The sequence below is a fragment of the Mesorhizobium sp. M0296 genome (assembly GCF_040321675.1).
In the GTDB taxonomy this organism is placed as follows: Bacteria; Pseudomonadota; Alphaproteobacteria; order Rhizobiales; family Rhizobiaceae; genus Mesorhizobium.
In genome coordinates this window covers 524,745-581,906 of record NZ_JAMYRZ010000001.1, presented here as the reverse complement: position 1 = coordinate 581,906, position 57,162 = coordinate 524,745, and the positions used below count along the sequence as shown (strand labels likewise).

Genomic DNA, 57,162 nt, shown 5'->3' with positions numbered 1-57,162 from the left:
TCGGGATCGTGCTGGTTCATTCCAACGATGGTTCGGCTGCCCATCTCGGCGGGCCGCCCCGGTACGAGCATCATTGACGGTCCCGGTGCCGGTCGGATCCTGAAAGGTCTGTAGCCCGCGGCGGCTCCAATCGAGTGGCCGGCCGAGATAAGGCCCATCGCCGGCGCCATCACGCGCAATCCGAGATGGCTGGCGACAAGACTGGCCGTGACGGGAATGGCCGCATGGCTTTGGTTTCGAGGCGCAGGGCGTATCGCCCGGTTTTCTACAGCCTCAAGACAGATGCGTCACGCATCACTAATTGAATGCGTCGCATTTTAATATATGCTGCAAGACGTAGAGATAATATCTCAAAGCTGATCAAAAAGGGGGATGCGACCGTGATAACTGCTCCACAGTTGCGTGCCGCGAGGGCGCTCCTTGGCATCGACCAGCGCAGGCTTGCCGAATTGTCCGGTCTTTCCGTGCCGACAATTCAACGCATGGAAGCCAGCGAGTCGATTATTCGGGGTAACGTCGATTCTCTCATGAAGCTGATCGGGGCACTTGACCTCGCCGGCGTGGAATTGATCGCTGAAGGCGCCTCCAGCCAAATCGGCGGGCGCGGCGTGCGACTGAAAGCGGATTTCGACCCCGCCAAAATTCTTGGCGGGGTCGATACGAATGCCAAACTCCCCGTGAGGAGCGTGGCGTGATTTCGGGGGCCGCGGTCCTCCTGTGGGGCGTTGCTGCGCTCCTGGGGACTGCGGTGCTTGCGATTGCGGAAAGCCGCAGATCGGACTCGGGAACACGCCTGATCTACGGCTTGACGCTAGGTATATCGGCGGCCGTGCTCATGGTTGTCGCGAGCCGCATCGCCGACAATCCCGTCACCCCGTCGACTGTGGTGTTGCCTCTTGGATTGCCATGGATTGGCGCTCATTTCCGTTTGGATGCGCTCTCGACTTTCTTCCTCATCGTCGTCAACTTCGGCGGCTCCATGGCCAGCCTTTATGGCCTCGGCTACGGCAGGCATGAGTCTGCGCCGCATCGGGTGCTGCCGTTCTTCCCGGCTTTCCTAGCCGGAATGAACCTTGTCGTGGTGGCCGACGACGCCTTCACTTTCCTGCTTTCCTGGGAATTCATGTCGCTCGCCTCCTGGGCGCTCGTCATGGCGCACCATCGCGAGCAGGACAATGCGCGGGCGGGCTACATCTATCTCGTGATGGCGAGCTTCGGCACACTCGCGCTGCTGCTTGCGTTCGGCCTGCTCGCCGGATCCGATGGAACCTACACATTCGACGCGATGCGAGCCGCCGACCCCACCCCGTTCGCCGCTGCTTTCGTCCTGGTTCTCATGCTGCTGGGCGCCGGCTCCAAGGCTGGACTTGTCCCGCTGCACGTTTGGCTGCCACTCGCTCATCCGGCCGCGCCAAGCCAAGTCTCGGCTCTCATGAGCGGCGTGATGACCAAGGTCGCAGTCTATGGCTTTATACGCGTTATTTTCGATCTGCTCGATGAGCCGGCATGGTGGTCGGGCGTTGCCGTGCTTTTCCTTGGCGGCCTGACGGCGGTTCTCGGCATCCTCTACGCGCTGATGGAAAAGGACCTGAAGCGACTGCTTGCCTATAGCACCATTGAAAACATCGGCGTCATCTTCGTAAGCCTTGGTCTCGCGCTCGCTTTCAAGGCGAACGCCATGCCATCGGCTGCAGCGCTGGCGCTCACCGCCGCGCTGTTCCACGTCCTCAACCATTCCTTTTTCAAGAGCCTGCTGTTTTTCGGCGCGGGCGCCGTGCTGACGGCAAACGGAGAGCGGGATATGGAGAAGCTGGGCGGTCTCATCCACCGCATGCCCTTTACAAGTTTTGCCTTTCTCGTCGGTTGCGTCGCGATCTCGGCACTTCCACCCTTCAACGGCTTCGTCTCCGAATGGCTGGCCTTTCAGGCCATATTGCAGAGCCCCGATCTGCCACAATGGGGACTGAAGGTCATGGTGCCCGCCGTTGGCGGTCTGCTGGCGCTGTCAGCGGCACTGGCCGCGGCCTGCTTTGTAAAGGCGTTCGGGATTACATTCCTCGGCCGGCCACGCTCGGCCGCGGTGGAACTGGCGCATGAGGTCGACCGCTACTCGCTGGCGGCAATGTTCATTCTCGCTGCCCTTTGTCTCCTGGCCGGCATTCTGCCCGGTCTTGTGATAGACGGCCTCTCATCGGTGACACTGCCACTGATCGGCAGTCGGATGCCTGTGCAGATGGCCCAGCCCTGGCTGTCTATCGTGCCGATTGCAGCGAGCCGCAGTTCCTACAACGGCCTGTTGGTGTTCCTGTTCATCGCCTTTTCCGCATCCGCTGCGGCATATGCGATCCATCGCTTTGCATCACATGCACTCCGTCGGGGTCCCGCCTGGGGTTGTGGCTTCCCGGATGTGGTCCCGAGCTCGCAGTACACGGCCGTCAGCTTCGCGCAGCCTATCCGCCGCGTCTTCGGCACGTTCGTATTCCGTGCAAGGGAAACCGTCGAAATGCCGGCACCTGGCGAGACCGGTCCGGCTCGTCTGAATGTCGAAATGCATGATGTGATCTGGGAGACGCTGTACCTGCCTATCGGCCGGGCCCTCGACTTTGCGACCGACCACCTCAACCATCTGCAGTTCCTGACGATCAGGCGCTACCTGACCCTCGTCTTTCTCTTTCTCATTGTCCTGCTCCTGGTGCTCGCACTATGGCCGTGATTCTCGAGTTGGCCGTTCAAGGCGCGCAGATGGCGCTGGTGCTTTTGCTGGCGCCGCTCCTGACCGGATTCGTGCGCAAGGTGAAGGCACGGCTCTTGCGCCGCCAGGGTCCTTCCCTGATCCAACCTTACCGCGATCTCTTGCGGCTGATGCGCAAGGAAGTCGTTCTGGCGGACAACGCATCCTGGCTGTTTCGCGTGACGCCCTATCTGATCTTTGCCACCACCTGGGTCGGCGCGGCGCTCATCCCGACATTCGCCGCCGGCCTCACATTCAGTTGGACCGCCGATCTCATAGCCATTGTCGCACTGCTGGGAAGCGCCCGGTTCTTCCTGGCGCTGGCAGGCATGGACGTCGGCACGAGCTTCGGCGGCATCGGCTCGAGCCGCGAGGTGATGATCGCTTCGCTGGCCGAACCCGCCATGCTGCTCATCGTGTTCAGCCTGGCGCTCGTCGCGGGTGCTACGCAACTCTCAACGGTCGCCGCCTTCATGGGGTCACCGGAGGTTGGCTTGCGGGTGTCGCTCGGGATGTCGCTCATCGCCCTCGTGATGGTGGCGATCGCCGAAAACGCCCGCATACCCGTGGACAACCCATCGACCCATCTGGAACTCACCATGGTTCATGAGGCGATGGTGCTGGAATATTCCGGTCGCCATCTGGCGATGATCGAGTTTGCCGCCTTCCTCAAGCTTCTGCTCTATGTGTCGCTGATTTCCTGCGTCTTCCTACCTTGGGGACTGGCGAGCGCCGGGGCAGGACTGGAATCCCTTGCTCCGGGTGTCGTCGCCTATGTCGGCAAGCTTGCCGTCTGTGGCGTTCTCCTCGCCGTGTTTGAGACTGCCATCGCCAAGATGCGCGTCTTCCGCGTCCCGGATTTCCTCGGGGCAGCGCTGATGCTGGCCCTGCTCGGCACGCTCCTGCTGTTCGTCTCACGGAGCCTCTGATGAACGGCCTCACCTTCGACATCGCTCACCTGCTCGCCGGCGGCCTGGTGCTGGTCAGTTTCATGATGCTGTATCAGGATCGCCTCTTTGCTCTGATCAACGTTTTTGCGCTTCATGCAATCGTGCTGGCCCTGTCCGTAGCTTGGCAGGCATACATTCAGGACGCGCATCATCTCTACGTCACGGCGGCGATCGCCCTCGTCTTCAAGGCGATCGTCATTCCTGTCGGGCTTCATCGCATCATTCAGCGGCTCGGCATCCATCGTGACGTCGAGACCGCCGTCGGCATCGGTACGACGATGCTTGCGGGGATAGGCCTGGTGACCTTGTCCATGGTCCTGATGCTGCGCGTCACTCCCGAGGCTGATCCCCTCGCCCGCGAGGACCTGGCTTTCGCGCTGTCCATCATTTTGCTGGGGCTGCTGGTGATGGTCACCCGCCGCAACGCCGTCAGCCAAGTTGTCGGTTTCATGTCGCTCGAGAACGGTCTGGTCCTCGCCGCCACGGGGGCCAAGGGCATGCCTCTGGTCGTCGAGATCAGTGTCGCCTTCTCGATCCTTATCGCCTTCATCGTCATCGGAGTCTTCCTGTTCCGCATTCGCGAGAGGTTCGACTCGGTGGATGTCGGCGCGCTCGACGACTACAGGGGAGAACACCGTTGACCGCGTTTTCCCTCGATGCGGTGGCCGCCATTTTGCTGATACCGGTCTTCGCGGCCGCACTTCTGGCGGCGCTGCCGAAATACCGGATATCGGCGGGCGTCAATGTCGCTGCGAGCTTGCTGACCTTGCTCGCCGCACTGTCCCTTCTTGTCACCGACCGCCCGCAGCCTGGGCAGTATCTGCTCGTCGACGATCTCAATATCGTCTTCATCGTGCTCAACACATTCGTCGGCTTCACCACCAGCGTCTTCAGCGCTTCCTACATTGCCCACGAACTGGAGAGCGGGCGGCTAACAGTCCCGAACTTGCGGTTTTATCACGCAATGTACCAGGTCATGATGTTCGGCATGAACCTGGCGTTCGTGTCGAACAATATTGGCTTGATGTGGGTGGCGGTGGAGCTTGCCACGCTGACCACCGTGCTCATGGTCGGCATCTACCGCACGCACGAAGCGCTGGAGGCCGCCTGGAAATATTTCATTCTGGGCAGCGTCGGCATCGCGCTCGCACTGTTCGGCACCATCCTCGTCTACATGGCTGCACAGCCGGTTGTTGGCGAGGGGACGAATGCGATGGTCTGGACGGTGCTCATCGCTAACGCCGCGCGCTTCGATCCGGCTCTGCTCAATGTCGCCTTCATCTTTCTGCTGCTCGGCTACGGGACGAAGGTCGGCCTTGCGCCCTTGCATGCCTGGCTGCCAGACGCGCATGCTGAGGGTCCAACGCCGATTTCCGCAGTGCTGTCGGGCTTGCTGTTAAACGTCGCACTCTATGCCGTGCTGCGCTTCAAGCTATTGCTCGCGGCAAGTCCGGAAGCGATCGCACCTGGGCCATTGATGATCACGATGGGACTGACGTCGCTTGTCTTCGCGGCCTTCATGCTCTACCGCCGCCGCGACATCAAACGCCTGTTCGCGTACTCCTCGATCGAGCACATGGGCATCATCGTGTTCGCCTTCGGCATAGGAGGCCCGCTCGCCAATTTTGCCGGGCTGCTGCACATGGTCATGCACAGCCTGACCAAGTCGGCGATCTTTTTCACGGTCGGCCACATTGCCCAGGTCAAGGGGACACAGAACATCGCCGAAATCCGGGGACTGACGGAAACACATCCTGCCCTTGGCTGGGCGCTCGTCATCGGCGTCGTTGCCATTGCCGGCCTCCCTCCGCTCGGTATCTTCATGAGCGAATTCCTGGTCGTGAGTTCGACATTTGCAAGACACCCTCTTTTGGCGATGCCCTTGGTTTTCGGGATTCTGCTCGCTTTCGGCGCCCTGCTGCTTCGACTGACCGGCGTCGCTTTCGGCGAACCGCGCGGCAGCACTGCACCCGCCGAGGCGTCCTACATTCCGATGTATTCCCACTTGGCGTTGGTGTTTGCCGCCGGCATCTATCTGCCGCCACCGCTGGTCACATGGTTCCAGCACGTCGCAAGTATCCTGGGGTGAGCAGAAGAGAGAAAGAGCATGCCCGCGCTGATCGACCTCATCCTTGCTGGCCAACGTGTCGAAAATCATTTCCCGTGGTCGCGCGCCGTGGTGACGCCGAAAAAATGGGGCTTTGCCGTCGAGCAACTGGCCGAGGGCCACTGGAGCTTGCTCGGCCTATGGGGTGAGCCAGGCGCCGTCCACATGGCACTTCTCGATGAAAGCGCCGGGGACATCGGCGTCGTCAGCCTGGAATGCCCCAGTGGCCGCTACCCATCGGTCGGCCGGCTGCATCCGCCCGCATTGCGGCTCGAACGTGCGGCTGCTGACCTGTTCGGGCTCCTGCCACAAGGCGCGCCTGATACGAGACGGTGGCTTGATCATGGCCATTGGGGTGTCAGCTATCCGTTGAGTACCCGCGTCCGGACGTCTGCTGCGACAGCCTTCCCGTACAGTTTCCTGCCTGCCGAGGGGGAGAGCCTGCATCAGATCCCGGTCGGGCCCGTGCATGCCGGCATCATCGAGCCGGGCCATTTCCGGTTCACGGCGAGCGGTGAAACGGTCGTCCGGCTGGAGCAGCGCCTCGGATACGCGCACAAAGGTATAGAAGGCCTGATGGCGGGGTCCGACATCGACCATGCGGCCAAATTGGCGGGCAGAACCTCTGGCGACAGTACCGTGGCATACTCCCTCGCTTTTGCCCGCGCCGTCGAGGCGGCGCTGGGTGTCCAGGTTCCCCCACGCGCGGTCTGGCTGCGAGCGCTCATGGCCGAGTTGGAGCGCCTGGCCAATCATCTGGGTGACATCGGCGCTATCTGCAATGATGCCGCCTTCGCGCTCATGCATGCCCACTGTGGGGTGCTGCGTGAGCGCGTATTGCGGGCAAGCGATGCTGCCTTCGGTCATCGTTTGATGCGCGACTGCATCGTGCCCGGAGGCGTGGCAAGCTTCCTGAGCGATGAGGGCACGACAGCGCTCAGGTCCCTGATCGCAGAGATCAGGCAGCGGTTTCCCGCGCTGGTCGAGCTCTACGACAACACGGCGTCGCTGCAGGATCGGACTGTCGCAACTGGCCGGCTGAAGGTGGAACTCGCTCGTCAATATCGCGCCGGAGGCTACGTTGGCCGGGCCTCCGGTCGGGACTTCGATGCCCGACGCAATCTCGCTTATCCACCCTATGGCGAACTCGCCTTCGATGTACCTCTCCTCCAGGAAGGCGATGTGAACGCCCGTGTATGGATTCGTATCCACGAGGTCGAACAGAGCCTGTCCCTGATCGAACAAGTCCTGCGACAGCTGCCAGACGGGCCGATCCGCGTCGATTTCGCGCAGACAAACCGATCGCATGAAGGCATGGCGCTCGTCGAAGGTTTCCGCGGCGATATTCTGGCCTGGCTGCGCATTGGCAAGGGCGGCTTGGTCGAGCGCTGTCACCTCCGTGATCCGTCATGGTTTCAATGGCCGCTCCTTGAAGCGGCGATCGAAGGAAACATCGTTGCCGACTTTCCGCTGTGCAACAAATCGTTCAACTGCTCTTATTCGGGCCATGATCTCTGAAGGCACGCTGTCATGCGCAAGCTTCTTTTTGAAAGCCTGATACGCCCCCCTCTCACCGAGCGTCCGCCGTTGGCAAGCAGCACGGCAGTCGACGAACTCGCACGCGCGCTCGATGGGGCTGCTCACAAACGATTGGGGCGAAGCCTGTCGATCCGGGCGGTCGATGCTGGTTCCTGCAACGGCTGCGAACTTGAGATGCACGCGCTGAACAACGCCTTCTATGACATCGAGCGTTTTGGGATCCGGTTCGTCGCATCACCGCGCCATGCCGATGTACTGCTCGTCACCGGGCCGGTCACAAAAAACATGCGCGAGGCATTGAAGCGGACCTACGACGCAACACCCAACCCAAAATGGGTGGTCGCACTGGGAGATTGCGCAGGCAATGGCGGCTGTTTCGCCGGCAGCTATGCGGTGGTGCGCGGAGTGTCCGAGGCCTTGCCTGTCGATCTGCACATTCCAGGTTGTCCGCCGCCGCCAATCGAAATTCTGAAAGGCCTGCTCGCCTTGCTTGAGGGCGTGAATTCCAAGACTGGTGCTGCCCGAAGGTGACTATGTAGAGGCTTTGCCAAGGTTGGCCTTGTCGCTGCATAGATCCAACCAATGCGTAGCCGTGAGTTTAAGGGCATCAGCCAACCTCTGTCCCAAAATTGGAAGGCGCTCGGCGGCGAGAACGGCTAAAACGCCTGCTTTTTCGCCGGCAGCCCAGCGCTTTCGATCGAAGGGGAACCCGTTCCCTAGTCCGAAATGGTTACTTGCGCTGCAGCTAATGTAGTTACAATCTTGTGCAGTCGGAAGCTGCATGGGCCGGCCAGGCGCGAATACCGCCTTCGCCGGCGTCTCAAGGCAGTCGACCACATTTTTGCGGTGCTCTAAGGGGGAAACAATGAGATTGACGATTGTTTGCGCGGCAATTGTGATGGCCGTATCCACCGCCGCCGTTGCGCACGAGAAAAAGAGAGTGGTCAGTACAGAAGTAACGTCGGCCGGCGCCGACCTGTCGGGCAGCACGATCAAGAAAAACAGGGAAACAAAATTGGATTGCAGTTCAACCGGAACTGTCTCCAGCGCGATTTCGAAAGACAAATCGGAGCCGCGCCTGGGCTATGAAACAGTTAATCCTGCAATCATATGGATCTATTAGCTGAGGAAATAGCAGGCAGGTCTATCGGCGCTCAGGCTTCGGGAGCAGGGCACGAACCGACTCGCGACCATTGCCTGCGGACCATATTCAAGCATCGATCAAGTCGGACGCCGCCGCGAAATCAGCCGTTAATCGCTTGGTGGCGGCGCTCGGCCTCATTGCGCATGCCTGCGCTCAATGTTTGATGCGGTCACGCATTGCGTACCAAAGCATGCCGAGCACATAGAGCGGGCCGCGCAGCGCCGTGCCGCCGGGGAACGGCAGCGGGCTTAGGGTCGAAAACAGATCGAGCCGCGAAGCATCACCGGTGAGCGCCTCAGCGAGCAGCTTGCCCGACAGCGTCGACAGGATCACCCCCTTGCCCGAATAGCCATGCGCAAAATAGACGTCGCCATAGCGACCGACATGCGGCAGGCGCGATGTCGTCACCGAGACCAGCCCGCCCCAGGCGTGATCGATGCGGCGGCCGCGCAATTGCGGAAAGGTGTTTTCCATGTGCGGCCGCACGAAGCCGGCAATGTCGGCGGGCGGCGACGGCGTATAGCGCTCGCCGCCGCCGAACAGCAGGCGTCCATCCGCCGATAGCCGGTAGTAATTGACGACGAAGCGCGTGTCGGAGACGGCCACATTGCTTGGGATGACGTCGCTCGTGTCGCCCAGCGGCTCGGTGGCGATGATGTAGTTGCCGACCGGCATGATGCGGCTGTTGACGCGCGGCTCAAGCCCGTGGAGCAGCGCATCGCCGGCCAGTACGACATGCCTGGCCCGGACCGAGCCTTTGGCCGTCGAAACCCGGGGGGAAGGTTCCCGCTCCAGCCGCAGCGCCACCGAATTCTCGTGGATGGTGACGTCCGCCGCAGCCGCGGCGCGAGCAAGACCGAGCGTGTAGTTCAGCGAATGCATATGGCCACCGAGCTTCTCGTACATCGCGCCGTGATAAGGTGTGTTCACCATTCCGCGCGCCTGCGCTGCCGACAGCATCTCGACATCATGAAAGTTCATCACCGTCGAAAGGCACTCGGCCTCTTCTTCGAGGTCGCGCAGGTCGGAACCGTTGACCGCACCGGCCAGATGGCCGGTGAGCCTGAGGTCGCAATCGATGGCATGGCGCTCGATCAGACCGAGCACGAGGGCCCGCGCCTCGAAGGCGAGATCGAACAGCGCCCTCCCCCGTTCCGGCCCATATAGCTTGACCAGCCCCTTGGCGCCCTTGCGCAGGCCGGGGATCATCTGGCCGCCATTGCGCCCCGACGCCCCCCAGCCGATCTTGCCGCCTTCGAGCAGCACCACCTTCAGGCCGCGTTCGGCTGCATGAAAGGCTGCGGAGAGGCCGGTACAACCGCCGCCGACCACCACCAGATCGGCGTCGACGTCGCCCTGCAGCGCCGGATGGTCCGGAGCCGGATTGGCCGTCGCGACATAGTAGGATTTGCCGATATCCAGGCCGGAGTTGAAGCCCCCAGAATTGAAGCCCATCATCACACCTTGAGCAGCAGATGGTCGCGTTCCCAAGAGGTGACGATGCTCTGGAACAGGTCGAGCTCAACACTCTTGACGCGCAAATAGATCTGGAAGAAATCCTCGCCGAGCACCGCCCGAACCGGATCGCACGCAGCGAAGCGATCGAGCGCCTCTTCCATGGTTTTGGGCAGCGTGCTCCTGCTGCGATAGGCATTGCCCGACGCTTCCGTCGAACGAGCGATCTTCTCCTCGACGCCGAGATAACCGCAAAGCAGCGAGCCGGCTATCGCCAGATAGGGATTGGCATCGGCGCCGGGCAGCCGATTTTCCACGCGCCGCGCAGTGGGCCCGCCGGCCGGCACACGCAGGCCGCAGGAGCGGTTGTCGTGCGACCACTCGATGTTGGCGGGTGCACTGTGGTTCGGCCGGATGCGTCGGAACGAATTCACGTTCGGCGCAAACAGCGGCATCACCTCGGGAATGTATTTCTGCAGGCCGCCGATGAAATGCCCGAACATCTCGGTGTCGGCGCCGTCACGCCCGGCAAACAGCGCGTTGCCCGCCTCGTCGACGACAGACATGTGGAGATGCATTGAGCTGCCGGCTTGTGCGGCTATCGGTTTGGCCATGAAGGTCGCCTGCATGCCACCTTCCTGCGCGGCCTGGCGCGTCATTCGCTTGAACAGCAACACCTTGTCTGCCAGCGGCAGCGCGTCGCCATGCAGGAAATTGATCTCGAGTTGGGCCGTGCCCGATTCATGGATGAGCGTGTCGAGCGGCAGTCCGGCTGCCGCAGCATAGTCATAGAGGCGCCGGATCACCGGCTCGAATTGCTCCAGTGCCGCCATGTCATAGGGATGCTGCACGCTTTCGGAGCGGCCATTGCGCCCGACCGGCGCCGTCACCGGCCTGTCGGGATCGGGATTGGGCGCGGTGAGATAAAATTCAAGCTCCGGCGCCACCACCGCCCGCCAGCCGCGCTGGCGATATAGATCGAGCACGGCCCGCAACACGTGCCGCGGCGAAGCCATCCACGGCCGGTCGTCCATGTGGAACGCATCGGCGAAGACATAGGCCTTGCCTGGCCCGCCACCGTGCGCCAGACAGAGTGTTGCGACATCCGGCACCATCCGCATGTCGGGGTCCTGGTAGGCGAACCCCTCGTCGACGGAACCGGAATAGCGGCCGTCGATGCTGACCAGGAACGCGCTGCTCGGCAGATAGAGTGCTCGGTCCTCGATCGCCTTGAGGAACTTGGCCGCTGGCAGGGCCTTGCCGCGCAGCACGCCGTTCATGTCGGGCACCAGGCACTCGACCTCGCTGACACCGTGAGCGGCCAACCAGTCTCTCGAGTCGTTGGTGCCGTTCATGGTCGAGGCATCCGTTGTTGTGGTGTCAAGCATCAGGTCGGGTCCTTGCGAGAGCGAGAATGGCTTCGGCAGCCACGTCCGTTCCGGGTGTCAGCGCCATATGCACTGCATTCTCCCGGAGGCGTGCGCGCATTGCAGCATCGGCCATCAGGCCAAGAATGCTTCGCTCCAATTCGTCTTCCGTCCAGCCATCGCGGCTGATGTGGCGCCCGACGCCGGTTTCCTCGGCACGTTGCGCATTGTCATGCCCGTCCCAGCAATAGGGCATGACCAGCGACGGCACACCGAAACGCAGTGCTTCGCAAAAGCTGTTGTTGCCGCCGTGATGAATGAAGAGGTCGCATTTCGCCACGACGGAAGGCTGTGGAAACCAGGCGTCGAGATAGACATTGTCCGGAACGGCGCGATAGCTGTCGCGCAGACCTCCGGCATTGACAATGAAGCGGGCCGGCAGCCTGTCGAAAACGGCGAGCATGCGCTGGATCAGGCCGACATCCATGGCGCCAAGACTACCGAAACTGACATAAACCAGCGGTCCGCCATTGCGCGGAAAGACCGGTACGTCGAACGGCCCTTCCGAGCGGACGCAGCCTTCGAGATAGACGAAGCTGGCAGGGTCGAGCGGCTCGGCGCGCTGCCTTCGCACAATCGTTGGGGTCAGCAGCAGATTGAGGGCGGGCGAAGGTTCCAGAAAAAGACCCGTTGGCAAGGGCGCAAGACCGGCGTCGGTCCGAAGCCGATTGAAGCGGTCATGGGCCGGAGCGACCGCTGCCAGGTAGCGCGCCTCGAACACCGCGCGGCTCGGGTCGTCGGCGGCGAGACCGGACAGATAGGGTGGCACATTGGCATCGGGAAGCTCGGTTTCGGCGCAGGAGACGACGCGCACCCACGGGCAGCCGGCGGTCGCCAATGCCGGGAACATGACGACGTTGTCGAGCACCACGGCGTCCGGCTTCAGCCGCGCCAGCAATTGGCGCAGCGGCGCCTCGGCGTTGACCGCAGTGTCTACGATTGCTTGCCAGGTCGGGGCAACGTAGGTTTCGAGCTGATCGATGGGGCTCAGCCTGAAATGCGGCAGATGACGGCGCACGAAGGCCTGCCAGTAGCTCTGGCGTTCGCTGTCGGTCAACGGATCGTCAGTCGGCAACTGGTATTCCTGAAACCCATAGTCGGCGAACACGCCAGAAAAGCCGGCATGGCAGATGAACACCGGACGGGCGCCACGAGCGCGCAGGGCCTGCGCTATGCCAACGCAATTCAGCGCAGCACCGAAGCTCGCTTCCGGAAACAGTGCGATGGTCGGGCTGCCTTTGCGCATGATCCTCGTTATTCCGGCCGGCTGATCATGCCGAACAGCGCGGGCGCCCCGCGACTAGCCGCCTGCGGTCGCTGGCTGCGTGAAAGCCGCAGATGGACCCGAAGCAGATCGGCTGCAACCTCGTACTGCTGGCTCTCCAGATGGTCGAGTATCGTCAGATGCTCGCGCAATGATTGCTTCAGCCGGAAGACATTGACGCCGGCATACGTTCCCGGCAGCCGGCGCAGCCTGAGATGATCGGCCAACGCCTCGGCGACGAAGCGGTTGGCGGAGCCACCGGCGATCATCCCGTGAAAATCGATGTCCAGCCGTTGGAACTCTCTGGAATCGAATGCCGCGTCGGGCAGAGCCAGCAGCATTTCCATGCCCTGTCGCAAGGCTGCCGCGCGCGTCCCATCCAGCCGGAACCCAGGCGCCAGAAGGGCGGCGGGTTCCAGCAACAGCCGGAATTCATAGCTCTCCCCTTGTGCGCCAGGATCGTCCGGCACTCTCCTGAAAAGCCAGGACTGCCCCGGCGCGCGGTCCAGAAGATTTTCCTCGGCCAGTTTCTTCAGCGATTTTAGTACCGTCCTGCGCTCGGCATTATACCGTCGCATCAGCGCGCCGACGGTGACCGTCTGGTCCAGCCGGCGCGCCGAGCGGTCTCGCAGGATCATGTCGGCAAGTTCATCCTCCTCGGCGCTCGGCAGGTCGGCGGCGACGGTCGTCTGGCTTGTGAGGTCTACGGCCAAGCGATAGCCGGACTCAGCCTCCCATTGAACTACGCCTTTTTCAGTGAGCAGACGCAGCGCGGCCCGCACCGGAGTTCGGGATACATTGCAGAGCGAAGCGATCTGCTGCTCCGGGAGATGAGCGCCGGGTTCAAAGCCGCGTTTCCGGGCCACATCGAGAATGCGCTGTGCAAGGTCGAGATGGTTGGTGCGGGGACGTCGGGCTGCAACTTGCATGGCAATTCTCATGAACGACGGGCGGCGCAGGTTTGGCCGATTGCCCTTGCGGATGCGATCGGCCGGGATTCACCTAGTTTGACAAATCATGGATTGACGTACTTTTTTCTGCAATAGTACTGTGAGGTCAATCGGCAATAAAAAGACCGGGGAACAGGATCAAAGCGGCTACGGCTGCAAGCGCTGGTCCGACGACTAAGTTCGATGATCAACCAGAATGGGAGTCTGTCATGACCACCACCACCCTGCGGCACCGTCCGTTAAGGAAATCCTTGATCGCACTTGGCCTTGGCCTGGCGCTGTCAGCGCCGGCGGCTGCCTCCGACCTCGTTATCTCCAACTGGGACGGCTACATGGCGCCGGATGCCATGAAAGCTTTCAAGGCGGCGACCGGTGTCTCCGGTGAAGTCGTGGTTCACGCCACTAACGAGGAGATCATGGGCAAGCTCGTCGCGTCCGGCGGCAAGGGCTATGACGTGGTCTTCGTCTCCTCGCCCTTCGCCGAAGTGCTGAACAAGCTCGGCCTGATCGAGGCGATCGACCATGCCAAGATCCCTAACCTCGCCAATCTCTACTCCGAGGCGGCGAAGCTGCCGCACGACGCCGGCAACAATTTTTCCGTGCCCTACACTTGGGGCACCACCGGCCTTTGCTACCGTTCGGATCTGGTGAAGGCGGAGCCGGTGAGCTGGAACGACCTTCTCGCCCCGTCCGATGCGCTCAAGGGCAAGACGACGATGCTGGCCACCGACCGCTGGCTGCTTGCCGCCGGCCAACTCGCCAAGGGCTATTCGGTGAACGAGACCGATCCGGCAAAGCTCGGCGAAGTCAAGGACCTGCTGATCTCGGCCAAGAAGACCTTGCTGGCCTATGACGACACGACCTTTTATTCAAAGCTGGTCTCGGGCGAGGCGCTGATGGTTCAGGCCTGGGATGGCTGGTGCAATTACGGGATCGCCGAGAATCCACAAATTAAATACACCATACCGAAAGAAGGCTCGGATCTCTGGGTCGATACGATGGTCGTGATGAAGGCATCGGCCAACAAGGACGCCGCCTTCCAGTTCATCAACTTCATGCTGGACGCCAAGAACCACGCCTGGGCGGCCCAGAACATCGACTACAAGGTACCGAACAAGCCGGCTATGGAAAGCCTGCCGGCGGATTTTCTCGCCAAATTTCCCAATATGAGCATGCCGATGGCAGAGTTGGTCAAGTTCGAGCAGTTGCGCGATGTCGGCGATGCCCAACGCGACTACTCGAAGATCGTCAGCGAAATCAAGGCCGCGCAATAACCGACATCAAAATCAGAGATCCCGGTCGACGGCGGGGTTTTCGCCGCCGACCGTTGAATGCGGTACCGCAATCTTGTCCCAAACAAGACTTCGCTCATTCTTGCTGATGACGCCGGCGCTGGCCTGGCTCACCGCCTTGATGGTCGTGCCATGCGCGCTGGTGCTGGCGCTCGCCTTCTTCCGGCGCGGCATCTATGGCGGCATCGATTACACTTTCACGCTGGAGAATTTCGGGCTGGTGTTCGACCCGCTCTATGCCGGCATCTTCCTCAATTCGGCGCGCATTGCCGGCACGGCAACCCTGGTCGCGGTGGTGATCGGTTATGCCGCCGCCTATGCGATCGCGGCAGCACCCCGGCAACTGCAGCCGGCGTTTCTGTTCTTTGCCGTCTTGCCCTTCTGGTCCAACTACCTGATCCGTACCTATGCCTGGATCGTGCTGCTCAACCGCGAAGGGCTGATCACAAAACTGCTGCGCTGGTTCGGCTACACCGGCGAGCCGCCGTCGATGCTTTATACCGAAGGCGCCGTCATCGCCGGTCTGGTCTACAACTATCTGCCCTTCGTCATCCTGGCCTGCTACGCGCCGCTGTCGCGGCTCAATCCGGAGCTCGCAGAGGCCTCGCGCGATCTCGGCGCGTCGGCCGCGACCACATTTCGCCGGGTCATCCTGCCACTGACCGTGCCGGGTATCGCCGCCGGTGCTGTTTTCGTCTTCGTGCTGTCGATCGGCAATTTCGTGACCCCTGCTCTGCTCGGCGGTGGGCGCTTCCAGATGATCGGCAATGTCGTCTACGAGCAGTTCCTGACCGCCAATGACTGGCCCTTCGGTGCGGCACTGGCAATGGTGCTGATCGCCATCATGCTGCTGGTGCTGACGGCGCAGGCCCTGGCTGCTGATCGCGCCTCGGGCCGTACCGCCGAAGCGAGAGGAGGCGCCGATGGCTGAGCGCTCCCTCGCCACGAGGCGCGCGCTCTGGCTCGTGCTTTCACTGGTCCTGGCCTTCCTCTACATCCCGATCGCCGCGCTGGTGGCGCTGTCGTTCAACCAAGGCGGGCTGCCGACCGTCTGGTCGGGCTTTTCGCTGAAATGGTATGTCTCGCTAATCGGAAACGCCGCAATCCTTTCTGCCGCGCTCAACACACTGATCGTGGCGCTTGTCTCGACCGCCATCGCCACGTTGCTCGGCACGCTGCTGGCGATCGGCGTCGAAATACGCCGGCAATACGGCAAAGGTCTCGAGGCGCTGATCTTTGCGCCTATGATCATTCCCGACATCGTGCTGGCGATCGCGCTGCTCAGCTTCTTCTCGATGCTTGATCTCACCTTGGGCCTGCACACCATCATCCTCGCCCATGTCGTCTTCAATCTCGCCTTCGTCTGCTCCGTGGTGCGCGCGCGGCTGAAAAGCTTCGACTGGTCGATCGTCGAGGCCTCTGCCGATCTCGGTGCTTCCGCGCTCACGACATTTCGGCGGGTGACGTTGCCGGTGATCCTGCCTGCCGTCGTCGCCGGCGCGCTGCTCGCCTTCACCCTTTCGGTCGACGAATTCATCATCGCCTTCTTCACCGCCGGCGCCGGCCGCGCCTCGACCACGCTGCCGATGCAGATCTATTCGATGATTCGCTTCGGCATCACGCCGGAGATCAATGCATTGGCGACTATCGTCATGGCGGTCTCAATCACCGCGCTGACCCTGTCGCAGCGGCTCAACCGTGGAGTGATCGGCCAATGAACGAGCCCCGCACGCTGCTGGCGATCGACAACGTGTCGAAGAAGTTCGGCCGGGTGACGGCGGTCGACGGCATTTCGCTGGATATCCGTGAGAACGAGTTCTTCGCCTTGCTTGGACCTTCGGGCTGCGGCAAGACAACGCTGCTGCGCATGTTGGCCGGCTTTGAGACGCCCAATGACGGGCGCATCCTGCTCGACGGCCGCGACATCGCTAGGACCCCGCCCAATAAGCGGCCGGTCAATCTGATGTTCCAGTCCTATGCGCTGTTTCCGCATATGAGCGTCAGGGCGAATGTTTCCTACGGCCTCGAAATGGAACGCTTGCCTGCAAAGGAAATCCGCTCCCGTGTCGACGCCATTTTGGCGACGACCGAACTCGTTGCCTTCGCCGACCGCAAGCCGGAGCAATTGTCCGGCGGGCAGAAGCAGCGCGTCGCGCTTGCCCGAGCGCTGGTCAAGCGACCACGGCTGCTTCTGCTCGACGAACCTCTTGGTGCACTCGACAAGAAATTGCGCGGGGCCATGCAACTGGAGCTGAAGCGGCTGCAGCACGAGGTCGGCATCACCTTCGTCATCGTCACCCACGATCAGGAGGAATCGCTCGTCATGGCCGACCGTATGGCAGTGCTCAGGGACGGCAAGCTGCTGCAATGCGATACACCCCATGCGGTCTACGAGCATCCGGGGGACCGTTTCGTCGCCGACTTCATCGGCGTCATGAATTTCGTACCGGGCAAAGCCGCCGGCGACGGCGTGCTGGCAAGCAACGGCGTGCGGATCGCCGGCGATGTTCCCGCAACAATTTCGCCCGGCGCTGCGGCGGTAGCTTCAGTGCGGCCCGAACGCATCCGGCTGTTCCCGTCGGCAGAAACGGCCAACCGTATCTTCGGCGCGGTCGAGGCGCTGGCCTATCAGGGACTCGATCTGCAGCTGCACGTCCGCACCGCCCTGTCGCCAAAGCCGTTCCTGGTGCGCGTCACCGCCGACGCCGCCGACCGCCGCCCGGTCTCGTCGGGCGATACAGTCGAGCTCGGCTGGGATGCGGCTGACGTCAGAATTTTCGCAGATTGATCGAAGGAGAACCTCTCATGACGCAGAAGACGATCGCGTTCTTTCCGGAGGCCGCCTATGGCCCCGCGCTCAATTCCGTCGGCATAGCCCAGGCGATCGAGGCGCGCGGCCACAGAGCGGTGTTCCTGTCGGACCCCGGTTTCGTCGACGTCTACAAGGGCTACGGCTTCGAGGCTCATCCGGTGAACCTGTCCGAGCCGATGCCGCCGGAACAGATGGCCAAGTTCTGGGAAGACTTCATCAACGGCCACATCCCGAACTTCCGCAAATCGCCCTACGACCAGGTCGACAATTACGTGAAGGATTGCTGGACGGCGATCGTCGACAGCGCCAAATGGGCTGAGAAGGATCTGCCTGGCGTGCTTGCGACGATCAAGCCTGATGTCATCTGCGTCGACAACGTCATCCTGTTCCCGGCAATCAAGCAGTATGGCAAGCCCTGGGTGCGCGTCATCTCCTGCTCGGAAAACGAGATCGAGGACGAGGACATCCCGCCACATCTGTCCGGCTGCGGCGAGAACGACCACGCCTGCCATCGGCGTTACCGCGACCATTTCAACGCCGTCATCAAGCCGATCCATGACAACTTCAATGCGTTTTTGAAAGCGAACAACGAAGCGCCGTGTCCGATCGGCCAGTTTTTCGAGGCCTCGCCGTACCTCAATCTGCTGCTTTATCCCGAGGCGGCGAAGTTCATGCGCCGCTATCCGCTCGACCCGGCAAAATTCCAATATCTGGAAGGCTGCGTGCGGCAGGAGAAGCCCTACACCGTGCCGGTTTTTGCGAAGAATAATGACGGGCCGCTGCTCTATGTTTCCTTCGGCAGCCTTGGCGCCGGCGATGTCGATCTGCTGAAGCGCATCGTCGCAACGTTGGGCAAGACGCGCTACCGGGCGCTGGTCAATGTCGGCGGCTACAAGGAGCAGTACGCGCAAGTGCCCGAAAACGTCATCGTCGAGAGCTGGTTCCCGCAGCCCTCGGTCATCCCGCAGGTCGATGCGGTGATCCATCATGGCGGCAACAACTCGTTCACGGAGTGCCTGTATTTCGGCAAGCCGGCGATCATCATGCCCTACGTCTGGGACGGCCACGACAATGCGACGCGGGTCGAGGAGACCGGCCACGGCTTCGGCATGCCGCGCTACGACTGGAGCGACGCCGAGCTCATCGCCAGGATCGAAACCTGCCTGACCGACCCGGCAATCAAGGCCAAGCTGGCCAAGACGTCGGCCCAGATGCAGTCGCAGAACGGCCCGGAGAAAGCGGCTGCTTTGCTGGAGAAATTGCTGTGATCTCAGCCCCACACCTCCAGCAAGCCTCGACCCGCACCGACCTCGTCGACTGGGGCACCCAGCCCGACGCGCTGGAAGGCGCTTCGCACTCCACCGGCAGGCTGGTGCACAAGGGGCCGAACAACCAGCCGGAATCCGGCATCTGGGTCTGCACACCCGGTCGCTGGCGGCTGGCGATTCCGCGCGACGAATTGTGCCATTTCGTTGCCGGCCGACCTACAGATCGGACGACGGCGAGGTGATCGAGGTATCCGCCGCCACGGTTGTCATGTTCCCGGCCGGTTGGACCGGCGAATGCACCGTCCACGAGACCATCCGCAACGTTTACATGCTGGCCTAAAGCCGGCCACTGGAGCTCCCGACATGCCGACACCGATCATGAAATCGCCGCTCGCCCTCACCGACCTGGTCGACTGGGGCGTCATCCCCACCCTGATCGAGGGCGAATCCCGCACTTCCGGCAAGCTGCTGCACAAGGGGCCGGAGGGCCGCTCCGAATGCGGACTGTGGGTCTGCACGCCGGGCAAATGGCGCTGCCACGTCACCCGCGACGAGTTCTGCCATTTCCTCGAGGGACGCTGCACCTATGTCCACGAATCCGGCGAGGTGATCGAGATCGAACCGGACACCGCAGCGTTCTTTCCGCAGGACTGGAAGGGCGTCTGCACCGTCCACGAGACCATCAAGAAAGTTTACATGATCCGCTGAACCTTCTCGATAATTCTACCCTACCGGACACCTGACGCCGTTTTCTCCGCTTCCGATGCTCACGGACTTTAATGTCCGCTCCGCTTCGGTTCTCGAAAACCACGCCGCCTGTCTCGGCAGGGTGAATTCTCAAAAAGGTTCCGTGCACACGGGAGGACAGAATGGACTTTTCACCTGACCGGCCGACCTTCTTCGTCAATCCGGATTATCGGCCAATGACCGGTGCGGCAAAACCGGTGATCGATCCGGCGACGCTCGAAACCGTCGGCGCGATTACCGCAGCCAGCGACGGCGAGATCGACGCCGTGCTCACCGCAGCGACCAAGGCGCAAACGGCCTGGAAAAAGCTCGACGCCAAGAGCCGTGCCCGGCATCTGCACGCCGTCGCGAACGCCATCGAAGCGGCCGACTTCACGCGCTGCGCCGAGCTGATGGTGCACGAGATGGGCAAACCCTATCCGGAGGCGATCGGCGAGATCGCCAATTGCGCGCCGATCTTCCGCTATTACGCCGAAATGGCGCGTGACGACGCCGGCAAGATCGCCGGCACGACGCAGGCCGGTTCGTTCCAGTATGCCCGCTACGAGCCTTACGGCACGTCGGTGCACATCATGCCTTACAATTTTCCGATCCTGTTGATGTGCTGGACCGTCGCCGCCTCGCTTGCCGCCGGCAATGCCTGCGTGATCAAGCCCGCCGAAGCGACAACATTGTCGACGCTGGATTATATAACCGTGTTTCGCTCCCTGCCGGAGGGCTTGGTTTCCTGCATGCCAGGCGGAGCAGCAACGGCGCAGGCGCTGATCGCCTCGGACCGCACGCATGCGGTTGCTTTCACCGGTTCGGTCGCCGCCGGCAAGGCTGTCGCCGTCGCATGTGCAGAGCGCATGAAGCCTTGCGTCATCGAGGCCGGCGGCAGCGATCCCCTGATCATCAGCCAACACGCCCCACTGGACGTGGCGGCTGCCGGCAGCGTCACGGCTGCCTTCCATCTCACTGGCCAGGTCTGCACTTCGGCCGAACGGTTCTTCGTGGTTGATGCCGTTCACGACCGCTTCGTCGATCTGTTTGCCGAGAAAACGCGCGCGCTGCGTATCGGCAACGGCCTCGACAAAACCGAGATCGGACCGCTGGTCAGCGAGGCCGCGCGTGCGAAGGTCATCCGGCTGGTCGACGATGCGATCCGCAGCGGTGCCAAAGCGATCACCGGCGGACGCATTCCGCCGGCACATAATGTAGGCTGGTTCTACGAGCCGACCATCCTGACCGGCATCACCGCCGATATGGCAATCGTGCGCGAAGAGTGTTTCGGGCCGGTCGCCGCAATCTGCCGGGTCAAGGATTTCAACGAGGCGATAGAGCTTGCCAACGACAGCCCCTTCGGTCTCGGCGCCTCGGTCTTCACCACCGATCTTGCCGAAGCGCATGAGGCCGCGGAGCGGCTCGAGGCCGGCATGGTCTGGGTCAACAATCCGCTGATAGACAATGACGCGTTGCCGTTCGGGGGCTGGAAGGCTTCGGGCCTCGGCCGCGAGCTCGGCCGCCAGGGTCTGGATGCATTCCGCCGCTCGAAGATGGTCATCATCGACCACAGACCGGAGATTCAGGGCTGGTGGTATCCCTATCCTGACAGCTGGTTCCGCGAGGCAGGCGGGCGCAAGCATGTTTGACACGACTATCTTCGGGCGTGCTGCTAGCTAATTGTTTAGGATATCCGTCTCCGCCGAATGCAGCCATATCGGGCGTGGCGCTGTAGCCGAAGGCTGGTGAGATCGGAATCAGAAAGGCCACCTGCGCTCAACGGCCGTTCGCCCGGCGGACCCGCCAGATGACATTACCGACGTCGTCGGCGACGAGCAGTGCGCCAGTCTGATCGATAGCGACGCCGACCGGACGGCCCATCGCCTCGCCATTCCGCCCGATGAAGCCGGTGAGCACATCCTTCGGGAGACCGCTCGGTTTGCCCCCACGGAACGGCACGAAGATGACCTTGTAACCGCTGCGCACACTCCTGTTCCACGAGCCGTGCTGGCCGACGAAGGCGCCGTTGCCGTAGGCCGGACCGAGTTGCGCGCCTTTGGAGAAGGTCAGTCCCAGCGAGGCGGTATGAGAGCCCAGGGCGTAATCGGGCTTGATCGCTGCCGCCACGAGATCGGGGCGCTGCGGCTTGACGCGTTTGTCGACGTTCTGTCCGTAGTAGCTGTAGGGCCAGCCGTAGAAAGCGCCGTCACGAACCGAGGTCATGTAATCCGGCACAAGGTCGTCGCCGATCTCGTCACGCTCGTTCACGGCGACCCAAAGCTGGCCAGTCTCAGGATTCCAGGAGAGCCCGTTCGGGTTGCGCAGGCCCGAGGCGAAGACCCGAGTGCGGCGGGTAGACCGATCCACTTCAAGGACAGCGGCGCGGTTCTTCTCCGCGGCTATGCCGTTTTCTCCAACGTTGCTGTTGGAACCAACGGTGACATAGAGCTTGCGTCCATCCGGAGTTGCGATCACGTCCTTGGTCCAATGATGGTTGAGGTCCCCGGCCGGCAAGTCGATGATCTTTTCCGGCGACGTGCTGACTCGGGTCTGGCCATTGGAGTAGGGGAAAGCGACGAGCGCATCGGTATTCGCGACATAGAGCTTGCCTTTGGACAGCGTCATGCCGAAGGGCGAATTGAGGCCTTCCGCGAACGTCGTGCGCACATCCGCAATGCCGTCGCCATCGGTGTCGCGCAGGAGCGTGATGCGGTTGGCGCTTTTGGTCGCGGCGCCAGCCCGCTTCATAGCCAGGTCCATGAAGACCTTTCTAAGACTGAAGCCTTCGTCATGCTTGGCAGGGGCATTGGTTTCAGCAACCAGCACGTCGCCGTTCGGAAGCACATGTAGCCAGCGCGGATGGTCGAGGCCGGTGGCGAAGGCGTTCACTGTCAGCCCCTTCGCCGGGGTCGGCATACCTTCTTTCTGCCAGCCTTTCGCCTCGGCGATGTTAACAGTCGGGATCAGCGTCGGTCTTGGTTTCGGTAATGTGGGGTTGGGGCCATAGCCGGATATTGCCCCGGTTTTTTGCGCCGGAATGCCAGCGCAGCTTGCCATGACGGTGCCCAACACCGCTACGAGTACGCTTCCTGGGAAGCCGGCATGCATCGGACGTCCTCCGCATCGATTTGTGTCGCGCTCTTTGTGCAAACGGAAGTCAGTGGCTTATTCTTCCAATTGCTTCGAAACAGCGGCGCTCGTAATCCGAGGGCCAGGAATTCGCGACAGATCTGCGCTCGGTAGAAATATGGCGCGAGAAGATTGTGGCAACCGCGCGAATATCTGTCGCGCAATATGCATCTCACATTTGTATCGCGCGAAATCGGTACGGCTTGCGCTTTTCGGTATCGAGTTGCTCATGGGCCAACATGCGTTCGAATGGAAGGAGACCGTGAACGGCGGGACCACAACGACCCACCGATTGCACCAGCTGGTGAAACAGCTGTTGTTGCTGCTTAGCAAGACGCCGCAAATCTGCTAAAGTCTGCGGTGGGAGGAGACGGATATCCAATCGCTGCCGATAGCACATCCAAGTGTAGCGAAGGCGACACCCGGCGCATCACTTCCGCTCGCCTATTCCCTCGCGACGCTCTGCTGGCTCCTGTCGGCCGGCGTCTATATCGCCGCCAAGTGGGTTGCCCCCGAGATGCCGCCTTGGGCGCTCTGCTTCTGGCGGCTGACGCTCGCGTGCGCGATCCTGCTGCCTATCGTCCATCGTCATCACGGGGCGATGCTCGTGCTGATCCAATCCCGGGTGATCGAGGTGCTGGTCATCGGCACTATCGGGCTAACCTTGTGTCAGGGCATGATCTACACGGGCCTCAACTACACCAACGCGACAACCGCCGGCATCATCATGGCGCTGTCGCCGATCATGACTATGGTGCTTGCCCGCTTCGTGCTCGGCGAGCCCCTCGGTATCTGGAAAGCGCTTGGAGCGCTGGTCGCTCTGGCCGGGATGGTGGTGATCGTGGCGCGCGGCGACCTTGCCGCGCTGATGCAGCTGCAGTTCAATCCCGGCGAGTTGTGGATCGTCGGCAGCGCGTTTTGTTGGGGCCTCTACACCGTGCTGCTGCGTCGCGCCAAATTCGCTATCGAGCTTCTGCCGATGGTGGTCCTGCTGCTGGGAGCCGGCGCGCTGGCCGCACTGCCCTTCTATCTCTGGGAACTGTTTTCCGGGGATCGTTCGGCGCTGCATGCGAACGGCCTTCTGGCTCTCGCCTATGTTGCCGGCCCCGGCGGCGCTCTGATGTACTATCTCTACAACCGTAGCGTCGAGACACTTGGTGCGGGGCGCGCCAGCATGCTGCTCTATCTCCAGACCGCCTTCGTCGCCGTTCTCGCTTATCTGGTCCTTGGCGAAAGCTTGCACGACTACGATCTCGCCGGCGCCGCCTTCATCATCGCCTGCCTGCTGCTCGCCACCGCGATCAAGCCGAGGCAGCGCACGGTGCGTGTCGCGTAGGCAAACATCAGTTCCGCTGCTTCGGCGAGCAGCTCGCAAAATCAGAGCGCCACCCGAAGCAAGCCGGGTCACTGAAGCCGGCTGTTGTGGCGCAGCACGAGGCCGACCGCGCCGAGCAATGCGTCGTTCTCCGTGTGCTTGCCAACGATTATCCGCGTGCGCAGCGCAGGCGCCACATCGCGGGACTTGATGAGCGTGTGGCGTTCATATGATGCGATCAGTGGCGCCAGGAGAATGTCGCCCGCCAGGGCCATGCGGCCGCTGATGATGATGAGCGGCGGATTGAGAACCGAACCGATCAGGCCAAGGCCACGGCCGGCGAACTCGGCGGTGTCCTCGATCATCCGCAGCGCCCTCACGTCGCCCTCCTCGGCCATCATGATCACGTCGTCCATCGTGACCGGCCGCCGCACGATGCGCGAAATCTGCTCGAGCGGTCCGGCAAAGCTGGCATAGAGCTCCAGGCATCCTCGATTGCCGCACCGGCAAAGGTCGCCGCCGGGATCGATGCTGATGTGCCCGAATTCGCCGGCGCCGCCGGCGATGCCGCTCACCAGCCGACCGTGCTGGACAATGGCCCCGCCGACGCCCAGATCGACCTTGAACAGCACGAAATCGTCCTGGCCGACGGCCGCACCCCACATCAGCTCGGCAATGGCCGAGCAGTTGCTCTCATTGTCGGCGAAGATCGGCTGTTCAAGGACCGGCCCGAACACATCGCGGATGTTGACCCCGGCCCAGGTCGGAACGATACTCGCGCGCAGCACCACTCCTTCGCGGCTGACTGGGCCCGAGACGGAGACCCCAACCCCCAGGAGCCCCGCCATCGGCAGACCGTTCTCTTCGTAGCATCGGGCAATTACTGACTTGGCGAGCTGGGCCGCCTGTTGCGGCTGGTAGTCCAGACCCATGGGGATAGTTTGTTCGGCAACGAAAGAATGCGAGACGTCAGCGACGACACACCGCATCTCGTCGAGGCCCAGATGGATGCCGACGCAGGTGCCCGCAGCGGGATTGAGCGTCAATGTCGTGGCAGGCCTGCCGATACCCCTGGCCGCGTCATGATGGGCCGAGGATTCGATCACCATCCCTGACTTTCTCAAGCCGTTGAGCGCGGTTGAAACCGTCGACCGCGCCAAACCGGTAATGCGGGTAATTTGCGACGCAGAAAGCACGCCGCGCTCGCGCAGGCATCGGACGATCAGGCTCTCCGGCGACGCCGACGGCCTGTCGATCAGCCAATTTCTAAGCGAAGGTTTGTTCATGATGAGCACAAAGCACGTTGACTGATAGCCCAAATATGTCATCTTGGAAAGAACGGAGATTACTGCATCTCGCCGGCCACGACCTCAAATCGCGGGCCACAAGCGGTCGATACGAACCGTGCATCACATATGGGAGTGAAACGATGAAATACCTGAGGACGGCCTTTGCGGCCGCTACCGCCTTCACCTTGATTACCGGAACAGCCCTCGCGGAGCCGAAGACCAACCTCTTGCATCAATGGGCCACCGGATCGGACGCCCAGGCTATCGCCAAGCTCGGCGAGATGTTTACCGCCAAGGGTGGCACCTGGCAGCAGACCTCCATCGCAGGCCATACGGCCAATACATTGGCCAAACTGCGTGCTGATGTGATCGCTGGCAATGCACCTCCCGCTGTGCAGCTAAAGGGCCCCGAGATCGCCGAATGGAACGAGACGGGCATGACAGCCAATCTCGACGACCTGGCGAAGGCGGAAAATTGGGAGAAAGTCGTCGCTCCCGAATTGCTGCCGGTGATGAAGCCGACCGGGAATTGGGTGGCCGCGCCGATGAACATCCACCGCATCAACTGGCTGTGGGCATCGCCGAAGGTCATGAAGGACGCGGGCGTCACCGAGATGCCGAAGACATGGGCGGAATTCAACGCCGCCTGCGACAAGATCGTGGCCAGCGGCAAGATCTGCATTTCGCACTCGACCGCCGACTGGACCGACTCGACCGTCTTCGAAGTGGTCGTGTACGGTCAGGACCTCGATCTCTACAAGAAAGCTTTCGTCGAGGGCGACGTCGACGCCATGCGCAGCGACGGCATGGTCAAGGCCTTCGAGCAGTTTCGCACCATGACCTCGAAGTACATGGACCCCGGCATGAACGGGCGTGACTGGGATACCATGTCGCATCTCGTTGGCCGCGGCGAGGCCGCCTTCCACATCATGGGCGACTGGACGATCGGCCTGCTGACGGCCGGCGGCTTCAAGGAGGGCACCGACTATGTCTGCGCTCAGGCGCCGACCGATTGGGGCAAGCCCGGTTTCATCCTGAATTCAGACTCGGTCGTGTTCTTCAAGCAGAAGGACCCGGACTATATCGAGGGACAGAAGCTGCTTGCCAGCATCATCCTGTCGCCCGAATTCCAGACCATTTTCAATCAGACCAAAGGGTCCATTCCGGCCCGCCTCGACGTCGATCTTTCGAACGGCTTCAATCCCTGCCAGCAACTCTCGCAAAAGGATCTGCAAGCCTCGATCGCCGCCGGAACGCTCGTCCGTTCGATGGCGCACAACATGACGGTGCCGCAAAAAGTCCGCGGCGCAATGATGGATACCATCACCGAGTTTGTAGCGACGCCGGATATGAGTGCGCAGGACGCGGCCAATGCGATGGCGGATGCGGCCGAAGCGCAGAAGTGACGCTGCCGATGATGGCCGGGGGCGAAGCGCCCGGCCAGACTTCGCCGGAGCAGCCCGATGTCCACCCATGATCTGATGGTACCAGCTGCAGCTGCCGCGGCCCGTCCGTGGCGCGAGCGCCTGGGCACGATGGTGCCCATTCTGGTGCTGGCGCCGTCGATAGCGGCGAGTTTCATCTATGTTTTCGTCTTCACGCTCTGGACGCTCTACATCTCGCTGTCCAATTCGTCGCTGTTGCCGACCTATGGGTTCGTCGGCCTGGACAATTACGCTTCGCTCTGGGCAAACCGGCGCTGGAACATCGCCTATACGAATCTCTTCCTGTTCAGCGGCTTCTATATCGTTGGCTCGATGGCCGTTGGCCTGCTGCTCGCGATCGCGATCGACCAGCGCGTCCGCGGCGAGGCGGCTTGGCGCACCATCTTCCTCTACCCGTTGGCGGTGTCCTTCATCGTCACCGGTACGGTGTGGAGTTGGCTCTATAATCCTGTCGACGGTATCCAGGCCTTCGTTCGCGGGCTTGGCTGGACCGACTTCAGCTTCGCCCTGACGGCAAACCGCAATACGGCGATCTATGCTGTGATCATAACCGGTATCTGGCAGTCGTCCGGCTTCGCAATGGCACTTTTCCTGGCCGGTCTGCGGTCGGTCGATCCGGATCTCGTCAAGGCCGCGCAAATCGACGGCGCGTCGGTTTTCCGGACCTATCGCAGGGTCATCCTGCCAACCATCGCCCCGATATTCCTGGCGGTGGCGGTCATTCAGATACAATTCGCCATCAAGACCTTCGACCTGGTGGCGGCGTTGACGCGAGGCGGCCCAGGTGTGTCCACCACCTTCCCCGCCATCTATGTCTACGACCTGATGTTCCAGCGCGGCCAAATCGGCGAAGGTGCCGCCGCGGCGATGATGATGCTCGCTGCGGTCGCGGTGGTGCTGGTGCCGTATTCCTTGTGGATCGTCTGGCGCCGGCGAGCGGAGGGCCGCAATGGCTGAAATTGCCCCTAATGCCCGTTTTGATCCGGAAGAAGCCGCTGCCACGCGCCGGCATTTCTGGAGCCGCTTCCTTGTCTATGCCGTGCTGACGCTTTTCGCGGTCGTTTATCTCGTGCCGTTGCTGGTAGTGATCTTCAACTCATTGCGCGAGCAGTCGGAGATTGCCCGCAACGGCCTCATCTCCGTACCGCGCAGCTTCCGGTTCGATGCGTGGGCGCAGGCCTGGGGATCCTACTGCGTCAGCGGTACCTGCGAGGGAATGAAGCGCAATTTCTTCAACTCCCTGGCCATGACGATCCCCGCCACCATCATCTCGACCATTCTCGGCGCCATGAACGGCTACATCCTCTCCAAATGGCGCTTCAGGGGCTCTGAACTGATCTTCAATCTGATGCTGCTCGGCGTATTCATGCCCGGCCAGATTTCGCTGATGCCGTGGGCGTTCCTGCTCGGCAAGCTCGGCCTGACCAATTCCACATATGGGCTGGTGCTGATCCACGTCGTCCAGGGCATCTCGTTCACCACCCTGTTCTGCCGCAATTTCTACGTCAGCATACCGGACGACCTGATCAAGGCGGCACGCATCGACGGCGCCGGCTTCTGGCGGATCTTCCGCAAGATCATCCTGCCCCTGTCGCCGCCCATCCTGATCGTCACCGTCATCTGGCAGTTCACCGGCATCTGGAACGAGTATCTGTTCGGCGTCGTCTTCACATCGGGCCAGCAGCAGCCGATCACAGCGGCACTGGTCGCGCTCACGGCCGGCGGCACGACCGCACGTGCTTACGATGTGATGAGCGCAGCCGTGCTGATCGGCGCGTTGCCTCCGCTGCTGATCTATCTGTTTGGTGGAAAATACTTCGTGCGCGGCCTCACCCAGGGCGCCATAAAATGAGGCGTCGCCCATGTCCGCGTTGATGATCCGCAACCTTCACAAGAGCTACGGCTCGCTCGAGATTCTTGCCGGCATCGATCTCGAGGCTAAGACCGGAGAATTCGTCGCCCTTGTCGGCCCGTCGGGTTGCGGCAAATCAACCTTGCTCGCCATGATCGCCGGACTGGAAACCGTCACGTCGGGCGAGATATGGATCGGCGACCGGCTGGTGAACTCGGTGCAACCCAAGGACCGCGATATTGCGATGGTGTTCCAGTCATACGCCCTCTATCCCACCATGACGGTGCGCCAGAACATCACCTTCGGCATGGAGAGCCGCGGCGTGCCAAAAGCGGCGCAGGCGGAAGCTGTCCAGCGGGTTACCGCACTCCTGCAGATCGAACAGCTGCTTAAACGCAAGCCCGGCCAGCTCTCGGGAGGCCAGCGGCAGCGCGTTGCGATGGGGCGTGCCCTCGTGCGCGACCCGAAGCTGTTTCTGTTCGACGAGCCCTTGTCCAACCTCGACGCCAAGCTGCGCGTCGACATGCGTACCGAAATCAAGAAGCTTCACCATCGCGTCGGCAAGACCACGGTGTATGTCACCCACGATCAGGTCGAGGCGATGACGCTTGCATCCCGCATTGCGGTGATGAACCAGGGCTCGGTACAGCAGTTCGACACGCCGAAACGGATCTACGACCGGCCGACCAACATGTTCGTTGCCGGTTTCATGGGATCGCCGGCGATGAATTTCATTCCCGCCCGGCTTACGGGCTCGACCAGCATCTCGGTACGCGCCGCTGACGGCAGCGACGTCAGCCTCGCCCTTGCCGCGCCGATGCCCGCCGGCGCGCCAAAAGACGTCGTGCTCGGTATCCGGCCGGAACACATCTACCGTTTCACGACCGATCTGAAGTCGCGCAAACCTGCTGTAGCGTCCATGCAGGCGCCGGTCGAATTGGTCGAGCCTACCGGGGCCGAGACGCTTGCCGTGCTCAGGCTGGGTGACCTGGAGATCACCGGCCGTTTCGAGCCGGATGACGCTCCCGTCATGGGCGAGACGATAACGCTCGGCATCGACATGTCGCGCGCCTGTCTGTTCGATCCAACAACCAAGGCGCTTCTGTAGTTTGATGTCCGTACAATTCGCGACTTATCCGAGCTTGACCGATCGGGTCGTGCTGATCTCCGGCGGCGCCTCCGGCATTGGCGCCGATATGGTCCGCGCCTTCGTGGCGAACGGCGCCCGGATAGCCTTTCTCGATGTGCAGGACGAACCAGCGGAGGCGTTGGTGCGCGAGCTCGCTGGTGCCGCCGGGCAGGCTCCGTTATATCTCCATTGCGATGTGACCGACGTCGATGCGCTAAAGGCGTCGGTAGCAGGCGTGCGCGCGCGGCTTGGTCCGGTTGCCGTCCTGGTGAATAACGCAGCCAATGATCAGCGCCATCCCATCGACGCGGTAACGGCCGACTATTGGGACCGCAGCTTCGACGTCAATCTGAGGCATCACTTCTTCGCCGCGCAGGCAGTGCATCCGCATATGAAGGAACTCGGCTTCGGCTCGATCATAAACTTCTCCTCCATTGCCTGGCGGTTCGGAGCGGACCAGATGGTGGCCTATGCCACCGCCAAGGGGGCCGTGGTGGCGCTGACGCGTGCGTTGGCGCGGTCGTTCGGACCGGATAACATCCGCGTCAATGCGATCGAACCCGGCGCCGTCATGACCGAGCGGCAGCGCGAGCTGTGGTTCAAGACGCAGGAGGCAGTCGACCAGACGGTGCAGCGGCAATTGATCCGCCGCGTCCTGCTGGGCGAGGAGATTGCACGCACCGTGCTCTTCCTGGCGGCCGACGACAGCCGCATGATCACCAAACAGTCCATAACCGTCGATGCCGGTCTGCGCTAGTGACGCCTCTCCGCTCTCCATTGGAACCGCCAAGCTGATGTTTCGTCTCGGCCTCAACCCTTACGGACTGACCTACTATCTCGGCCTGCAGGGCCGCGGCACGCCGCGGCACAATCCGGACGGCGTGGGGCTGGAAGGCTTCATCACGCTGGCGCAGGAACTGGGCGCACGCACGCTCGAGATCTACGAACCCTGGTTGACCGACTTGACTGACGCCGAAATCGTCGCCCTGCGCAGGCGTCTTGCCGCGCTGGACATCGTCCCGGTGGTGAGCGGCGGACTTCTAGTGGCAGGTCCGCTGGACAACGCCTTTCGGGCTGCGCGCCTGCTCGAGGCGACGACGATCCGTATCGCACTGACGCCTGTCCTGTGCGGCGACCGCAATGCGTGGGGTCCGAAATGGAGCGAGTTCAACGCAACGATTCGCGCTGCCTTGACGGAATGGGGGCCGCGTGCGGCGGCCGAGGGACGCGTGCTCGGCATCGAGAACCATCAGGACTTCGGCAGCGACGAACTGGTTGCGTTCTGCGAACTTGGCGGGCCGGGTGTCGGCATCACCTACGACACCGGCAACACCTTTCCTGTCGGCGAGGCGCCGCTTGCCTTCACGCGCCGGATCGCGCCCCATGTCCGCCACGTTCACCTCAAGGACTATCGCGTCCAGTTCACGGATGAGGGCTACCGCCTGGTCCGCTGCGCGATCGGCGACGGCGCCGTGCCTTTCGCCGAACTGGCAGCCATCCTTGGCGAGCACCACGACACGCTGACGGCGGTGCTTGAGCCCGGCGCGCTGGAGGCCCGTCACGTTCGCTGTCTCACCGACGACTGGTGGAACGGATATGCGCCGAAGACCGCCCGCGAATTCGCGGCCTGCCTGAGTGCTGCGCGCCTGAACCGCCTTGCGGACGACGCCGACTACCGCACGCCATGGGAGCGCGATGATGACGGTGCGCTCGTTTCGTACGAGCTCGACATGATCCGGCGCAGCGCCGCCAACATGATGAAATTCGATTTCATTGCAATGGAGAAATCAGCATGACTGCCCGAGAACTCAGCGGCCTGACCGCCTTCGTCACCGGCTCGGGACGCGGCCTCGGCCGCGTGATGGCCGACCGCTTGGCCGAACTTGGCGCAAACGTCGCGGTCCACGACCTCGATTGGGCCCGGCCATCTCAATATGGCGAATTCGCGGACCTCGGCGACTCTGCCAGGGGCTTGGAGAAGCATGGGACGCGCATCACCGCGGTCACCGGCAACATCGGCGACAAGCAAGCTGTCGCGGAAATGAAGAGGAAGATCGAGGCGGAGCTCGGCGACGTGCACGTCTTGGTAAACTGCGCCGGCGGCGACATCGGCGCCAAGGGCGTAAAGCCCAATCCCAACAACGCACTGGACATCGACTACGAAGACATCAAGGTTCTAACCGAGAACAACCTCATCGGCACGATGCTGGTCTGCCAGGCGTTCGTTCCGCCGATGGTCAAGCGTGGCTCAGGCTCGGTGATCAACATCGCCTCGGCGGCAGCGCATATCGGATGCTCGCCCGAGGTGGTCTACTCGACGCTCAAGGCGGCTGTCGTCCATTATACGCGCTGCCTCGCCAAGGAACTGATCGACGATGGCGTACGCGTCAATGCGGTGAGCCCCGGCGCCACCAAGACGGCACGGTTCCAGGCGAGCCGCGTGGTCGATCCACAGCGCATGGATTCGAGCAAGAAATCGCTGAACCGGTATGCGGAGCCTGAAGAGATCGCCGAAGCGGTTGCCTTCCTCGCCGGTCCGCGCGCGCGCTTCATCAACGGGCAGGTAATCCGCGTCGATGGCGGTTTCACGATCTTTCCAGGTTAGGCCGCGATCGTCCATACCGGGTACCGGAAGCAACTTCGGCATCGCGCGCTGTAGATAGCTCCGCCCGAGTTCGGCCAGAACTATGCACTGCATTACAGTCGGAGCTTGACAAAAACTGCGGTATAGCGGGTATATTAATCGAATAATATGACGCCACCCCTGGTGAGGAAGGCGGTTGGCAAACCAAGGAGGAGACCAAGATGAGCCGCTACAAGTCAGTCGGATTCCTGCACGGCATGGTTTTGGGCGTGGCCCTGACGACCGCGACTGCGGCCCATGCCGAGACCTTGACGCTCTATTGGAACGCCGGCCACGCCTATCAAGCTTATGCCGATGCAATAGCAAAGTTCGAGGCCGATCATACCGGATGGTCGGTGCAGTGGGAGAAATTCCAGTGGCCGGATATGCGCACCAAGCTGGTGGCGGATTTTGCTGCGAAGAGCCCGCCCGATCTCGTCGCCGAATCCGGCGGCTGGGTGCAGGAATTCGGCCAGCGGAATCTGCTGCGGCCGCTGAACGACTTCATCGAACAAGACGGCAAAGCGATCGGCTATCCCGACGACTGGCAAGCCTATTCCGTCGAGCGCAACAAACTTGGCGACCAGTACTATGGCGTCCAGATCCACCTCACCTGCGCCACCCTCGTCTACAACGTCGATATGCTTAAGCAGGCGGGCTTCGACGCGCCGCCTGCGACCTGGGAGGAGTTCCTGAAGGTTGCCAAGGCGACGACGACCGGCGCCCGCTTCGGCTTCGCTCCCAACCCCAGCATCGGATATTATTCGTCGTGGCTGCTGCAGAACGGCGTAAGCTATTACGATCCCAAGACAAACAAGGTCAATCTCGACAGTCCTGAGGCGATCGAAGCGATCCAGTTCCTCGCCGACCTGATCCACAAGGAAAAAGCAGCGACCAAGCCGGCGGCGGGTGCTGACTATGAGGGTCCGCAAAAGCTGTTCACGGCCAACCGGGTCGCAATGATCATAACCGGTCCGTGGGACGTGAAGCCGATCCGCTCGGGCAACCCGAAGCTCAACTGGGCGGTTGCGCCATCACTCAAGCACAAGGTGCAGGCGACGTTCGCGGGCGGCGTCAGCGTGATGATCCCTAAGGACGCCAAGCACCCGAAGGAGGCCTGGGAGTTGTTGAAGCGGCTCGTCGCGCTCGACACGGAACTAGCGGCTACCAAGGAAGCGGGCATGACGATGCCGCGCAAATCCTGGGCCGAAAACGCCGAGGTTCAGGCCGATCCGGTCATCGGCAGCTTCAGCAAATGCCTGCCTTACGCGCAAGACGTCACCGCCTAGCTGCGCCTCACCGGCAAGCACGCGCGAATCGAGAAGCTTCTGCAAAGTGCGCTCGAGGATATCATCTACAATCAGAAGCCAGCAGCCGAGATCATGCCGAAATTCGCGGCCGAGGCCAACGTCATCCTGGCCAACAACTAGGCCGATGATCGTCAGCGGCAGCACCGATACGGCCGATACGGACATTCGCGTCGGCGCGATGCCGACCCGGCGAGCTGCCCGCCTCAGCCGGCGCACCAGACAAACGCTTCTCGCTTACCTGCTGCTGTCGCCAGCAATCCTCTATTTCTCGGTCTATTTCTTCTATCCGATAGGACTGGAGTTTTGGGCGAGCCTGTACAGCGGCCAGCCGCTGATCGGCGAGAGCCGATTCGCCGGACTGGACAACTACGTTGCTGCCCTCGGCGACGCGCGCGTTCGGCAGTCGCTCTTCGTGACGCTGGCCTTCGCGATAGGCGTCACCGCGGCCAGCATCGCTATTGGCCTCGGACTGGCGGTCGTGCTCAACCGGCCGATCCCGGGGCGCACTCTGATCCGCGCAATCATCTTCTTTCCCTACATCACCTCCTTCGTGATCGTCGCGTTGATGTGGCAGGCAATTCTCGATCCCTACACTGGCATCTTGAACAGCTTCCTTGCCGAGGTTGGGCTGCCGACCCAGAATTGGCTCGGCGACACCTCGACCGCGCTGCCGACCCTCATCGCCATCACGGTGTGGAAGGATGTCGGCTATGCCATGCTGATCTACCTCTCCGCGTTGCAGTCGATCCCGTCCGACTTCTATGATGCCGCATCCATCGACGGCGCCACGCCGACGCAGCAATTCCGCTATCTGACCTGGCCGTTGTTGACGCCGACCACGCTGTTCATCGCGGTCGTCAGCACGATCAGCCAGCTGCAGGAGCTGGCGCCGGCCTACCTGATAACCAAGGGCGGACCGGCCGACGCGACGCGGTTCTTCAGCCTACACGTGTTCGAGGCAGCCTTCTTCGAGCTCAACATCGGCTACGCCTCGGCGCTGTCTTTCCTGATGTTCCTGCTGATCCTGGCCATCACCTTCGTTCAGTTCCGCCTGCTCAACCGCGAAACCACCTATTGAGGTTGGCATGACATTCGCAAAAACGCTCCCGTCCTACCTACTGCTGCTCTTCTGCGTGGCGCTGTCGATCTTTCCGTTCCTCTACATGCTTTCGCTGTCGCTGCAGAGCGATGCCGACGTCTTCAGCGGCATTCCGATTCTGATCCCCGAGACGTGGCAATTCACGAATTACATCGACATCTGGCAGAAGGCGCCGTTCGCGCGTTTCACGCTCAACAGCTTCATCATCGCCGGCGGGATTACCTTCCTCCATCTGATCTTCGATCCGTTGATCGGCTACGTCTTCGCGAAGATGGAATTCGCCGGTAAGCGCGTCATGTTTGTCGCGGTGCTATCGACGCTGATGATCCCATTCTTCATCCGCATGATCCCGCTCTATGTGCTCACCGCGCGGATGGGATGGCTCAACACCTATCAGGGCCTTATCCTTCCATTCGCCATGAGCGCCTACGGGATCTTCCTGATGCGGCAGTTCATCCGTCCGATTCCCGACGAGTTGCTTGACGCTGCACGGATGGACGGCTGCTCGGAACTCGGCCTTTACTGGCGCATCGTGCTGCCGCAGGTCCGTCCGGCACTGGCGACGCTGGCCCTCCTCACCTTCGTGTTCCAGTGGAACGAATTCCTCTGGCCGCTGGTCGCCGTCAACACCACCGAAATGCGGCCGATCACGACGGGACTGACGCTTTTCAACCAGGAATTCTTCACCCAGTGGAACCTGACGGCGACGGGCGGGATCATTCTCTTCATCCCGAGCCTGCTGCTGTTCCTCTTCACGCAGCGCTACTTCGTCCGCAGCGTGATGCTGGCAGGCATGAAATGACCATTCGGAGTTATTGCACCCTATGACGTCCCGCCGACCGAACGTGATCGTCTTCTTCACCGACCAGCAGCGTTGGGATACCGTTGGTGTCCATGGCAATCCGCTCGAGCTTACGCCAAATTTCGACCGCCTCGCCGGGACCGGCACGTTCTTGGCGAATTCGTTTACCTGCCAGCCCGTTTGCGGCCCCGCCCGCTCCGTCTTTCAGACGGGGCGGTACCCGACCATCACCGGCTGCTACCGCAACGACATCCCGCTGCCTAAGAGCGAGCGCACGCTCGCGCATCATTTCACCGCGGCAGGTTATGACACCGCCTACATCGGCAAGTGGCACCTGGGGTCCGCCGAGCCGGTCACCCAGGAACAACGCGGCGGCTATCGCTACTGGCTGGCCTCCAACATCCTGGAGTTCACGTCCGGCCCCTTCGACACCGTCGTCCACGACAATGACGGCAAGGCGGTGAAGCTGCCGGGATACCGCGTCGATGCCCTAACCGACGCTGCAATCCGCTATGTCGCATCGAGGGAAGACGAGCCGTTCTTTCTATTCCTGTCCTTCCTCGAGCCGCATCACCAGAACCAGACGGACAACTACCCTGCCCCGCTCGGATACGAGGACAGGATCCGCAAGAAGCTCGCCATTCCCGGCGATCTCGCCGCACTTGGCGGCACGACAGCAGAACATTTCCCCGGCTATCTGGGCATGGTCGCGCGCCTCGACGAGGCGTTTGGACGGCTGATCGAGGCGCTCTACAGCCTTGGCCGGCTTGACGACACGATCATCCTCTTCACCTCCGACCACGGATGTCACTTCAAGACCCGCAACAACGAATACAAGCGTTCCTGTCATGAGGCGTCGATCCGCGTGCCGACGCTATTCCACGGCCCCGGCTTCCAGCGCATCGGCACATATGAAGGCCTAGTCAGCCTCGTCGATCTCGCGCCGACCCTGCTCGCCGCGGCCGGCCTGAAAGTGCCCAATTCGATGCAGGGCGTCTCGCTGCTCGACGCGCTGCAGGGCGAACGGCCGCCGTGCGACGAGATATTCATTCAAATCAGCGAGCACCATGTCGGCCGCGCGTTGCGCACCAGACGGTGGAAATATGAGGTCGAGGCGCCGGGAAAAGACGGCTGGCGGGATTCCGGCAGCGATTTCTATGTCGAGGCGAGGCTCTACGACCTCGATGCCGATCCAAACGAACTAACCAATCTCATAGCTTCGCCCGATCACGCAGAGACGCGTGCATGGCTGCGAGGCCGCATCGTTGCCCTGATGGAGGAGGCCGGCGAGGCAAGGCCCGAGATCCTTGCCGCCGGGCATGGAAGCTGGAATGAAATCCGGCTGAGCGACAGCTGATCATGTCATGTCGCGCAGCGGATCCAACAATGCACGAGAGAAGTTCCGATCGCAGAAAGGCGCCGACCATGGCCGATGTCGCCCGGCGCGCCAATGTATCGACCGCTGCCGTGTCGTACCTGCTCAGCGGCGACAGCACGCGCCTGAAGTTCGTCGGCAAGGAGGCGCGGCAGCGCATCCTCGAGGCCGTCGCTGAGCTCAACTACGTGCAAAACCGCACCGCGCGGCAGCTGCGCCGCCAGCAGGCCGAGCGAATCTGCCTTGTACTGCCTCGTCTCGGCGTGCCGTTCAGCGACCGGATCGCGCAGGATATCCAATCTGCAGCGGCGCTGAGGGGATTTTCGACAATTATCACCGCGGGAGACACCTTCGAGCGAACCGACCGGATCGTGAGGGAAATCGAGAGCGGGCTGGCAGACGGCATTATCGCCGACTGGCAGCATCTCTCCGAGCCCGAGGTGATGGTCTTGGCCGCGCGCCTGGCGGCCGCGGGCCGGCCAGCGGTGATCTTCCATCCGACCATCGAGCCGGCAGGCTTCTCGGTTGTGCGCCAGCATACCGGCAGGGCCGTCTTCGAGGCACTCGACTACCTCTACCGAGCCGGCCATCGCTGCATCGCCTATATGGTGCATGAGCAAGCTGTGGACGGGAGCCGTCTCGCCGCCTATCGCAGCTTCCTGCAAGCACGCGGCCTTCCGCTGCGAGACGACCTGGTGATCGGCGGTGCAGAGGCGCGCAAGGCTGCGTTTGCCAATGCTACGGCGCTGGCCGCCCGCAAGGATCGGCCGACCGCCCTTTTCGTCGAATCCGATCTTGCCGCCGTGACCGCCCTGCACGCATTCGAGGAGGCCGGCCTCTCCGTGCCCGGCGACATTGCAGTCATCGGCTGCGGCAATATCGACGAGGGCGAATTCAGTCATCCGGCATTGACGACAATCGGCCCCGAAACTGCCCACTACGACCATCTTGCCGATCATCTGATCTCATTGATCTCGGCAACACCGGGCGCAATACCTACCCTTTTCAGCGTTTCGTGGCAGTTGGTCCGTCGCGCGTCCGCATGAGCAGGATCGCCGCTATTTGACGCCCACGCTTTCAGGCCAGAGGACCTGGATTTCCTTTGGCAGCGCATCCCGCACCTTTGCCGACTGGCCAAGGTCGATATGCCGTGCAAGCACACGCAGCACAGAGCGTGCCGCATCCTCGAGATCGACAGGACGGGTCGATTTCAATTCATCGGCGATGTGTTGCAGGAATTTCTCGAGCGAGCGTGTCTTGTCGGGCATGTCGGCGGGCCGATAGCGATCATAGTAGGCGCCGCGCACGAGCAGCGGCAGTTCCGCTCCCAATTTGGCCGCCAGTCCGATCTGCAGCCTGTCGCGAAGGGTTCGCAGAACGGCGCCCAATGTATGCCAGGCGACGTGTCGATCCGGACCAAGATCCGCCATGATCTCGTCAAGCCAGATGTTTGTTATTTGCAGCGTTTTGTCGAAAACGTCCAAGCCGGTTGCGCTCATCGTCGCCTCCTCGAAAGGTTCTGCGGGCGAAACGGCGACCGGAGATTATTGTTTCGTGGTCCTGTGAAAATCGTCCTGGCAAAGCGGCGGAAACCGGTTCGGTCGGAGAGCCTGTCGGCGTCAGGTCTGCTCGACACTCTGCATCTGCTGGATTTCGGCGATCTGTCGGAAGCGGCCGTTTTCCACCCCGTTGAGTGCAGTCACAGCGGCCAGATTGTCACCCTTTTCATCCCACCGAACGGGCTCGCGATAAGCGATTCCCTTGAAACGGATATTGTGCACCGCCGCCAGAACGTCGCGCCGGCTCGGATGTCCCCTTGGATACAGTGCTGGCGTCTTTGATCGCGGCAAGGAGAAGGCAGGCCGAATCGTAGGCATTCACGGCATAATTGCGCTTCGGCTTCGCCGTCCGACGATCTCGCCAGCTTCGGCGAGCGTCGCTTCCAAGCAATCCCTTCGCGCGTCAACGACGCCCGTTCAACCTTCCCACAGTTGTATTCGGCGCCTGCGTTCCGATCATTAAAGTCGGCCTTGCTGATCCGAAAGGTGGTTGTCCTCCGCCTAACTGAGCTTGTGCTCATCGGTTCCGAACGCCGTCTCAGCAATGAGACCAGTCCTCACGTTGCCCGAGCCCGGGTATCTCTTGACTGACTGAGCGGCCCGCGCCGACAATGGCATTGGGAAGATGGCGGGATGGCGCCCACGGTGTTCGGCACCACTTGGCGATCAAGCTGCGAAAGGGCTGTCATGGATTGGAAGCTGGAGCTGGTCCCGGTCCCCGTATCGGACGTCGATAGAGCAATTGCCTTTTATGTTGGGAAGGTCGGCTTTCATCTCGATCACGACCACACCGTAAGCGACGAGATACGTTTCGTGCAATTGACGCCGCCCGGTTCGGCCTGTTCGATTGCCATGGGCAAGGGCCTCGTCGACAGCCCCCCGGGATCCATAAGGGCCTGCAACTCGTCGTGCCCGATATCGATGAGGCTCACCGGTACCTGGCCGCTCAAGGTATCGAGGTCAGCGATATCAAGGATTTTCCCTGGGGCAGATTTGTCTTCTTTGAGGATCCCGACGACAACACCTGGTCTGTCCAGCAACTTCCACCTCGCAGCTGAGGCGGCACGCTGCGGCAGGGTCGTGCCCCGACACAGATAGCGCGGGATGCACGGTTCAATTCGAACGCATCCCGGCCTAACGCCTTTTCTCGTCGAAGGCGGCATTCCAATTGTGATAAGGCGCGCGATAGGTGGGGATGCGGTCCTCGACATCGACAAGCGCTTCGAACGGTTTGTGCGGTTCGGCCTGATACCAGAAGGCGACCGACGAAATGTCGTCCGAGCGGCGATTGGCGTGACCGTGCTCGATGGTCACCCGGATGCGTTTGTGGAAGATGACCGGGTCCTCTATGTGCCAGCGATAGAGCGTAACCGGCTCGGTCCAGTTCGGCCCGCCGGCGGCGATGATGCCGTGATAGGGCGCGCTGTAGTCCTGTGTCGGGCACCATGCCGTATTGAAATAATCTTCCGTGCCGGTGCCGTGCAGCGTCGGCGGCCAGGCATCGTTGACGCCGGGGCCGGTCTCGCCGCGATCGTCGATCAGTTCGGCCTTCGGTCCGATGCGCGGATCGGGCTTGCGCACTGTATCCGGCACGGAAATGCCCGGCTCGCCGTCGACGAAGATCATGTCGTCGCCCTCGCCATACCAGTCCCATAGTGCGGAACGCCGCCGCGAATAGACGGAATAGAGCACGCCGACATAGTGGCCGTGACCTTCCGCCTCCAGGATGGTGTAGTTGCCGTTCCCGTCGGTGTTTTCCCCGCCAAACAGGACCTGCTCGTTGGCCAGCCCCGTCTCGTCTATGCCGTCAGGTCGCTGCTGCCTGTATTGGGCGTGGAAGCGGCCCAGGCCTTCCTCGAGTTCCTCATGCAGTTCGAGATCGACATAGTAATAGAAAAGCAGGTCGTCCTCAGCCTCATTGGTGACGGTGAAGCGCATGTGGCTGGCAAACGGCATCGGAAAGTAGCAGTTGAAGGCCTTGCCATCCTCTGGACTTGCCTGCACCGGCAGGCTGGCAAAATTGCGGGTGCGGGCATGGCCCATGCCGAAGAAATCGCCGATCGGCGTTTCGATGCTCGGATGTGCCTCACCATCCCAATAGGCGCGCAATACGATCTTGCGCAGGAACGCCTCGCTCTCGCAGGCGAGCGTCGCCCAGATATGCGTGACGATGCCGGCACCGTCATGCTCGGCAATCACCACCGTCTGGCCGGGTTCAATGTGCAGCCGGTCGTCATTGCCGCCGGTGCGGTCGTAGCTTGAGAACCGGCGGGTTTTGGCGTCGCGCAATTTGGCGAGCCCGCGAAGCGGCGACAGGCCGGCATTATCCATGTGTTTCTCCTCTTGCTTCAGCGGTTATTTCAGGCCGCTTGTCTTGATGGATTCCATGATCTGGCGCTGGAAGATCACGAAGAGGACCAGCATCGGCACGGCGACGATGGTCGAGGCGGCCATGACATAATTCCAGGCGGCGGCGTACTGGCTCTTGAAGTTCGCAATGGCTACCTGCACCACCCAGAGGTTGAGGTCCGATGTGATCGTCAACGGCCACAGGAAAGCGTTCCAGTTGGCGAGGAAGAACAGGATCGCCAGTGCCGACAGGATCGGCCGGCTGAGCGGCAGGATGATGCTCCAATAGATGCGCCAGTAGCCGGCGCCGTCCATGATCGCGGCTTCTTCCAGTTCCCTGGGCAGCGACAGGTAATGTTGCCTGAGCAGAAAGATGCCGAACGCGTTGAAGATCGCCGGAATGATCAGCCCGGCATAGCTGTCCAGCATGTGCAGCGTCCGCGTCAAAATGAACAGCGGCACGATGATGACTGGCAGCGACACCAGGAAGGTCGAGAACATGGCGAGGAACAGAATGTCGCGGCCCGGAAAACGCAGCCGTGCGAGCGAATAGCCCGCCATCGAATGGAAGAACAGCGCAGCAACCGTCACCGTCGCCGACACGAAGAACGAATTGAAGAGATAGCGCAGGAACGGCACCTCGGTCAGCACATAGAGGAAATTGCCGAGCGTCGGGCGTTCCGGAATGAGGCTCGGCGTGAAGACGTCGCTCGCCGGCTTGAGCGAGATGACCAGCATCCAGACAAGCGGGAATACCGTCATCAGGCCAAGTGCGGCGGTTGCCAGCATCCAGGCAAGTCTCGCCGCTCGTATCTGCGAACGGCCGGAAGGAGTTCGGCCGTCAGTCATGCTCGAAACGTCCGCCGCGCGTCAGCACGAAGAAGAAGACCGTGACCAGCATCAGCGCCAGCACCAGCAGCGATGCCATTGCCGACGCATAGCCGAAGGCGCCGAACTGGAACGCCTGCTTGTAGATGTAGATGATCAGCACCGAGGTCGAATTGACCGGCCCGCCTTTGGTCATCACATAGATCAGGTCGAAGACCTGGCCGCCGGCGACAGCCGCGACGAGCGAGACCAGGAGGACGAAGAAGCTGGTCGGCTTGAGCAAGGGCAAAGTAATGTACCAGAAGCTTGTCACCGGCCCGGCACCGTCGATCTTTGCGGCTTCGTAGTACTCTGCCGGGATGTCCTGGAGCCCGCCGAGGAAGATCAGCATGTAGAAACCCATCAGGAACCAGACGCTGACCAGCACCAGCGTGAACAGCGCCAGATTTGGATCGCCGAGCAGCGAAATTCCGCCGAGGCCGACGAGCGGCGCCAGCCGGCTGACGATGCCGACCTTTTCGACCAGCATGAGCTGCCACACGAGCGCCACCACGACCAGGCTGACCATCTGCGGCGCAAAGAACATCGAGCGCATGACCGCGTTGAAGCGGTTGGTCTTCTGCACCAGAAGCGCCAGTCCCAGTCCGGCGACGTAGAGCGCCGGCACCAGCATGACGGCATAAGCTACCGTCACCTTCACGGACGACCAGAACAGCGGGTCGCCCCACATGCGCCTGTAATTGCCGAACCCGACGAACCTGTAGCCGCCGAAGCCGTTGACCTCGAAGAACCCGACGGCGAGCGACAGCAGCATCGGCACGCCGACGAACACCAGCAGGCCAACCGCATCGGGCAGGACGAACAGCCATGCGGCGCAGCGCTCCCTTTGCTTGGCGGTGAGGCCGCGGGCGGAATTCGCGCCCGCGGCTGGCGGTTTCATCTGATCCATGCTGGAAAGGGCCTAAAGGATCGGCGCGCCGGAATAGGAAGCGAGGAACGCATCGAGTTGCTGACTGGCCGTCGTCGCCGCCTGCTGGGTATCAACCCCGCCAAGCTGTGCCGACTGGATGGCGTCGGAGATGATCTTGTAGGCCTCCGGCGGAACCCGCGGCTCGGCGCGCGTCCCCGGATGGATCTCCTTGGCGAAGGTGCCGAACTTGCCGGTGCTGAAGACATCGGCGCCGGCCTTCAGCGCGCTGTTGCGCGGCGGCATGTCGCTCTTGGCGACAGTGCACCAGTTGACGACCCGGTCGATCGATGCCGGATCCATTGAGGCCAGCGCCCAGGCGCAGAACTGGGCGGAAGCATCCGGGTTCTTGCCTCCGGCATTGGCGACAAAGGCCCAGCCACCGCCGACGGTGACGTATTTGCCATTGGCCGGTGTCGGCAATTTGAAGATGCCGTAGGGCACGTCCTTGGCGTTGTTGTCCATCGCCGAAATGCCCCAGATGCCGCAGTTCTGCATGGCGCACAGCCCTGCCCCGAGATTGGCGACTATGTCGAAGCCGCCGCCGACCACCTGACGCGGCGCCACGCCGGTATTGATGGCATCCTGCCAGAGTTTCAGCGCCTGGACGGTGGCCGGCGAATCGAAGGCGCTCTTGCCGTCCTTGCCCTGGAATTCGCCGCCGCCCTGCCACAGGAACGGATACCAGGTGAAGTTCTGGTAATAGCCGGGAGTCGTTTCGAACAGCACGCCGTAGCGACTGGGCGTCGTCAGCTTTTTGGCGACCGCCAACAGCTCGTCCCAGGTCTTCGGCACGTCGTTCTCGTTGAGCTTTGCATCCTCGAACGCTTTGACCGAATAGTAGAAGGCCATCGGCTCGACTTCCATCGGCACACCGTAGATCTTGCCGTCCACCATGCGGTTGGCGATGACGCTTTCCGGGAAATCGGCTTTGGCGGCATCCTCGATATGCGGCGTCAGGTCGGCAAGTACGCCGCCATTGTAATAACGCAGGAAATCGCCGGGGCTGATGAGGAAGATGTCAGGGCCCTCGCCCGACGCGAAGGCCGTTGCCAGCTTGGAACCGGAGATGTATTCGCTGTTGACGACATATTCGAGCTCGACCTTCTGGTCGTGGCCGTCGTTCCAGTCGGCCACCAGCTTCTCGAACCACTGGACCTGCGGTTTCACGTCTCCCCCAGGCGCATAGAACTGCCAGAATTTCAGCGGCGCTTCCTGAGCGCGCACGGCCATCCTGTTGATGAACGGGAAGCCTGTGAGGCCGGCGGCAGCGAAAGTGGCGCCGCCCTGGATCAGCCGACGGCGGTTCAGGCTGGCCAATGGCCGGTCGCGGGTCGTTTTGTCAGTCATCAATTCCTCCCTTGGATGTTGTTCGGTCGAACGTTGGCGAAGGGACCTCCGTTCCCTTTGCCGGCATCTGGCGTCACGCGCTGTCGAATGGGCTCAACACGCATGGGATCACTTCGGTGCGCGGCGCGCCCTCGACTTTGCCACCCAGCCGCTCGAGCAGCATTTGCGTGGCGCGCTTGGCAAGCATTGTCGGACTGTTGCCGACACGGGTCAGCTTCGGCCTGACATATTCCAGTTGAGGCAGGTCATCGAAGACTGCGATGGCGATATCCTGAGGGATATTGATCCCATGGTCGTAGAATTCGGTCAGCGCACCGGAGGCCATCAGATAATTGGCGAAGAACATCGCCGACGGCAGGTTTCCGCCGTGCTTCTCCCTGAGCCAGGTGACCGCTTCCCGCCCTGACGGGGCAAGATAGCTTCCCTCGAACCGCAGATCGGCGGAGATTGGCACGCCATTGTCGGCGAGCCCTTTTTCGAAGCCGGCGGCACGCGCCATCGCCTCCTTGAAAAAGGCTGGCCCGGTGACATGGGCGACGCGGCGATGGCCCCTCTTCGCCAGATACTCGCCCATCAGATAGCCGCCGCCGAAATCGTCCAGCTGGACGCTGTCGACAGCATGGTTCGGCAGATGGCCGATGAAGACGGCGGGCAGATCGAGGCTGAGCAGTTCGCTGTGCATGCCGTGCAGCGCGAAGTCGGCAACGATGACGCCGTCGACCCGCTTGCGCCCTATCTGGCGCAAATACTCGCGGCCGTGATCCTGTGAATGTCCGCCCGGCACGTCGGTGTTGAAGATCAGCATGTCGAGGCCGACCATTTCGAGCGTCGACTGCGCCGTTTTCACCAGCTCCGGATAGAACGGGTTGCGGATGTCCGGGATCAGCATCGCGATGATGTTGGTGCGGCCGGTGCGCAGGCTTTGCGCCTGCGGGTTCGGCGTGTAGCCGAGTTCGTCGATCGCCGCTTGTACGCGTTCACGCAGCGATTTCGATACCCGGTCCGCATGGTTGATGACATGCGACACGGTCGTGCGCGACACGCCCGCTCGCGTAGCAACTTTGGAAATCGTGCTCATGGTGACAGGTTATGAGCACATGAATGCATTTGCAAATCGATTTTACCGGTGTCTCGCAAATTAGGGCCGTCAGGCGGATTGCGCAAAATGCCAAAAGAAAAGGCCGGACTGTTAAGCCCGGCCAAGTGTGAAGGTCTATAACCTCCAGAGGGGAACGCGCCGGACGCAATGGGAGGAGACATCCGGCGCAATTCGCATATGGGTCTGTATTGGTGGCGTTTCAACGATGCGGCAGTAGACCAACGGCGTTGCTGCCATAGAGCCAGAAACGCAAAGCATTCGAAGGGGGCGGTGGATCGCAGCTGCCAGTTGGACACAAAGGTCGCCGAATGCAGGGTGGCTCCTGGCATAGGGACTTCAGTCTGTAGGCCTATCGACCAAGGACCCGCACAGCCAAACTTTGGTCCGAGGCTGCTATCGCAAAAGCCCGAAATGCGAGAGTTTCAGGAACTGAGTTCCGAGGAGCCCCGTTGCGATGCCGACTGTTACAGGAGGCCGCCATGGACCCGAGCATTCACCAGGCACGTTGGCTGCTTTTTCCGTTATTTGGCCTGTGTTTCGGGATCGCGGCCATTGGATTTATTGTTGGCTGACAGTGGGAACTCGGCGCTATCGCGGAGAGACGCAACCACGGGAAGGCAAAAGGCTTGCGCAGTAAATAGTCCCTTCCTGCGCTAGCGAGACCCACCAGTTACCATCGTGGGACTGGTGGGCCTTGACGTTCCGGACGCAAACCATTGTTTTAAGCATCACACGAATTCGAACAGGAGGCAGTACGACAGAGCCGTATGATTAAGGGGAGTTCCGACATGCGACTGGCAAGTTCATTGATGACGACCCGGAAACGAAGGACCGGATCTTCACGAGGACGTCGTGTCGGCATTTCTGTAGTCGTCTTGACCTTCATTCTCGTCGTAAGCCCCTATCGCGTCGTGTTCGATGGATCATCGCAGTCGCTCGGCCCGCAGGCTGCCTGGGCCAAAGATGGCGGGAACGGCAACGGCAATGGCGGGAACGGGAACGGGAATGGGAACGGCAATTCGGGCAATTCGGGTGGAAACTCCGGCAATTCGAACTCGAACGCTGGTGCCGGCAAGGGCAAAGCAAAGTCGCAGGACGACAATCTCCCTGATCCCGCCCCTGCGGTAAACCCCGATAGCAAGCCAAAACTCTTTGTCAACGCATCCACAGGAGACCGGGTCGAGGTGAGCGGCCCGAGCATTGGCGTGGTGCATTCGAACGGCCTCAGCGAGCGCATCGACAGCGACCAATATGAAATGCGGGATGCCGAGGGCCGCACCATCATTCGGCGCCTGGCGACGCGTTCCGATCGGGACAGGTTGCTTGGAATGATCAACTGAGGGCCAGTTCACATGGCCGCGCTGTGCGGCAATTTCGGCTCAAGCATGATCGCGAACAGGCGGATGCCGGCGCTCAGTCGCATCGCGCAAGGTCATGGCGGCTTCGGTCCTGTTGCTGACGTTGAGCTTGGCCAGGATTCGCGTCATGTGGTGCTTTATCGTCTTTTCATGCAGGTTCAGCCGAAGCCCGATCCGCTTGTTGCTCAGTCCCGCGGCAACCAGCGTCAGGATCTCCCTTTCGCGGCTGGTGAGGTCGGCAAGTCCGTCAGCTTTCGCCGGCTCTTTTGATTGAGCCGAGAGATCGGCCAACAGGCGCGCCGACAATTGTGGACAGACATATCGTTCGCCCGACGCTACCGTGCGCAGGATCGCAGCCAACGTCCTCGACCCGACCCCCTTCAGAACATAGCCCCTTGCCCCGCTCTGCAACGCGGTCATCACGTGCTGGTTTTCTTCCGAAACGGTCAGCATCACAATTTTCAGTGCCGGATGCCGCTCAAGGGCCGGTCCGATCACGCCAAGGCCACCTCCAGGAACCGAGATGTCCATCAGCAGAATGTCGGGCCGCTGGTCTTCGATTATCCGCAGGGCATCGTCTCTGCTGCTTCCTTCACCGACGATCTCGAACCCGCCGATCTGATCGAGCGTGCGCACAACGCCTTCCCTGAACAGCGGGTGGTCGTCGACGATGGCGAGCTTGATGGCTACTGTCATGTCTGCCCCATTTCAACGATGTTGAGGGCCATTCTTACGACTGTGCCACTCTGTGAGGAAGTCACGGTAAACTGGCCCCCGAGGCTTTCCACCCGCTCGCGCAGCCCAATGAGTCCCAGCCTCTCGGGACGCACGATTTGCGGGTCAAAGCCAGCGCCGGCGTCGGCCACTTCGATACAAACGCGCTCGCCGTCGAAATGTTTCTCGACCGACTGACCTTCACCTCCGGCATGACGGAATCCATTGTTCAGCGCCTCCTGGACGAAGCGGAAGATGCAGATCTTGGCCGCCGGCGACAACGGCGCATGGCCGCCGGTCATCGATAATCTCACTTTGACGCCGGTTCGTTCTTCGTGCGCCCGTACGGCTAGCTGGAGAATTTCACCCAGTTCGGCATGCTCGATATGCGGCAGGACAAGGCCCTTGCTGATGCTCCTGATCTCGCGCATGGCATCGTCCAGATGTGCTTTGATGGCCAGCAATTCCTGTGCACGCTTCGATTGCGGCGTAGCGGGATCGGCAATGACGGGGCTGTCGATCCCCAGCGCCGCGAGAGCAACCAATTGCGCGGGGCCATCGTGCAAGTCCGCACCGATGCGCCTGAGATAGCGTTCGTTAAGTGCGGTGGCACGCTGCGAGGCACGCTGCACCCGCAGCCTCAACAGTCTGTTTTGCGCAAGCAGATCGGAAAGCTCGGCAATGCGCTGCTTCAACGAGCGGCTCTGCGAACTGATCATGCGGCTGCCACGGAACACGATTGCCGACAGCCCGAGAAAGAAGGCCGCTGTGACGACGGCAACGTCCAGCCAGGTTCGAATGAGCGCCTGATGCAGGTTTCTTTCAAAATCAGTGGCGACCTCGTAGAATTCCGAAACGGCCACCACTTCCCCCGACCATGGCTGCAGCACCGGATTGTAGATCTCGAGGAGATGCAAGCCGCTGGCTCTTTCGGCCTCGCTGTCCGGATCGTCGAGCTTGTCGAACTCCGAGACCATTTGGCCTGCGAATGCCGCCCGGAGATTGTCGCTGGGTTCGAAGCGCTTGCCGATCAATGTCTTGTCGGTCGAATACAGGATGGTTCCGTCGCGACGCCAGAGCTTGAAGGATTCGAGCCTTGTGCCGAGTGCCCCTTGTCCCAGCGTTTCATCGAGCGCATGGGCGACGCTCTCGTCGAGCACTTCGCTCTTGCGCATATCCGGAAGCAGCGGCGCGATAACGCTGTCCACGTAAAGAGCCGTTGCGGATGCCGAATTCTGCGTGACCACGGTTTCTATATGGTTCGTGACGGAAATCCCCACCACCACCATGGCTGACAGGGAAAATAGGCCGCCCGCGAGCAGGAACTGCGTTGCCAGCGACAGCGCATTCCAACGGTCAACAAGGCTTGTCAGCCTGTGTGGCTTGGTGTTCCGAATGGCCCGCTCGGCAGCACGCCGCACCAGTGGCGCGATTCTGGAGAGCCGGCTAATCCGTTGTCGAACGTCGCTGAAAGACGCCATCCTAGGTGTGTAACCGATCAATCGCGATGGAACTAGGGCCTGATGAGAGGGCGAACAGCGTATCCGGCGCTTTTTTGGGCAAACCGTCTCATTGCGTCGTTCGGTAAAGCTCGGACGCGGCCTGCTTCAGTGCCGCCCGTCCATCCGGCCTCAGATACATCATGTGCCCGCCCTCCAGCACCTCGGTGCGAATGGGCTTTGCGCCGGCAAGCGAAGGAATTTGACCAAGCAGGTAGCGCGAGCCCATATACGGCGTCACCAGGTCGCTGTAGCCATTGACGATCAGCACGCCGAGGCTGGGGTTTAGCACGCGCGCCTGTTGAAGGTCGTCCATGACACCCGCATAGCCCTGACGCGTCGCGCTCGTCCCATAGTCCCAATTGCCGCTGACTTCACGGTTGAGAAGCCGATAGCTGATATCCGTGCGGAAGTTCAATTCATCACGAACATAGCCGACGAAAGCGGAGGTGAGCGCCGGCACGCTTCGGTCGAGCACCGGATCGGGACCCTCGACTCCCAGGCTCTCTGGCGCCACGTCCGCTGTCGCGATGTTGCCGTCATAGGCGCTGAGAACATTGCCCTTTGCCCGTGCAAACTCCTTGGCGAACAGCCCTATGGGAATGCGTGCAAAGTGCCGCTGGACGAGATCGAGCGGCAGACCGGTGATTGCGGCGACACGCTGGCTCGCCAGGCGTCCACCCTGCTCCAGCCCACCTGCCAGCGCGGACAGATAATCGCCGAGCGCATAGCGTTCGACTTCCGCCAGCCGCTCCTGCAGGGCTGGGCCGGAAACGCCTTCGCTGTGTAGGCGCACTGCCGCCAGCGACGGCAGTTCCAGCGCCCAGTGGAGCGGCTGGAACTCGTCCGGGCGCACCAGCGTGAATTCGAGCGCCGGCGAAATCAGCACGACGCCACTCGGGCTGATGCCGATGTCTTCCTGAAGCTTCCTGGCGAGCAATGCTGCTCGAAAGCCGCCATAGCTTTCGCCAGCCAGGAAGACAGGCGATGCCGTACGGTTCGTCTGCGCCAGATAGAGTCGGATAAACGCGCCTATCGACGCGGCGTCCTGGCTGATGCCCCAGAAGCTGTGTACTTCCGTGCCGGGCGCTTCACGGCTGTAACCGGTTCCGACAGGGTCCACAAAGACCAAGTCGGTCATGTCGAGCCAAGTGTCGGGGTTGTCGAACAGCCTCTGCGGCGGCGGCAGGAAACTTCCATCGGCCGCCGTCGCCAGGACCCGCGGACCGAGCGCGCCGAGATGAAGATAAGCGGAAGCTGCTCCCGGACCGCCATTGAACACGAAGGTGATCGGGCGCCGCGGATCCGGTCCCGTTTCTTTCCCGGAATGCAGTGCATAGGCGACGTAGAAAATCTCGGCGGTGATATCGCCTTTGCCGGACGGCAATGACAGCGTGCCGGCCTTGGCCTCGTAATCGAGCGTGCGTCCGGCTATGAGAATCGAATGATCGGAAGTCTGCGGCGGTGGCAGGAGCGAGAGAACCCCGCCTGTGGGCGGCGGCCGCTGGGCCGTCTCCGCGTGACCCACCCCAACTCCGGCAACCAACAGCAGAAGAGCGAGGGCGATTTCTTGCAGCTTGATAGGCATGACGTCTCCGGAGCAATTGGCTGGAAACTAGCACACCGTCGGCCGAACCAAAGTCACAGCACCGTGCGCCAGTACATCTGACAAGAAGAGGGGTCGGATTTGGAAATCCGATGCCCAGGGCGGAAGATAGGGCGCGAGGGTCACGGCGGCAGCCTTAACCTCTTCCAGCAGATGCGTGCGGCGGAATGGCGGACCAAACGACTTCGTGAATTTTCTGCCGGTTGACTCGATTGGCCCACTTCCTAGGTTGGCATTCGGGGCTCCCGTGCAATCCGAAGTTGGTATGACATCTTTCCACACCCGAAAGCTTGCCTTTCTCCTTCTATCGGCAAGCGCCCCTATCCTGTCTTCCTGCGTCATGCCCGACGACACGTCGAGCACTGCGAAGGAAGACGCCACGGCGGCGGCAGCCCGCAGGGAGATGGTCGGCCTTAGCGAGGCGGACGTTCGAATGTGCGCCGGCTTTCCGACCGCCACTGCCGATGTCGGCAAATCCGGCCAGATCTGGACCTATCAGCGCGTCGTTCAACGCGGCAATCTCAACATTGTCGTTCCGACCGTGGCCATTGGCCCCGTCCCGGCGCTGGGAGGTTCCGTCAACGTCGCCCCCGGCGGCTATTGCAACACGCAAATTCGAATGGTTGACGGTCATGTTGCCGAGGTTGCCTACGCCGGCGACAACAACCTGCCGAACAACCGCGATGCGCTCTGTGTCAGCACGGTAGACGCCTGTGTCGCCTACGCCCGTCAGTATCATCCAGGCAGGACAATGGGCAGATAGCGGGATGAGTGGCATTGCCGCTGATCTGAACGCCTGAGATTTCTGGTTTGCCGGCTAGTGACTATCCTCGATCCCGATCGAGCATCACCGATTTGACCTGACATTCCCCGCTCTCAACCGCCGACCCCATCGCGAATAGTGGAGAAATAGCGGTCGGTTCCGACCTGCCCGCCCTTGAGGGCAATTTCCAGCCCATCGATCGCCTTAATGCTTGAATGCGCCACACAAAGTGGCGAGCCCGGCGATGCCGGCAGCGGCATTCGCACAGTCAGCGCGTCGACGCCCATCTGGCCAAGTGCATGGCTCGACGTGTCGCCGCCGGCGATGACCACGCGCAGTAGCTTCTCTTGAAGCGTCAGTTCGCGGAGAACCTCGCCAAGGCCGCGGCCGAGCTTATGGCGGGCGCCTTCCCGGAGATCGATTTCTGCACCGCGGTCGGCCGCAGGTCCGAGCGCGGTGTAGAGGATGACGCTGCGCCCGGCCCGTAGCCTGGAGCGGCCGGTTGCCACCGCGCGCGCAATCGCGTCGTTCGAAGCCTCAGAAACCAGTTCGACCGGATCGAGCTCGATCCCGTCGAAGCCGTCGGCCAGAGCATGACGGATCTGTCGTTCCGTCGTCGGCGAGCAGCTCCCCGAGACCACGGCGATCCTGTCGGCAGCGCCCGGCGGCGAAAAGGCGGATTTGGCATCCACGATCCGGTTCGATGCCCATTCGACCAGCAAGGCATATTCGATGCCTGAAGAGCCGACGACGAAATAACCGCCCGGCTTGCGAGCGCGCCAAATCTCCTTGCCGGCAAGTGCCTGGGTTTCCAGGCTATCGACATCGACAAGCACGATACCTGAGCCATTCTCCACAAGCCGGTCGAATGCTTTCGACCGCGACGCGGACTGCAGCGTCGCCAGGTCGACCAGGCCCGAGGCGAGGCTGGTCTGGCGCGACAGATGGATCAGCAGGTCGGATTCGTCCATCGGCGTGGTCGGATGGCGGCTCATCACGGGATGGCGGTCGATGCGGAAATATTTTTCGCGATAGGCCGCGAACAGATGGCCGAAGGCGGTGTAGCGCTTCAGCTGCGGCGCGCCGACCACCAGCGGCACGCCGTCTTGCCGGAAAACCGAGCGGCCGATTTCGATCGCCCGGCCGATGCTGCCGATTGCCGGGCTGGAATCGAAGGTCGAGCAGACCTTGTAGTGGCAGATCTCGGCGTTGACGGTCTTCAGCCAGGCGAAGGCATCTCGCAGATGCGTGTCCATCCACTGCGGCGTCTCGCTGCGGCTGGTGCCGGCCAGCCCGAGGGCGCGGCAATGCGCAAATTGCGAAAGCAGCGCCTCGTCCGGCTGGCGCATGAACAGGACGGTCGGCACGCCGCCGAGCTCGAGCGCCTCCATAACGTCGGTCGAGCCGGTCAGGTCGTCGCCATAGTAACTCAGAAGCCGGTTTTGCATGGCGTCAGGCCGCCTCGCCGCCGCCGAACTTCTCGATCGACCGCGCCAGCTCGACATGGCTCAAGGCATAATCTGCCAACGGAATGTCTTGGACCGCCGCCTGCCAGGCCTGCTGCACGGCGCGCACGCCGGCGCCCGGCCCGTCCGGGTGGCTGACGATACCACCGCCGCAGAGATAGAGAAGATCGACCGTCCGGCCGGTTCGCTGGAAGGTTTCAGGCGCCTGCCCGCCCCACTGGCCGGAGCCGGCGACCGGCAATGCGCAATCGGCCGGCGAAAAGATCGGCGTGGTCACCGCCTTGAAGGATTCGACGAAGGACCAGTCGGGTTCCCAGTATTTCGAGGCGATGCCGTTGATCTGGAACTGGTCGACGCCGAGCAACCGCCAGAACTGCTGCCAGACCTTGAAATCCATGCCGAGGCCGGGATGGCGGGTGAGAATGTCCCAGCCATTGCGGTGGGCATGGAGCACCAGGCTGGAGCGCTTTCGGAGGTAAGCCATGCCACCAAAGCCGATCGAATTGATGCTGACCACCGCGCAATTGCCGCCGGCCTTTGCCACCAGATCGTGGTTTCGCATCATCTCGTCGGGATCGGCATGTGAAATGCCGAAGGCATACATGACCTTCTTGCCGGTCTTCTGCTCGTGGTCGAGGATCAGCGGCATGATTGCCCTCACCCGCTCCGACAGCGGTGAATAGGCCGGGCTCATCAGCTTCTCGTCGTCCTTGATGAAGTCGACGCCGGCGGCAATCAGCTCTTGCACCATTGCGGCCGTCTCGTACGGGCGGAGTCCCAGCGCCGGCTTGACGATGGTCCCGATGATCGGACGATCCGCGACACCGGTCAGCCTGCGGCTGCCCGTGACGCCGAATTGCGGGCCCGGATGCGCGCCCCGGTACTCCTCGGGTAGCTTCATGTCGACGACACGGATGCCGGACAGGCCCTTGATCGAAAAGGTGCCGCCGATGGCGATGGTCATCAGCGCCGACAGGTCGGTGCCGATGGCGTCCAGCGGAAAGGCGATATCGATGTCGGCGCGCTTGACCGGGCCGTTGCGTGCTTCGGGGCTTGCTCCGGAACCGGTTTCGGGAAGGGACGGCCGGTCCGCGTCCGGCAGATGCCGTATCGCCAGGACTCGCGCTGCGACCCTGGCCTTGAGCTCTTCGGTCTCGCCGGCCAGCGCGACGAAGGTTCCGGTCGACTGGTCGCTTGCAATCTTGGCCGCCAGCGCCTCGATATTGCCGGGCGTTTCGATGCGATAGGTAAGAACAATCATATTCGCGCGGCCTGCCGGGGAGGTTTCGAAAAAGGTTCCTTGGCCCTCGAAATCTGGTATAATGAGTACATAAGCATTGCAAGCCCTATCCGGCTTGGCGGTAAGGGCGAGCCGGCAGCATGCGTTCCGGAATTCACGGCGGAAATGCTAGATAGGGGCCGGTCAAAGGAGTGATTCGCGACGATGAACCGTTCGGAGCCGATCGTCCGGCGCAAGCTTTCCGACGAAGTATTCTTGAGACTGAAGCGCCTGATCACCGGCGGCGAATTGCTGCCGGGTGACGACATGCCATCGGAGCGCGAATTGATGGAGCGCTTCGAGGTCGGCAGGCCGGCGATCCGCGAGGCAATGCAGGCGTTGAGCAATATGGGGCTGGTCGCGATCTCGCATGGCGAGCGTGCCAAGGTGCTGCAGCTGACCGCCAAGTCGATCATCAAGCAGGTCGACGGCGCAGCCAAGATCATCCTGTCGTCATCGAAGGACACGCTCGAGCACCTCAAGAACGCACGCATCTTCTTCGAGCGCGGCATGGTCAAGGAAGCTGCAGAAAAGGCCACAGCCGAGGACGTGCAGCGGCTGCGGGAAACGGTCGCCGAGCAGCGCAGCCATCGTGGCAACTCGGAAGCCTTCATATCCGCCGACATGAAATTCCACACACAGATCGCGGCAATATCCGGTAACCCGATCTATGTCGCCGTCAGCGAGGCAATGCTAGGCTGGCTAAAGGAATACCACACCGAAATGCTGATCTGGACCGGCAAGGAAAAGTTCACGCTGACCGAGCACGAAGAGATCGTCGGACGCATCGAAGCCAAGGATGCGGATGGCGCCGAGAAGGCGATGATCAAGCACCTCGAACGCTCGCGCGCGCTCTACGTGATGAATTCCGGCAACTGAAAATCAAGTGCAGGTCCCGACCGGCGTCGCGGTCGGACCTTCTCGGCCTACTGGCTGACCACAGATCAGCCTGAGCCCGGACCGACGCAGTTTTATGTTGCCGTCTGAATCCGGTGTATGTGCCGCGTTGTTTTCATTCAACGATTTCAGCATTTGCATCTTCCCAGCCGTGGATTTCCGCCGCCCGCTTTCGTCAGCAGGCCCGCATAGGCCCCGTCTTGGAGGCGCCTGCTTCTTCTTGAATTGGCAATTCTTGCAAAGACTATGCTAGATTTGCCAATCGGCGAGAACGACACCGGGAGAACCGCAATGGCTGACAGGAGCCTCCACGTCGTGATCTGGCTGCCGTCGAATTTCTATTCGGCCGTCGTCTCGACGCTCGTGGAAATGTTTCAGCTTGTGAATGACGTCTGCCGGTCACAGGTTCTCTCCTGTGAGTTCGTTTCAAGGGGCGCGCCGTCGACATCAAGCACAGGAATTTTCTTCCCGACGAAGGCTCAACCATCCCGGAAAATGGATGTCCTGATTCTCATTGCGATGCCGGGTGTCGAGATTCCGGAGCTTCTGCGCTCGCTCGACGAGGAGAGTGAACATTCAAAACCGCTGATCGCGCTTGCGCAACAGCAGGACGCAATCATCGCAGCACATTGCGGCGCGTGTTATCTGCTCGCCAATTCGGGATTATTGGACGGTAAACGCGCGACGATATCCTGGTGGCTGAAAGCCGAGGCAAGCCGCCGGTTTCCGCAAGTGCGATGGGACGCTTCCCGCCTTCTCATTCGCCAGGACCGCCTCTACACATGCGGAGGCGGGTTTTCCGGACTCGAACTCGCCAGGGCTTTGCTGATCGATCTGGGGTTCTCGAAGGAGGAGCGGATCATTCGAAAACTTCTGGTTCTTCCTCCACCGCGTAAATTCCAGAGTCCTTACGAATTTCCTCTCGACGAAATTTCGAACGAGGCCAGCCCATTCGAGAACAAGCTGCGCGAGCTCTCGAACGACAAGATGTCGGAAATCGATCTGAAATTTCTGGCAACCGAATTGGGCATGTCTTCGCGAACCCTGTCTCGCAGATTTTTCGACGAACTCCAGATAACGCCGGGAAAATGGATCCAGGAAAGGCGGCTGGAGTTGGCAAAATCCATGCTTGAGGAAACGAAACTGAGCGTTTCAGAAATTTGCTATCGGGTGGGATATCAGGACGTCGCCTCGTTCAGCCGTCTTTTTTCCAAGACAACTGGAATGGCACCAGGCGAGTTTCGAAAGCAGATCCGGTGATAAGTCGGCAACGGAAGTGCTGCCGCTACGGGCAACCGCTGCCGAAGAGCGGCTATCCAAGAGCCTCGGCAAATGACTTCAGCCGATCCGGACGATTGCGTAGGGTGTCATCACAAGATGGTCTCGGCCCGACGTGTCTTGCGGAATCTTGCGCGACATTCGTCCATCCCAGATCTTCAGAGGACCCCGATCGGAGCCGAGCCCGGAAACATCGACCGGAAAATCGTCCGGGGTAAGGTTCGCCAGCCAGACGATGATCCTGCCTGTCCGGGAGCGGCCGGCCAGTGCCAATACCCGCGTCTCATCGGTCGTTGTCGCCGCCACATGCGCATGGCCGGCCAGATCGCAAAGTCCTTTCACCGCGTGGAAAATCGGCCGGGGTGTACCTTCTTTGACAGGTTCGCCCGACGAGGCCAGTACGCCGAATGGTCCGGTGAAGCTGCAGAGCGTCAGCATTTCGAGCCCGGCCGGCGCAACGCGCACGGCATAGCCGATCGTCCATGCGGCCCCGAACAGCCCGGCATGGCGAGGGTCGCGGTCGGCCATGGCAATGCGCTGATTGTCGGGATTGGCCTTGGTCGCGCCGCCATAAGGGTTCTGGCGCATGGCAATGGTCGACGGCCCGATCCGATAAGGTATTGTTCCGAAGATCGTTCGTACTGACGCCGTGATGAAAGGCAGTGCCTCCAGCGATTGCCTGACGCTGAGATCGTCGGCGGCGTGCACGATCGGGCAGGTGCAATGCGTGACGAAATCGAGCGGGTCAGCCGGCACACGCTTGCGATTGAGTTCGGTGAAATAACTGAACATGCCGCCGCCGAGGCGGGTGTCGGGAAAGGCGCGCCGCGCCGCGGCATAGACGTCTTCGAGCGGTGGGCATTGCGGCCATGCGCTGCCCGGCGGCGTCGACTGCCGGTCGACCGAGGGCGAGACGGCAATGGCCGAAAGCTTGAGCCCGACCTGGCGCACCATGTCGGCGACGCCTGAAAGCTCGACGTCGAGATCGCCGTCGCCGGCAATGACACATTCGAGCGTTGTCCGGACCGGATAGGCGGCGGCGAGCTGGGCGTAAGCCCGCAAGGCGTCGAGCCCATGGCCACGGGTCGGGTCGTAATGGAACATCAATTGCTGC

The 57,162-nt window shown here is 61.7% G+C and carries 53 protein-coding genes and 1 pseudogene (1 of these 54 cut by a window edge); 33 read left to right on the top strand and 21 right to left on the bottom strand.

What is annotated here, in order from left to right:
* Positions 1-380 precede the first annotated feature (380 nt).
* Genes NKI97_RS02845 through NKI97_RS02815 form a run of 7 tightly spaced genes read left to right on the top strand, consistent with a single transcriptional unit; the run spans position 381 to position 7,858 of the window.
* Complete coding sequence (locus NKI97_RS02845; RefSeq protein ID WP_352742228.1) at positions 381-695, top strand: helix-turn-helix domain-containing protein; 315 nt, start codon at positions 381-383, stop codon at positions 693-695.
* Entirely contained in the window at positions 692-2,713 is a 2,022-nt protein-coding gene (gene hyfB, locus NKI97_RS02840; RefSeq protein ID WP_502907063.1) for a hydrogenase 4 subunit B, read from the top strand. The genes NKI97_RS02845 and hyfB overlap by 4 nt, the downstream gene beginning before the upstream one ends.
* Positions 2,704-3,660, top strand: coding sequence for a respiratory chain complex I subunit 1 family protein (locus tag NKI97_RS02835; RefSeq protein ID WP_023675520.1), 957 nt, complete (start codon positions 2,704-2,706; stop codon positions 3,658-3,660). Before hyfB ends, NKI97_RS02835 begins: the two co-directional genes overlap by 10 nt.
* The gene (locus NKI97_RS02830; protein WP_023675519.1) at positions 3,660-4,322 is read left to right on the top strand and encodes a hydrogenase-4 component E; all 663 of its coding nucleotides are present in this window, start codon (positions 3,660-3,662) and stop codon (positions 4,320-4,322) included. Before NKI97_RS02835 ends, NKI97_RS02830 begins: the two co-directional genes overlap by 1 nt.
* On the top strand, positions 4,319-5,770 hold the full coding sequence (locus NKI97_RS02825; protein ID WP_352452925.1) for a hydrogenase 4 subunit F: 1,452 nt from the start codon (positions 4,319-4,321) through the stop codon (positions 5,768-5,770). Before NKI97_RS02830 ends, NKI97_RS02825 begins: the two co-directional genes overlap by 4 nt.
* 18 nt (positions 5,771-5,788) lie before the next feature.
* The gene (locus NKI97_RS02820; protein ID WP_352741924.1) at positions 5,789-7,306 is read left to right on the top strand and encodes a hydrogenase large subunit; all 1,518 of its coding nucleotides are present in this window, start codon (positions 5,789-5,791) and stop codon (positions 7,304-7,306) included.
* Between the two features lie 12 nt (positions 7,307-7,318).
* Positions 7,319-7,858: an NADH-quinone oxidoreductase subunit B family protein gene (locus NKI97_RS02815; protein WP_352452927.1), complete on the top strand. Its 540-nt coding sequence runs from the start codon at positions 7,319-7,321 to the stop codon at positions 7,856-7,858.
* Here NKI97_RS02815 and NKI97_RS02810 read toward each other — a convergent pair whose 3' ends face one another.
* The 5 genes from NKI97_RS02810 to NKI97_RS02790 form a co-directional block, all read right to left on the bottom strand.
* Positions 7,859-8,392, bottom strand: a complete 534-nt coding sequence (locus NKI97_RS02810; RefSeq protein WP_352741925.1) for a hypothetical protein — start codon at positions 8,390-8,392, stop codon at positions 7,859-7,861.
* A 232-nt stretch (positions 8,393-8,624) separates the two neighbouring features.
* The gene (locus NKI97_RS02805; protein WP_352832548.1) at positions 8,625-9,929 is read right to left on the bottom strand and encodes an NAD(P)/FAD-dependent oxidoreductase; all 1,305 of its coding nucleotides are present in this window, start codon (positions 9,927-9,929) and stop codon (positions 8,625-8,627) included.
* Positions 9,929-11,314, bottom strand: coding sequence for a glutamine synthetase family protein (locus NKI97_RS02800; protein WP_502907062.1), 1,386 nt, complete (start codon positions 11,312-11,314; stop codon positions 9,929-9,931). The genes NKI97_RS02805 and NKI97_RS02800 overlap by 1 nt, the downstream gene beginning before the upstream one ends.
* Entirely contained in the window at positions 11,307-12,602 is a 1,296-nt protein-coding gene (locus NKI97_RS02795) for a glycosyltransferase (RefSeq protein WP_352452939.1), read from the bottom strand. The genes NKI97_RS02800 and NKI97_RS02795 overlap by 8 nt, the downstream gene beginning before the upstream one ends.
* A 5-nt stretch (positions 12,603-12,607) precedes the next feature.
* On the bottom strand, positions 12,608-13,546 hold the full coding sequence (locus tag NKI97_RS02790; RefSeq protein ID WP_352742742.1) for a GntR family transcriptional regulator: 939 nt from the start codon (positions 13,544-13,546) through the stop codon (positions 12,608-12,610).
* 230 nt (positions 13,547-13,776) lie between these two features.
* On the opposite strand from NKI97_RS02790, the gene NKI97_RS02785 reads away from it, so the two are divergent.
* From NKI97_RS02785 to NKI97_RS02750, 8 genes are all read left to right on the top strand, one after another.
* Positions 13,777-14,841, top strand: coding sequence for a polyamine ABC transporter substrate-binding protein (locus NKI97_RS02785; protein WP_352832546.1), 1,065 nt, complete (start codon positions 13,777-13,779; stop codon positions 14,839-14,841).
* A gap of 106 nt (positions 14,842-14,947) precedes the next feature.
* On the top strand, positions 14,948-15,790 hold the full coding sequence (locus tag NKI97_RS02780) for an ABC transporter permease (protein WP_352832544.1): 843 nt from the start codon (positions 14,948-14,950) through the stop codon (positions 15,788-15,790).
* The gene (locus NKI97_RS02775; protein WP_352832541.1) at positions 15,783-16,577 is read left to right on the top strand and encodes an ABC transporter permease; all 795 of its coding nucleotides are present in this window, start codon (positions 15,783-15,785) and stop codon (positions 16,575-16,577) included. Before NKI97_RS02780 ends, NKI97_RS02775 begins: the two co-directional genes overlap by 8 nt.
* Positions 16,574-17,647 (top strand): ABC transporter ATP-binding protein, encoded by a 1,074-nt coding sequence (locus tag NKI97_RS02770; protein WP_352452933.1) that lies wholly within the window; start codon positions 16,574-16,576, stop codon positions 17,645-17,647. The genes NKI97_RS02775 and NKI97_RS02770 overlap by 4 nt, the downstream gene beginning before the upstream one ends.
* 17 nt (positions 17,648-17,664) lie before the next feature.
* Positions 17,665-18,939 (top strand): glycosyltransferase, encoded by a 1,275-nt coding sequence (locus tag NKI97_RS02765; RefSeq protein WP_352832539.1) that lies wholly within the window; start codon positions 17,665-17,667, stop codon positions 18,937-18,939.
* Complete coding sequence (locus tag NKI97_RS02760; protein WP_502904527.1) at positions 18,936-19,181, top strand: cupin domain-containing protein; 246 nt, start codon at positions 18,936-18,938, stop codon at positions 19,179-19,181. The genes NKI97_RS02765 and NKI97_RS02760 overlap by 4 nt, the downstream gene beginning before the upstream one ends.
* Before the next feature lie 121 nt (positions 19,182-19,302).
* Positions 19,303-19,647: a cupin domain-containing protein gene (locus tag NKI97_RS02755; protein WP_352452935.1), complete on the top strand. Its 345-nt coding sequence runs from the start codon at positions 19,303-19,305 to the stop codon at positions 19,645-19,647.
* Positions 19,648-19,808: 161 nt separating this feature from the next.
* Positions 19,809-21,317, top strand: coding sequence for an aldehyde dehydrogenase family protein (locus tag NKI97_RS02750; protein ID WP_352452936.1), 1,509 nt, complete (start codon positions 19,809-19,811; stop codon positions 21,315-21,317).
* A 127-nt stretch (positions 21,318-21,444) separates the two neighbouring features.
* On the opposite strand, the gene NKI97_RS02745 is transcribed toward NKI97_RS02750, so the two are convergent.
* Positions 21,445-22,776, bottom strand: coding sequence for a PQQ-dependent sugar dehydrogenase (locus NKI97_RS02745; RefSeq protein WP_352448121.1), 1,332 nt, complete (start codon positions 22,774-22,776; stop codon positions 21,445-21,447).
* A 397-nt stretch (positions 22,777-23,173) separates the two neighbouring features.
* Here NKI97_RS02745 and NKI97_RS02740 point away from each other — a divergent pair, with 397 nt between their 5' ends.
* Complete coding sequence (locus NKI97_RS02740; protein ID WP_352832580.1) at positions 23,174-24,133, top strand: DMT family transporter; 960 nt, start codon at positions 23,174-23,176, stop codon at positions 24,131-24,133.
* Between the two features lie 68 nt (positions 24,134-24,201).
* On the opposite strand, the gene NKI97_RS02735 is transcribed toward NKI97_RS02740, so the two are convergent.
* Together NKI97_RS02735 and NKI97_RS02730 are read right to left on the bottom strand one after the other, a co-directional pair.
* Positions 24,202-25,158: an ROK family protein gene (locus NKI97_RS02735; protein WP_352821254.1), complete on the bottom strand. Its 957-nt coding sequence runs from the start codon at positions 25,156-25,158 to the stop codon at positions 24,202-24,204.
* Between the two features lie 66 nt (positions 25,159-25,224).
* A pseudogene (locus tag NKI97_RS02730) lies at positions 25,225-25,398 on the bottom strand (ArsR family transcriptional regulator); the annotation flags it as partial.
* A gap of 143 nt (positions 25,399-25,541) precedes the next feature.
* Here NKI97_RS02730 and NKI97_RS02725 point away from each other — a divergent pair.
* The 12 genes from NKI97_RS02725 to NKI97_RS02670 all read left to right on the top strand — a co-directional run bounded on the left by NKI97_RS02725 (position 25,542) and on the right by NKI97_RS02670 (position 38,082).
* Positions 25,542-26,807, top strand: coding sequence for an ABC transporter substrate-binding protein (locus tag NKI97_RS02725; protein ID WP_352448123.1), 1,266 nt, complete (start codon positions 25,542-25,544; stop codon positions 26,805-26,807).
* A 57-nt stretch (positions 26,808-26,864) separates the two neighbouring features.
* Complete coding sequence (locus NKI97_RS02720; protein ID WP_352448124.1) at positions 26,865-27,803, top strand: carbohydrate ABC transporter permease; 939 nt, start codon at positions 26,865-26,867, stop codon at positions 27,801-27,803.
* Positions 27,796-28,698, top strand: a complete 903-nt coding sequence (locus NKI97_RS02715; protein ID WP_292660005.1) for a carbohydrate ABC transporter permease — start codon at positions 27,796-27,798, stop codon at positions 28,696-28,698. The genes NKI97_RS02720 and NKI97_RS02715 overlap by 8 nt, the downstream gene beginning before the upstream one ends.
* Positions 28,699-28,708: 10 nt before the next feature.
* Positions 28,709-29,806, top strand: coding sequence for an ABC transporter ATP-binding protein (locus tag NKI97_RS02710; protein ID WP_352448125.1), 1,098 nt, complete (start codon positions 28,709-28,711; stop codon positions 29,804-29,806).
* Between the two features lie 4 nt (positions 29,807-29,810).
* Complete coding sequence (locus NKI97_RS02705) at positions 29,811-30,584, top strand: SDR family NAD(P)-dependent oxidoreductase (RefSeq protein WP_352454144.1); 774 nt, start codon at positions 29,811-29,813, stop codon at positions 30,582-30,584.
* A 37-nt stretch (positions 30,585-30,621) separates the two neighbouring features.
* On the top strand, positions 30,622-31,623 hold the full coding sequence (locus tag NKI97_RS02700) for a sugar phosphate isomerase/epimerase family protein (protein WP_352448127.1): 1,002 nt from the start codon (positions 30,622-30,624) through the stop codon (positions 31,621-31,623).
* Positions 31,620-32,432 carry an SDR family NAD(P)-dependent oxidoreductase gene (locus NKI97_RS02695; protein WP_352448128.1) on the top strand — a complete coding sequence of 271 codons (813 nt, stop codon included), beginning with the start codon at positions 31,620-31,622 and terminating at the stop codon, positions 32,430-32,432. Before NKI97_RS02700 ends, NKI97_RS02695 begins: the two co-directional genes overlap by 4 nt.
* 200 nt (positions 32,433-32,632) lie before the next feature.
* Entirely contained in the window at positions 32,633-33,739 is a 1,107-nt protein-coding gene (locus tag NKI97_RS02690) for an ABC transporter substrate-binding protein (protein WP_352832534.1), read from the top strand.
* A 145-nt stretch (positions 33,740-33,884) separates the two neighbouring features.
* On the top strand, positions 33,885-34,838 hold the full coding sequence (locus NKI97_RS02685) for a carbohydrate ABC transporter permease (protein ID WP_352448130.1): 954 nt from the start codon (positions 33,885-33,887) through the stop codon (positions 34,836-34,838).
* 7 nt (positions 34,839-34,845) lie between these two features.
* On the top strand, positions 34,846-35,661 hold the full coding sequence (locus NKI97_RS02680; protein WP_023675500.1) for a carbohydrate ABC transporter permease: 816 nt from the start codon (positions 34,846-34,848) through the stop codon (positions 35,659-35,661).
* Between the two features lie 22 nt (positions 35,662-35,683).
* Positions 35,684-37,018 (top strand): sulfatase family protein, encoded by a 1,335-nt coding sequence (locus NKI97_RS02675; protein WP_352448131.1) that lies wholly within the window; start codon positions 35,684-35,686, stop codon positions 37,016-37,018.
* Between the two features lie 68 nt (positions 37,019-37,086).
* On the top strand, positions 37,087-38,082 hold the full coding sequence (locus NKI97_RS02670) for a LacI family DNA-binding transcriptional regulator (RefSeq protein ID WP_352448132.1): 996 nt from the start codon (positions 37,087-37,089) through the stop codon (positions 38,080-38,082).
* A 12-nt stretch (positions 38,083-38,094) separates the two neighbouring features.
* Here the strand turns inward: NKI97_RS02670 and NKI97_RS02665 are convergent, their stop codons facing one another.
* Both NKI97_RS02665 and NKI97_RS02660 read right to left on the bottom strand, forming a co-directional pair.
* Positions 38,095-38,535, bottom strand: coding sequence for a DUF2267 domain-containing protein (locus tag NKI97_RS02665; RefSeq protein ID WP_352832530.1), 441 nt, complete (start codon positions 38,533-38,535; stop codon positions 38,095-38,097).
* 120 nt (positions 38,536-38,655) lie between these two features.
* Positions 38,656-38,817 (bottom strand): hypothetical protein, encoded by a 162-nt coding sequence (locus NKI97_RS02660; RefSeq protein WP_352448134.1) that lies wholly within the window; start codon positions 38,815-38,817, stop codon positions 38,656-38,658.
* A gap of 596 nt (positions 38,818-39,413) precedes the next feature.
* Between NKI97_RS02660 and NKI97_RS02655 the strand changes: the two genes are divergently transcribed.
* On the top strand, positions 39,414-39,653 hold the full coding sequence (locus NKI97_RS02655; protein WP_352832578.1) for a VOC family protein: 240 nt from the start codon (positions 39,414-39,416) through the stop codon (positions 39,651-39,653).
* A gap of 76 nt (positions 39,654-39,729) precedes the next feature.
* Here NKI97_RS02655 and NKI97_RS02650 read toward each other — a convergent pair whose 3' ends face one another.
* The 5 genes from NKI97_RS02650 to NKI97_RS02630 all read right to left on the bottom strand — a co-directional run bounded on the left by NKI97_RS02650 (position 39,730) and on the right by NKI97_RS02630 (position 45,167).
* Complete coding sequence (locus NKI97_RS02650; protein ID WP_352448135.1) at positions 39,730-40,926, bottom strand: glycoside hydrolase family 172 protein; 1,197 nt, start codon at positions 40,924-40,926, stop codon at positions 39,730-39,732.
* Between the two features lie 24 nt (positions 40,927-40,950).
* Positions 40,951-41,793, bottom strand: a complete 843-nt coding sequence (locus tag NKI97_RS02645; RefSeq protein ID WP_352832527.1) for a carbohydrate ABC transporter permease — start codon at positions 41,791-41,793, stop codon at positions 40,951-40,953.
* Entirely contained in the window at positions 41,786-42,712 is a 927-nt protein-coding gene (locus NKI97_RS02640; protein ID WP_352448137.1) for a carbohydrate ABC transporter permease, read from the bottom strand. The genes NKI97_RS02645 and NKI97_RS02640 overlap by 8 nt, the downstream gene beginning before the upstream one ends.
* A 21-nt stretch (positions 42,713-42,733) precedes the next feature.
* Positions 42,734-44,089, bottom strand: coding sequence for an ABC transporter substrate-binding protein (locus NKI97_RS02635; protein ID WP_352448138.1), 1,356 nt, complete (start codon positions 44,087-44,089; stop codon positions 42,734-42,736).
* A gap of 73 nt (positions 44,090-44,162) precedes the next feature.
* Complete coding sequence (locus NKI97_RS02630) at positions 44,163-45,167, bottom strand: LacI family DNA-binding transcriptional regulator (protein ID WP_352448139.1); 1,005 nt, start codon at positions 45,165-45,167, stop codon at positions 44,163-44,165.
* Positions 45,168-46,063: 896 nt separating this feature from the next.
* Here NKI97_RS02630 and NKI97_RS02625 point away from each other — a divergent pair.
* A complete protein-coding gene (locus NKI97_RS02625) occupies positions 46,064-46,528 on the top strand; it encodes a hypothetical protein (protein WP_352832523.1) in 465 nt (154 codons plus the stop codon).
* Between the two features lie 39 nt (positions 46,529-46,567).
* On the opposite strand, the gene NKI97_RS02620 is transcribed toward NKI97_RS02625, so the two are convergent.
* From NKI97_RS02620 to NKI97_RS02610, 3 genes are all read right to left on the bottom strand, one after another.
* Positions 46,568-47,242, bottom strand: a complete 675-nt coding sequence (locus NKI97_RS02620; protein ID WP_352448141.1) for a LuxR C-terminal-related transcriptional regulator — start codon at positions 47,240-47,242, stop codon at positions 46,568-46,570.
* Complete coding sequence (locus NKI97_RS02615; RefSeq protein ID WP_352821187.1) at positions 47,239-48,681, bottom strand: sensor histidine kinase; 1,443 nt, start codon at positions 48,679-48,681, stop codon at positions 47,239-47,241. The genes NKI97_RS02620 and NKI97_RS02615 overlap by 4 nt, the downstream gene beginning before the upstream one ends.
* A gap of 148 nt (positions 48,682-48,829) precedes the next feature.
* Positions 48,830-50,347, bottom strand: coding sequence for a S10 family peptidase (locus tag NKI97_RS02610; protein WP_352448143.1), 1,518 nt, complete (start codon positions 50,345-50,347; stop codon positions 48,830-48,832).
* Between the two features lie 283 nt (positions 50,348-50,630).
* Here NKI97_RS02610 and NKI97_RS02605 point away from each other — a divergent pair, with 283 nt between their 5' ends.
* On the top strand, positions 50,631-51,128 hold the full coding sequence (locus NKI97_RS02605; protein ID WP_352448144.1) for a hypothetical protein: 498 nt from the start codon (positions 50,631-50,633) through the stop codon (positions 51,126-51,128).
* 113 nt (positions 51,129-51,241) lie between these two features.
* Here the strand turns inward: NKI97_RS02605 and NKI97_RS02600 are convergent, their stop codons facing one another.
* The gene (locus NKI97_RS02600; RefSeq protein ID WP_352832520.1) at positions 51,242-52,576 is read right to left on the bottom strand and encodes a four-carbon acid sugar kinase family protein; all 1,335 of its coding nucleotides are present in this window, start codon (positions 52,574-52,576) and stop codon (positions 51,242-51,244) included.
* Between the two features lie 4 nt (positions 52,577-52,580).
* Entirely contained in the window at positions 52,581-53,855 is a 1,275-nt protein-coding gene (oiaX, locus tag NKI97_RS02595) for a 3-oxo-isoapionate-4-phosphate decarboxylase OiaX (RefSeq protein WP_352741969.1), read from the bottom strand.
* Positions 53,856-54,038: 183 nt separating this feature from the next.
* Between oiaX and NKI97_RS02590 the strand changes: the two genes are divergently transcribed.
* Both NKI97_RS02590 and NKI97_RS02585 read left to right on the top strand, forming a co-directional pair.
* A complete protein-coding gene (locus NKI97_RS02590) occupies positions 54,039-54,752 on the top strand; it encodes a transcriptional regulator NanR (RefSeq protein WP_352577753.1) in 714 nt (237 codons plus the stop codon).
* A 309-nt stretch (positions 54,753-55,061) separates the two neighbouring features.
* Positions 55,062-56,030, top strand: a complete 969-nt coding sequence (locus NKI97_RS02585; RefSeq protein ID WP_352832519.1) for a GlxA family transcriptional regulator — start codon at positions 55,062-55,064, stop codon at positions 56,028-56,030.
* Positions 56,031-56,108: 78 nt separating this feature from the next.
* Here the strand turns inward: NKI97_RS02585 and apnL are convergent, their stop codons facing one another.
* Positions 56,109-57,162, bottom strand: partial view of a D-apionate lactonase gene (gene apnL, locus NKI97_RS02580; RefSeq protein ID WP_352832517.1) — the 3' portion only. 854 nt of this gene lie beyond the right edge of the window; only the last 1,054 of its 1,908 coding nucleotides appear in the window; its start codon lies beyond the right edge, outside the window — the gene reads right to left on this strand; it ends in the stop codon at positions 56,109-56,111.

What these genes read in the sequence shown, in the direction of transcription:
- NKI97_RS02835 (WP_023675520.1), top strand. Translation starts at nt 2,704, where the DNA reads ATGGCCGTGATTCTCGAGTTGGCCGTTCAAGGCGCGCAGATGGCGCTG.
- NKI97_RS02830 (WP_023675519.1), top strand. Translation starts at nt 3,660, where the DNA reads ATGAACGGCCTCACCTTCGACATCGCTCACCTGCTCGCCGGCGGCCTG.
- NKI97_RS02820 (WP_352741924.1), top strand. Translation starts at nt 5,789, where the DNA reads ATGCCCGCGCTGATCGACCTCATCCTTGCTGGCCAACGTGTCGAAAAT.
- NKI97_RS02815 (WP_352452927.1), top strand. Translation starts at nt 7,319, where the DNA reads ATGCGCAAGCTTCTTTTTGAAAGCCTGATACGCCCCCCTCTCACCGAG.
- NKI97_RS02805 (WP_352832548.1), bottom strand. Translation starts at nt 9,929, where the DNA reads ATGATGGGCTTCAATTCTGGGGGCTTCAACTCCGGCCTGGATATCGGC.
- NKI97_RS02800 (WP_502907062.1), bottom strand. Translation starts at nt 11,314, where the DNA reads ATGCTTGACACCACAACAACGGATGCCTCGACCATGAACGGCACCAAC.
- NKI97_RS02790 (WP_352742742.1), bottom strand. Translation starts at nt 13,546, where the DNA reads ATGCAAGTTGCAGCCCGACGTCCCCGCACCAACCATCTCGACCTTGCA.
- NKI97_RS02785 (WP_352832546.1), top strand. Translation starts at nt 13,777, where the DNA reads ATGACCACCACCACCCTGCGGCACCGTCCGTTAAGGAAATCCTTGATC.
- NKI97_RS02780 (WP_352832544.1), top strand. Translation starts at nt 14,948, where the DNA reads ATGACGCCGGCGCTGGCCTGGCTCACCGCCTTGATGGTCGTGCCATGC.
- NKI97_RS02775 (WP_352832541.1), top strand. Translation starts at nt 15,783, where the DNA reads ATGGCTGAGCGCTCCCTCGCCACGAGGCGCGCGCTCTGGCTCGTGCTT.
- NKI97_RS02770 (WP_352452933.1), top strand. Translation starts at nt 16,574, where the DNA reads ATGAACGAGCCCCGCACGCTGCTGGCGATCGACAACGTGTCGAAGAAG.
- NKI97_RS02765 (WP_352832539.1), top strand. Translation starts at nt 17,665, where the DNA reads ATGACGCAGAAGACGATCGCGTTCTTTCCGGAGGCCGCCTATGGCCCC.
- NKI97_RS02755 (WP_352452935.1), top strand. Translation starts at nt 19,303, where the DNA reads ATGCCGACACCGATCATGAAATCGCCGCTCGCCCTCACCGACCTGGTC.
- NKI97_RS02750 (WP_352452936.1), top strand. Translation starts at nt 19,809, where the DNA reads ATGGACTTTTCACCTGACCGGCCGACCTTCTTCGTCAATCCGGATTAT.
- NKI97_RS02745 (WP_352448121.1), bottom strand. Translation starts at nt 22,776, where the DNA reads ATGCATGCCGGCTTCCCAGGAAGCGTACTCGTAGCGGTGTTGGGCACC.
- NKI97_RS02725 (WP_352448123.1), top strand. Translation starts at nt 25,542, where the DNA reads ATGAAATACCTGAGGACGGCCTTTGCGGCCGCTACCGCCTTCACCTTG.
- NKI97_RS02720 (WP_352448124.1), top strand. Translation starts at nt 26,865, where the DNA reads ATGTCCACCCATGATCTGATGGTACCAGCTGCAGCTGCCGCGGCCCGT.
- NKI97_RS02715 (WP_292660005.1), top strand. Translation starts at nt 27,796, where the DNA reads ATGGCTGAAATTGCCCCTAATGCCCGTTTTGATCCGGAAGAAGCCGCT.
- NKI97_RS02710 (WP_352448125.1), top strand. Translation starts at nt 28,709, where the DNA reads ATGTCCGCGTTGATGATCCGCAACCTTCACAAGAGCTACGGCTCGCTC.
- NKI97_RS02705 (WP_352454144.1), top strand. Translation starts at nt 29,811, where the DNA reads ATGTCCGTACAATTCGCGACTTATCCGAGCTTGACCGATCGGGTCGTG.
- NKI97_RS02700 (WP_352448127.1), top strand. Translation starts at nt 30,622, where the DNA reads ATGTTTCGTCTCGGCCTCAACCCTTACGGACTGACCTACTATCTCGGC.
- NKI97_RS02695 (WP_352448128.1), top strand. Translation starts at nt 31,620, where the DNA reads ATGACTGCCCGAGAACTCAGCGGCCTGACCGCCTTCGTCACCGGCTCG.
- NKI97_RS02690 (WP_352832534.1), top strand. Translation starts at nt 32,633, where the DNA reads ATGAGCCGCTACAAGTCAGTCGGATTCCTGCACGGCATGGTTTTGGGC.
- NKI97_RS02685 (WP_352448130.1), top strand. Translation starts at nt 33,885, where the DNA reads ATGATCGTCAGCGGCAGCACCGATACGGCCGATACGGACATTCGCGTC.
- NKI97_RS02680 (WP_023675500.1), top strand. Translation starts at nt 34,846, where the DNA reads ATGACATTCGCAAAAACGCTCCCGTCCTACCTACTGCTGCTCTTCTGC.
- NKI97_RS02675 (WP_352448131.1), top strand. Translation starts at nt 35,684, where the DNA reads ATGACGTCCCGCCGACCGAACGTGATCGTCTTCTTCACCGACCAGCAG.
- NKI97_RS02670 (WP_352448132.1), top strand. Translation starts at nt 37,087, where the DNA reads ATGGCCGATGTCGCCCGGCGCGCCAATGTATCGACCGCTGCCGTGTCG.
- NKI97_RS02665 (WP_352832530.1), bottom strand. Translation starts at nt 38,535, where the DNA reads ATGAGCGCAACCGGCTTGGACGTTTTCGACAAAACGCTGCAAATAACA.
- NKI97_RS02650 (WP_352448135.1), bottom strand. Translation starts at nt 40,926, where the DNA reads ATGGATAATGCCGGCCTGTCGCCGCTTCGCGGGCTCGCCAAATTGCGC.
- NKI97_RS02645 (WP_352832527.1), bottom strand. Translation starts at nt 41,793, where the DNA reads ATGACTGACGGCCGAACTCCTTCCGGCCGTTCGCAGATACGAGCGGCG.
- NKI97_RS02640 (WP_352448137.1), bottom strand. Translation starts at nt 42,712, where the DNA reads ATGAAACCGCCAGCCGCGGGCGCGAATTCCGCCCGCGGCCTCACCGCC.
- NKI97_RS02635 (WP_352448138.1), bottom strand. Translation starts at nt 44,089, where the DNA reads ATGACTGACAAAACGACCCGCGACCGGCCATTGGCCAGCCTGAACCGC.
- NKI97_RS02630 (WP_352448139.1), bottom strand. Translation starts at nt 45,167, where the DNA reads ATGAGCACGATTTCCAAAGTTGCTACGCGAGCGGGCGTGTCGCGCACG.
- NKI97_RS02620 (WP_352448141.1), bottom strand. Translation starts at nt 47,242, where the DNA reads ATGACAGTAGCCATCAAGCTCGCCATCGTCGACGACCACCCGCTGTTC.
- NKI97_RS02610 (WP_352448143.1), bottom strand. Translation starts at nt 50,347, where the DNA reads ATGCCTATCAAGCTGCAAGAAATCGCCCTCGCTCTTCTGCTGTTGGTT.
- NKI97_RS02605 (WP_352448144.1), top strand. Translation starts at nt 50,631, where the DNA reads ATGACATCTTTCCACACCCGAAAGCTTGCCTTTCTCCTTCTATCGGCA.
- NKI97_RS02600 (WP_352832520.1), bottom strand. Translation starts at nt 52,576, where the DNA reads ATGCAAAACCGGCTTCTGAGTTACTATGGCGACGACCTGACCGGCTCG.
- oiaX (WP_352741969.1), bottom strand. Translation starts at nt 53,855, where the DNA reads ATGATTGTTCTTACCTATCGCATCGAAACGCCCGGCAATATCGAGGCG.
- NKI97_RS02590 (WP_352577753.1), top strand. Translation starts at nt 54,039, where the DNA reads ATGAACCGTTCGGAGCCGATCGTCCGGCGCAAGCTTTCCGACGAAGTA.
- NKI97_RS02585 (WP_352832519.1), top strand. Translation starts at nt 55,062, where the DNA reads ATGGCTGACAGGAGCCTCCACGTCGTGATCTGGCTGCCGTCGAATTTC.